The 57,671-nt window shown below is 36.5% G+C and carries 48 protein-coding genes and 1 pseudogene; 44 read left to right on the top strand and 5 right to left on the bottom strand.

Annotated elements, in window-relative coordinates; all coding sequences use genetic code 11:
- The first annotated feature begins 65 nt into the window (after positions 1-65).
- The 13 genes from infA (at position 66) to arcC (ending at position 10,975) form a co-directional block, all read left to right on the top strand.
- Positions 66-284: a translation initiation factor IF-1 gene (gene infA, locus CBF33_RS04825; protein ID WP_023606981.1), complete on the top strand. Its 219-nt coding sequence runs from the start codon at positions 66-68 to the stop codon at positions 282-284.
- 31 nt (positions 285-315) lie between these two features.
- Positions 316-429 (top strand): 50S ribosomal protein L36, encoded by a 114-nt coding sequence (gene rpmJ, locus CBF33_RS04820; protein ID WP_009488082.1) that lies wholly within the window; start codon positions 316-318, stop codon positions 427-429.
- Between the two features lie 18 nt (positions 430-447).
- Entirely contained in the window at positions 448-813 is a 366-nt protein-coding gene (rpsM, locus tag CBF33_RS04815) for a 30S ribosomal protein S13 (RefSeq protein ID WP_023606982.1), read from the top strand.
- Between the two features lie 26 nt (positions 814-839).
- Positions 840-1,235, top strand: coding sequence for a 30S ribosomal protein S11 (gene rpsK / locus CBF33_RS04810; RefSeq protein WP_023606983.1), 396 nt, complete (start codon positions 840-842; stop codon positions 1,233-1,235).
- 81 nt (positions 1,236-1,316) lie between these two features.
- Positions 1,317-2,255, top strand: coding sequence for a DNA-directed RNA polymerase subunit alpha (locus tag CBF33_RS04805; RefSeq protein ID WP_023606984.1), 939 nt, complete (start codon positions 1,317-1,319; stop codon positions 2,253-2,255).
- Positions 2,256-2,282: 27 nt separating this feature from the next.
- Entirely contained in the window at positions 2,283-2,663 is a 381-nt protein-coding gene (rplQ, locus tag CBF33_RS04800; protein WP_023606985.1) for a 50S ribosomal protein L17, read from the top strand.
- A gap of 306 nt (positions 2,664-2,969) precedes the next feature.
- Entirely contained in the window at positions 2,970-4,199 is a 1,230-nt protein-coding gene (allC, locus tag CBF33_RS04795) for an allantoate deiminase (protein WP_211329527.1), read from the top strand.
- A 27-nt stretch (positions 4,200-4,226) separates the two neighbouring features.
- On the top strand, positions 4,227-5,012 hold the full coding sequence (gene allE / locus CBF33_RS04790) for a (S)-ureidoglycine aminohydrolase (protein ID WP_126762121.1): 786 nt from the start codon (positions 4,227-4,229) through the stop codon (positions 5,010-5,012).
- A 17-nt stretch (positions 5,013-5,029) separates the two neighbouring features.
- Positions 5,030-6,112, top strand: a complete 1,083-nt coding sequence (gene allD, locus CBF33_RS04785; protein ID WP_126762119.1) for an ureidoglycolate dehydrogenase — start codon at positions 5,030-5,032, stop codon at positions 6,110-6,112.
- Positions 6,113-7,873, top strand: coding sequence for an acyl-CoA synthetase FdrA (gene fdrA, locus CBF33_RS04780; RefSeq protein WP_126762117.1), 1,761 nt, complete (start codon positions 6,113-6,115; stop codon positions 7,871-7,873).
- Between the two features lies 1 nt (position 7,874).
- Positions 7,875-9,137: a YlbE family protein gene (locus CBF33_RS04775; protein WP_126762115.1), complete on the top strand. Its 1,263-nt coding sequence runs from the start codon at positions 7,875-7,877 to the stop codon at positions 9,135-9,137.
- 63 nt (positions 9,138-9,200) lie between these two features.
- Complete coding sequence (locus tag CBF33_RS04770; protein ID WP_126762113.1) at positions 9,201-10,040, top strand: oxamate carbamoyltransferase subunit AllH family protein; 840 nt, start codon at positions 9,201-9,203, stop codon at positions 10,038-10,040.
- Between the two features lie 8 nt (positions 10,041-10,048).
- Complete coding sequence (gene arcC / locus CBF33_RS04765; RefSeq protein ID WP_126762111.1) at positions 10,049-10,975, top strand: carbamate kinase; 927 nt, start codon at positions 10,049-10,051, stop codon at positions 10,973-10,975.
- Positions 10,976-11,052: 77 nt separating this feature from the next.
- On the opposite strand, the pseudogene CBF33_RS09605 reads toward arcC, so the two are convergent.
- Positions 11,053-11,221, bottom strand: a pseudogene (locus tag CBF33_RS09605) (transposase); the annotation flags it as partial.
- Between the two features lie 457 nt (positions 11,222-11,678).
- On the opposite strand from CBF33_RS09605, the gene CBF33_RS04755 reads away from it, so the two are divergent.
- Both CBF33_RS04755 and CBF33_RS04745 read left to right on the top strand, forming a co-directional pair.
- Positions 11,679-12,617, top strand: a complete 939-nt coding sequence (locus CBF33_RS04755) for a hypothetical protein (RefSeq protein WP_126762109.1) — start codon at positions 11,679-11,681, stop codon at positions 12,615-12,617.
- A complete protein-coding gene (locus tag CBF33_RS04745) occupies positions 12,607-13,716 on the top strand; it encodes a hypothetical protein (protein WP_244919690.1) in 1,110 nt (369 codons plus the stop codon). The genes CBF33_RS04755 and CBF33_RS04745 overlap by 11 nt, the downstream gene beginning before the upstream one ends.
- Positions 13,717-13,904: 188 nt before the next feature.
- Here CBF33_RS04745 and CBF33_RS04740 read toward each other — a convergent pair whose 3' ends face one another.
- A complete protein-coding gene (locus CBF33_RS04740) occupies positions 13,905-15,545 on the bottom strand; it encodes a PucR family transcriptional regulator (RefSeq protein WP_126762107.1) in 1,641 nt (546 codons plus the stop codon).
- A 241-nt stretch (positions 15,546-15,786) separates the two neighbouring features.
- Between CBF33_RS04740 and allW the strand changes: the two genes are divergently transcribed.
- The 20 genes from allW (at position 15,787) to CBF33_RS04640 (ending at position 44,810) form a co-directional block, all read left to right on the top strand.
- The gene (gene allW, locus CBF33_RS04735) at positions 15,787-17,265 is read left to right on the top strand and encodes an allantoin permease (RefSeq protein WP_126762105.1); all 1,479 of its coding nucleotides are present in this window, start codon (positions 15,787-15,789) and stop codon (positions 17,263-17,265) included.
- Between the two features lie 26 nt (positions 17,266-17,291).
- Positions 17,292-18,659 (top strand): allantoinase AllB, encoded by a 1,368-nt coding sequence (gene allB / locus CBF33_RS04730; protein WP_126762103.1) that lies wholly within the window; start codon positions 17,292-17,294, stop codon positions 18,657-18,659.
- Between the two features lie 162 nt (positions 18,660-18,821).
- Positions 18,822-20,060 carry an MFS transporter gene (locus tag CBF33_RS04725; protein ID WP_376715786.1) on the top strand — a complete coding sequence of 413 codons (1,239 nt, stop codon included), beginning with the start codon at positions 18,822-18,824 and terminating at the stop codon, positions 20,058-20,060.
- A gap of 26 nt (positions 20,061-20,086) precedes the next feature.
- A complete protein-coding gene (locus CBF33_RS04720; protein WP_126762099.1) occupies positions 20,087-21,313 on the top strand; it encodes a pyridoxal-phosphate-dependent aminotransferase family protein in 1,227 nt (408 codons plus the stop codon).
- 191 nt (positions 21,314-21,504) lie between these two features.
- Complete coding sequence (locus tag CBF33_RS04715; protein WP_126762097.1) at positions 21,505-22,344, top strand: energy-coupling factor ABC transporter ATP-binding protein; 840 nt, start codon at positions 21,505-21,507, stop codon at positions 22,342-22,344.
- On the top strand, positions 22,320-23,192 hold the full coding sequence (locus tag CBF33_RS04710; RefSeq protein WP_023606987.1) for an energy-coupling factor ABC transporter ATP-binding protein: 873 nt from the start codon (positions 22,320-22,322) through the stop codon (positions 23,190-23,192). The genes CBF33_RS04715 and CBF33_RS04710 overlap by 25 nt, the downstream gene beginning before the upstream one ends.
- Positions 23,189-23,986, top strand: a complete 798-nt coding sequence (locus CBF33_RS04705) for an energy-coupling factor transporter transmembrane component T family protein (protein ID WP_023606988.1) — start codon at positions 23,189-23,191, stop codon at positions 23,984-23,986. The genes CBF33_RS04710 and CBF33_RS04705 overlap by 4 nt, the downstream gene beginning before the upstream one ends.
- Before the next feature lie 65 nt (positions 23,987-24,051).
- A complete protein-coding gene (gene truA / locus CBF33_RS04700) occupies positions 24,052-24,837 on the top strand; it encodes a tRNA pseudouridine(38-40) synthase TruA (RefSeq protein WP_126762095.1) in 786 nt (261 codons plus the stop codon).
- Positions 24,838-24,943: 106 nt separating this feature from the next.
- Positions 24,944-25,387: a 50S ribosomal protein L13 gene (gene rplM, locus CBF33_RS04695; RefSeq protein WP_023606990.1), complete on the top strand. Its 444-nt coding sequence runs from the start codon at positions 24,944-24,946 to the stop codon at positions 25,385-25,387.
- Positions 25,388-25,400: 13 nt separating this feature from the next.
- The gene (gene rpsI, locus CBF33_RS04690; protein ID WP_126762093.1) at positions 25,401-25,793 is read left to right on the top strand and encodes a 30S ribosomal protein S9; all 393 of its coding nucleotides are present in this window, start codon (positions 25,401-25,403) and stop codon (positions 25,791-25,793) included.
- A 1,491-nt stretch (positions 25,794-27,284) separates the two neighbouring features.
- Positions 27,285-27,542, top strand: coding sequence for a TIGR04540 family protein (locus CBF33_RS04685; RefSeq protein WP_126762091.1), 258 nt, complete (start codon positions 27,285-27,287; stop codon positions 27,540-27,542).
- Positions 27,539-28,129, top strand: coding sequence for a DUF1819 family protein (locus tag CBF33_RS04680; RefSeq protein ID WP_126762089.1), 591 nt, complete (start codon positions 27,539-27,541; stop codon positions 28,127-28,129). The genes CBF33_RS04685 and CBF33_RS04680 overlap by 4 nt, the downstream gene beginning before the upstream one ends.
- 5 nt (positions 28,130-28,134) lie before the next feature.
- Positions 28,135-28,728 carry a DUF1788 domain-containing protein gene (locus CBF33_RS04675; protein ID WP_126762087.1) on the top strand — a complete coding sequence of 198 codons (594 nt, stop codon included), beginning with the start codon at positions 28,135-28,137 and terminating at the stop codon, positions 28,726-28,728.
- Positions 28,725-32,285 carry a BREX system P-loop protein BrxC gene (gene brxC / locus CBF33_RS04670; protein WP_126762085.1) on the top strand — a complete coding sequence of 1,187 codons (3,561 nt, stop codon included), beginning with the start codon at positions 28,725-28,727 and terminating at the stop codon, positions 32,283-32,285. Before CBF33_RS04675 ends, brxC begins: the two co-directional genes overlap by 4 nt.
- A gap of 12 nt (positions 32,286-32,297) precedes the next feature.
- Positions 32,298-35,858 carry a BREX-1 system adenine-specific DNA-methyltransferase PglX gene (gene pglX, locus CBF33_RS04665; RefSeq protein WP_126762083.1) on the top strand — a complete coding sequence of 1,187 codons (3,561 nt, stop codon included), beginning with the start codon at positions 32,298-32,300 and terminating at the stop codon, positions 35,856-35,858.
- A gap of 26 nt (positions 35,859-35,884) precedes the next feature.
- Positions 35,885-38,437, top strand: a complete 2,553-nt coding sequence (pglZ, locus tag CBF33_RS04660) for a BREX-1 system phosphatase PglZ type A (RefSeq protein ID WP_126762080.1) — start codon at positions 35,885-35,887, stop codon at positions 38,435-38,437.
- A 15-nt stretch (positions 38,438-38,452) separates the two neighbouring features.
- Positions 38,453-40,495: a protease Lon-related BREX system protein BrxL gene (gene brxL, locus CBF33_RS04655; protein ID WP_126762078.1), complete on the top strand. Its 2,043-nt coding sequence runs from the start codon at positions 38,453-38,455 to the stop codon at positions 40,493-40,495.
- Positions 40,496-40,567: 72 nt separating this feature from the next.
- Complete coding sequence (locus CBF33_RS04650; protein WP_126762076.1) at positions 40,568-41,059, top strand: hypothetical protein; 492 nt, start codon at positions 40,568-40,570, stop codon at positions 41,057-41,059.
- A gap of 63 nt (positions 41,060-41,122) precedes the next feature.
- A complete protein-coding gene (locus CBF33_RS04645) occupies positions 41,123-42,109 on the top strand; it encodes a restriction endonuclease (protein ID WP_126762074.1) in 987 nt (328 codons plus the stop codon).
- Positions 42,110-42,200: 91 nt separating this feature from the next.
- Positions 42,201-44,810 carry a KAP family P-loop NTPase fold protein gene (locus tag CBF33_RS04640; RefSeq protein ID WP_170167752.1) on the top strand — a complete coding sequence of 870 codons (2,610 nt, stop codon included), beginning with the start codon at positions 42,201-42,203 and terminating at the stop codon, positions 44,808-44,810.
- 83 nt (positions 44,811-44,893) lie between these two features.
- Here the strand turns inward: CBF33_RS04640 and CBF33_RS09585 are convergent, their stop codons facing one another.
- On the bottom strand, positions 44,894-45,175 hold the full coding sequence (locus CBF33_RS09585; RefSeq protein ID WP_211329526.1) for a hypothetical protein: 282 nt from the start codon (positions 45,173-45,175) through the stop codon (positions 44,894-44,896).
- A 243-nt stretch (positions 45,176-45,418) separates the two neighbouring features.
- Here CBF33_RS09585 and CBF33_RS09660 point away from each other — a divergent pair, with 243 nt between their 5' ends.
- The 7 genes from CBF33_RS09660 to CBF33_RS04605 all read left to right on the top strand — a co-directional run bounded on the left by CBF33_RS09660 (position 45,419) and on the right by CBF33_RS04605 (position 54,428).
- Positions 45,419-45,550, top strand: coding sequence for a hypothetical protein (locus CBF33_RS09660; RefSeq protein WP_023606997.1), 132 nt, complete (start codon positions 45,419-45,421; stop codon positions 45,548-45,550).
- 39 nt (positions 45,551-45,589) lie between these two features.
- The gene (locus tag CBF33_RS04630) at positions 45,590-46,570 is read left to right on the top strand and encodes a choloylglycine hydrolase family protein (protein WP_126762069.1); all 981 of its coding nucleotides are present in this window, start codon (positions 45,590-45,592) and stop codon (positions 46,568-46,570) included.
- Positions 46,571-46,673: 103 nt separating this feature from the next.
- Positions 46,674-47,633: a tRNA dihydrouridine synthase gene (locus CBF33_RS04625; RefSeq protein ID WP_126762067.1), complete on the top strand. Its 960-nt coding sequence runs from the start codon at positions 46,674-46,676 to the stop codon at positions 47,631-47,633.
- Positions 47,634-47,743: 110 nt separating this feature from the next.
- Positions 47,744-48,247 carry a VanZ family protein gene (locus tag CBF33_RS04620; protein ID WP_023607000.1) on the top strand — a complete coding sequence of 168 codons (504 nt, stop codon included), beginning with the start codon at positions 47,744-47,746 and terminating at the stop codon, positions 48,245-48,247.
- A 124-nt stretch (positions 48,248-48,371) separates the two neighbouring features.
- Positions 48,372-50,048, top strand: a complete 1,677-nt coding sequence (locus CBF33_RS04615; protein ID WP_126762065.1) for a formate--tetrahydrofolate ligase — start codon at positions 48,372-48,374, stop codon at positions 50,046-50,048.
- Between the two features lie 434 nt (positions 50,049-50,482).
- Entirely contained in the window at positions 50,483-52,753 is a 2,271-nt protein-coding gene (locus CBF33_RS04610) for a glycoside hydrolase family 2 protein (protein ID WP_126762063.1), read from the top strand.
- Between the two features lie 10 nt (positions 52,754-52,763).
- Positions 52,764-54,428, top strand: a complete 1,665-nt coding sequence (locus tag CBF33_RS04605) for a protein O-GlcNAcase (protein WP_126762061.1) — start codon at positions 52,764-52,766, stop codon at positions 54,426-54,428.
- A 58-nt stretch (positions 54,429-54,486) separates the two neighbouring features.
- Here the strand turns inward: CBF33_RS04605 and CBF33_RS04600 are convergent, their stop codons facing one another.
- Positions 54,487-54,975, bottom strand: a complete 489-nt coding sequence (locus tag CBF33_RS04600) for a nucleoside 2-deoxyribosyltransferase (protein ID WP_126762059.1) — start codon at positions 54,973-54,975, stop codon at positions 54,487-54,489.
- Positions 54,976-55,122: 147 nt separating this feature from the next.
- On the opposite strand from CBF33_RS04600, the gene CBF33_RS04595 reads away from it, so the two are divergent.
- Positions 55,123-56,280, top strand: a complete 1,158-nt coding sequence (locus CBF33_RS04595) for a 3D domain-containing protein (protein ID WP_126762056.1) — start codon at positions 55,123-55,125, stop codon at positions 56,278-56,280.
- A gap of 93 nt (positions 56,281-56,373) precedes the next feature.
- Entirely contained in the window at positions 56,374-56,940 is a 567-nt protein-coding gene (locus CBF33_RS04590; protein WP_126762054.1) for a GNAT family N-acetyltransferase, read from the top strand.
- 72 nt (positions 56,941-57,012) lie between these two features.
- Here CBF33_RS04590 and CBF33_RS04585 read toward each other — a convergent pair.
- Positions 57,013-57,671 (bottom strand): IS3 family transposase (locus tag CBF33_RS04585; protein WP_126762052.1); only part of this gene is annotated, 659 nt, incomplete at its 5' end.

Below are 57,671 nucleotides of genomic sequence, written 5' to 3'. Positions count from 1 at the left end.
GATTTGGCATTTGAGTACGAAAAATTGTCATCGTTTAAGACTAACCGTATAAGGAGGTACTCGTAGTGGCAAAAGAAGAAGTGATTGAAATTGAAGGAACAGTTGTTGACACTTTGCCGAATGCAATGTTTAAAGTTGAATTAGAAAATGGCCATGAGATTCTTGCTCATGTTTCTGGTAAAATCCGTATGCATTATATCCGCATTTTACCGGGAGATAAAGTGACAGTTGAATTATCACCATATGATTTAACTCGTGGTCGCATTACCTATCGATTTAAATAATTGCACTCCGTAAAATCAAGGAGGTAAAATCATGAAAGTAAGACCATCAGTAAAACCAATTTGCGAAAAATGCAAAGTAATTCGCCGTAAAGGTCGAGTTATGGTTATTTGTGAAAATCCAAAACATAAACAACGTCAAGGTTAATAGGAGGTGTAGCGTATAATGGCTCGTATAGCAGGAGTAGATATTCCTCGTGATAAACGTATTGTTATTTCATTAACATACATTTATGGGATCGGAAAAACAACGGCTCAAAAAGTCTTAGCAGACGCAAACGTATCAGAAGATATTCGCGTACGTGAGTTAACAAACGATCAATTAGATAAGATTCGTGCAGAAGTCGACAAATTAAAAGTCGAAGGAGATTTACGTCGTGAACGTAACTTAGACATCAAACGTCTAATGGAAATCGGTTCATACCGTGGTATTCGTCATCGTCGTGGTTTACCAGTTCGTGGTCAAAACACGAAAAACAATGCCCGTACTCGTAAAGGTCCAGCTCGTTCAATCGCAGGTAAGAAAAAATAATTTAAAGTGAAGGAGGTTAGAACTTCATGGTAGCAAAAGCAAAAAAAGTAAGCAGAAAACGCCGTGTGAAAAAGAATATTGAATCAGGTATTGCACATATCCATTCAACATTCAATAACACAATTGTGATGATTACAGATACGCATGGTAATGCTATTTCTTGGTCATCAGCAGGTGCTTTAGGATTTAAAGGTAGTAAGAAAGCAACACCTTTCGCAGCGCAAATGGCAGCTGAAGCAGCAGCTAAAACTGCAATGGAGCATGGTTTAAGAACTGTTGATGTAACAGTTAAAGGCCCAGGTTCTGGACGTGAAGCAGCAATTCGTTCACTACAAGCAACAGGATTAGAAGTGACTGCAATTCGTGACGTCACACCAGTTCCTCATAATGGATGCCGCCCTCCAAAACGCCGTCGTGTTTAATGAGCGTCTTTCATTTGAGTATGAACTTTAAAAACGTCATTGAGCAACGCACTTTTCGTTTTGAAAGGGGTATAGATTAAAATGATTGAATTTGAAAAACCACGGATCACTAAAATTGATGAAGACCGAGATTATGGTAAGTTTGTTATCGAACCACTAGAACGCGGTTATGGAACAACTTTAGGAAACTCTCTTCGTCGTATTTTATTGTCTTCTTTACCAGGAGCGGCTATCACTAGCCTTCAAATCGATGGCGTGTTGCACGAATTCTCAACCGTTAAAGGTGTGCAAGAAGACGTGACACAAATCATTTTGAATATTAAAGGATTAGCTTTAAAACTCTATACTGAAGAAGAAAAATCCCTTGAAATTGATGTTACTGGTCCCGCTACTGTAACTGCAGGAGATATTATTACGGACAGTGATGTTGAAATTTTAAACAAAGATTTATATTTATGTACTGTCGCTGAAGGTGCTACATTCCACGCACGTTTGAAAGTTCAACCAGGCCGTGGATACGTACAAGCAGAAGACAACAAACAAGAAGATATGCCTATTGGCGTCTTACCTGTTGACTCTATCTACACACCTGTTCGTCGTGTTAACTACCAAGTAGAAAATACGCGTGTAGGTCGTCGTGATGATTTTGATAAATTAACACTAGAAGTCTGGACAGATGGATCCATTATGCCTCAAGAATCTATTAGCTTAGCAGCGAAGATTTTAACTGAACATTTAGATATTTTTGTTAACTTAACTGATGAAGCTAAAAATGCTGAAATCATGGTTGAGAAGGAAGAAACACAAAAAGAAAAAATGTTAGAAATGACAATTGAAGAGTTAGATTTATCAGTTCGTTCATACAACTGCTTAAAACGTGCAGGCATTAATACTGTACAAGAACTAACAAACAAGTCAGAGGCTGAAATGATTAAAGTCCGTAATTTAGGTCGTAAATCTTTAGACGAAGTGAAAAACAAACTAAGTGAATTAGACTTAGACCTACGTCAAGACGACTAAGACTTTCTCATAAGGAGGGAAACTAACGTGAGCTATCGTAAATTAGGCCGTACTAGCAGTCAGCGTAAAGCAATGTTACGTGATTTAACAACTGATTTATTAATCAACGAACGTATCGTAACAACTGAAGCGCGTGCTAAGGAAATCCGTTCAACTACTGAAAAAATGATTACTTTAGGAAAACGTGGCGATCTTCATGCTCGTCGTCAAGCAGCAGCTTTCGTACGTAACGAAATCGCTGATGTACGCGAAGAAAATGACGAAATCGTTGTTGAAACAGCATTACAAAAACTGTTTAACGACATCGCACCACGTTACGCTGATCGTAATGGTGGTTATACTAGAATTCTTAAAACAGAACCACGCCGCGGTGACGCAGCTAAAATGGTTGTTATTGAATTAGTATAAGTCATACAAATATATGAATGAGAGTGTTATGATGTTGGATGTTATGCATCCGAGTCTAGCTCGTTGCAACTCTCCGGTTTTACCGGAGAGCTTGCGCTCATTATAAAAATGGAGAGGGTCCTGTAAAGGGCTTTTTTTATTAGTAGAAAAGGAGACACCTTTGTTTTTTGTAAACAAAGGTGTCTCCTTTTGTGCTTAATGACCAAAAGTTAAGTCTGTGTTTATCACCCTTAACTAGTGTATTCGATTTGGAAAAGGCTTACAATTTATTTATAAAGCATGTCAACTCGTATAGGAGGGAAAAAAGTGTTCAATGAAAAAGAAGTGCAACAATATGTAGAATGGCTATCAGGCATTGGAGCGGATCCAACAGGTGGCACCACAAGGTTGTTATATGACGAGCATTGGGTAAAAGCTCAAAATGAGTTGAAAACATTATTTGAAAAACATGATTTTAAAACACAATATGACGCAGTAGGAAATCTATTTGCACGTATTGAAGGTAGTGAATTTCCAGAAGAAACTATTATGTCTGGTTCACATGTGGATACAGTAGTAAATGGCGGCGCATTGGATGGTCAATTTGGTATTTTATCTGCTTTTCTAGCAATGAAATATCTCTATGAAACACATGGCCAACCAAAACGTTCAATGGAAATAGTTTCTATGGCGGAAGAAGAAGGAAGTCGTTTTCCATACGCATTTTGGGGAAGTAAAAATATCTTTGGCTTAGCCGATAAAGAAGATGTTATCGACGCAGCAGATGCCACAGGTGTTAAATTTGTTGATGCTATGAAACAAGCTGGATTTGATTTCCGTGACGAAAATGAAAAGACTCGGGAAGATATCAAAGCGTTTGTAGAACTACATATTGAACAAGGGAATGTTTTAGAAACGTTGAAAAAACCCGTGGGGATTGTCACGAGTATCGTCGGACAGAAACGTTATACGATTCGTCTAAAAGGACAAGCAAACCATGCTGGGACGACACCGATGAGTTATCGTCATGATACCGTATACGCCATGAGTCGTATGATTAGTCAAAGTATCGAAAAAGCAAATAAGATAGGCGATCCGCTTGTGTTAACATTTGGCCACGTAGAAGTCGTTCCAAACACAGTGAATGTAGTACCAGGAGAAACGGTGTTTTCAATGGATTGCCGTCATACAGATAATACGGTGCTAGAAAACTTCGTTCAAGAAATAGAAAAAGACATGCAAATGATTGCTCAAGAAATGGGTATTGAAATTGAAATGGAACGTTGGATGGATGAAATGCCGACACCAATGTCTGAAGATATTGTCAATCATATTATCGCAGCATGTGATAAAGAGGAATTGAATTATCATGTGATGCACAGTGGTGCGGGACATGATTCTCAGATTTTTGCACCACATGTTCCGACAGCGATGATTTTTGTCCCAAGTATTAAAGGAATTAGTCATAATCCTGCGGAAGCAACGCATGTGAGTGACTTAGTCGAAGGCGTTCGTGCTTTAACTGCAACGCTTTATCAATTAGCATATGAAAAATAAATAAAAAAGTGAAAGAGGTCGAGTTGGATGGGTTACAGAACAAATGAAATGGGTTATCCTTCAAGTATTTTGGAGTCACGTTCAAGAATAGAAAGAGGAAATTTTGCGGTGATTCCACCAGAAGGGATGGTCATGAATCAACTTCCAGGATTTGAGCAATGTGAAATGACTATTTTAGCAACACCTAAACTAGGTGCTAGTTTTGTGGATTACTTATGTCGTGTTTTACCAGGTGGAGGTAAACGTGATGGGTTTGGAGGTAATGGAATTCAAACCTTTATTTATGTGATGGAAGGGAGCTTGACGGTTTCTATTGAAGACGAAACATTTGAGCTAACACAAGGGGGATATGTTTACTGTCCGCCAACGAAACAAATGACATTTGAAAATAATAGCGATGAGCCTACTGAAACATTTCTTTATAAAAAACGTTATCAAGAAGCAAAAGGCTATGAGCCTTATGTCGTATCAGGTAATTCTAATGATATTGCAGGAGAAGATTATGAAGGCATGTCCGATGTTAACTTTAAAAACTTATTGCCGACAGATTTGAATTTCGATATGAACTTCCATATCTTATCGTTTGAAACAGGGGGTTCTCATGGTTATATTGAAACACATTATCAAGAGCACGGCGCCATTCTTTTAAGTGGAGAAGGTATGTATAACTTAGATAATAATTGGATGCCAGTTAAAAAAGGAGATTACATCTTTATGGGAGCATATAACTTACAGGCGTGCTATTCAGTTGGACGCAAAGCACCGTTAAGTTATCTTTACTCGAAAGATTGTAATCGCGATGTCGAATTATAAGAGATAGGGTGAAAAAATTGGAAGAATTAGTTTATGTATCACCAGATGAGCTTCATTCGTTAATTCAAAACAAGTTGCAATCAGCTGGGTTAAAAACAGATCATGCAGAAGAAGTCGCAAAACACTTAGTCTATGCGGATGCTCATGGTATTCATTCCCATGGTGCCGTGCGTGTCGATTACTACGCTGAGCGGATTGCAAAGGGTGGTCTGAACTTATCCCCCCATTTTCACTTTGAAAAAACGGGACCAAGTACAGGGATTTATCATGGAGAAAATGGTTCTGGACACGTTGCAGCATTGGAAGCTTTAAAATGTGGTATCGAGTTAGCTGAGGAAACAGGTGTGGGAATCGTAGGTGTTAGTCGGATAGGACATAGTGGCATGTTATCCTATTTTGCTGATTATGCAGCACAACGCGATTTAATCTGTCTAACAGTCTGTCAATCAGATCCGATGGCTGTTCCATTTGGTGGAACAGAGCCGTTTTTCGGTACCAATCCGATTGCTTTTAGCGCGCCAACAGCGAATGACCGTCCGATTATTTTTGATATGGCAACGACTGTACAAGCCTGGGGGAAAATATTAGACGCACGTAGTAAAAATAAAGATATTCCTGAAGGCTGGGCTGTAAATAGCCAAGGAGAAACGACAACGAATCCTCATGAAGTTCAAGGGTTATTGCCGATTGCCGGGCCAAAAGGATATGGGTTAATGATGATGGTAGATATTTTATCAGGTTCATTACTAGGACTTCCTTTTGGAAAACATGTTAGTTCTATGTATGCTGACTTATCAAGTGGTCGTAATTTAGGACATTTACATATTTTAATTAACCCGTCTTATTTTACAGAGTTATCATCATTTAAAAACAACTTAAGTCGCATGATTGAAGATATTCATGCTAACCCACCAGCGACCGGCTTCGATCGTGTTTTATATCCAGGTGAGTTGGCAGAAGTAACCTTTGCGAAATATCAAGAAACGGGTATTCCAGTAGCGAAGGATATTCATGAGTATTTGATAAGTGATGTTATTCATCATAATAGCTATGACCATGGATCTGCCTTTGCAGAAAAAAACGAAGAGGGTGAAGAATAGATGTTACAAACGATTATTAAACAAAATAGTTATCAAGATTCTGTTGTCTTGATGTTATTAACAAGTAAATTAAATCAATTACCATTTGTTGAACGTGTATCCATTATGATGGGAACACCTGCTAATAAAGATATTTTTATTGCGAGTGGTTTTGATACGCCAGAATTAGCAGACGCTACCGCCAATGATATGGTAATTATGCTAGAAGTAAACGATGAAAGCAAAACAGATGATGTGTTAACGATGATTGATGAAGAGTTAAATAAAGACGCTGATAATGGCGGCGAAGTGAATGAGAATATTAATTCTTGGGAAAAAGCCTTGAAAAAAATGCCAGATGCGAATGTAGCATTGCTTTCTATACCGGGAACATATGCGGCACTAGAAGCTGAAAAAGCGTTAGATAATGGCTTACATGCGTTTATCTTTAGTGACAATATGTCGTTAGAAGATGAAACACGCTTAAAACAAAAAGCCCATGAAAAAGGCTTGCTAGTAATGGGACCAGACTGTGGAACAGGTATTTTACATCGTTTGCCACTTGCTTTTACGAATAATACACGTCCAGGAGGCATCGGTGTGGTCGGCGCTTCTGGAACAGGTATTCAAGAAGTGACAACATTAGTTCATCGTTATGGTGCGGGGATTACGAATGCTATAGGAACAGGTGGGCGCGATCTATCTTCTGAAGTAGGCGCAACGACAATGATGGATGGTATTTTAGCATTAAATCATGACGATAATACAGAAGTCATTGTAATTATTTCCAAACCACCTGCACAAGAAATCAAAGAAAAAGTGTTAGCTCGCTTGCATGCTGTTGAGAAACCTGTAGTTGCTTTATTCTTAGGGGACAAACCGACAGAACATGAAGAAAATCTATACCATGCTTATACGTTAGAAGAAGCAGCACAGTTATCTGTTAAATTATTAAACAAAGAAGAGATTCTATATGTACCGTCTCAAGCAAAAGCAGTAGACGTTAAATTAGCTCCAAGTCAAACGGGTATTAAAGGTTATTATGCCGGTGGAACATTGGCTTATGAAGCTAGCGTTTTAATCGAAGAAGCACTTGAGTTAGAACATCATCAATCTCCAGAAGGCTATACATTGAAACATGATAGTCACGAAGTCATTGACTTAGGGGATGATATGTATACTAGCGGTAAACCACATCCGATGATTGATCCTGAAAACCGTATTAATAAGATAAAAGATGTCATCAATCAAGAAGAAACAGCGGTTGTTTTATTCGATGTAGTACTAGGATATGGTGCTCATATGGATATGGCTAGTGAACTGGTTAAACCGATTACGGAAGTTCAAACAGCCTTAAAAGAGACAGATCGTGAAGTCGCTTTTGTGGCAGTGATTGTAGGAACAGATTTGGATCCTCAAGGGTATGACGAACAACGTCAGATTTTAGAAGAGGCAGGAGTCGTAGTTTGCGAAAATAACGTAGAAGCAATTCAAACGGCATTGTCTGTTATCGACCGTGGCTTAACATTTGCAGAAAAAGCAGTGAAACCAGCAGAAAAATCAAATGAGACATTACCAGATGCATCTGACGCTATCCAACGTTTAATGAATGAAAAACCAAAAGTGATTAATATTGGTCTTAAGAGCTTTACTGATTCTATTTTAGATAATCATGGCGAAGTCGTTCATTTTGAATGGAAGCCAGCAGCTGGTGGCGATGTTCACTTACAAAAAGTATTGTATTTCTTAGATCACTATGAATTTGATAAGGAGGCTCACTAAGATGACATTTAAAACGATTGATGAAGCGAATCAAGCCGTTATTGATAAAATAACTGAAGCATCACCATTTTTACTCGACGTGGTGCGTGCGAAAGAAGTAATTCCAGCCTTAAACAAGAGAATGTTACTGCATGCTGGCCCTCCAATGACGTGGGATGATATGACGGATCCTATGCAAGGATCTTGTGTCGGCGCTGTTTTATTTGAAGAATGGGCAGAAACAGAAGAAGAAGCACGCGAATTACTTTCTTCTGGAGCTATTGCCTTTGAACCTTGTCATCATCATCAAGCGGTAGGACCGATGGGGGGGATCACCTCAGCGAATATGCCAGTTTTAGTCGTACAAAATAAAACAGATGGTAATTATGCTTATTGTACAATGAACGAAGGAATCGGTGCGGTGTTACGTTTTGGAGCATATTCAGAAGAAGTTATCACACGTTTACGTTGGATGAGAGATACATTGGGACCAGTTCTGAGTAAAGCATTAAAAACCTTAGAGGAAGGTCTAAATGTCAACGTGTTGGTTGCGAAAGCCATCGCTATGGGAGATGAATTCCACCAACGTAATATCGCTGCTTCTCTTGCGTTTTATAAAGAAGTGGGACCGATTATTGTGTCATTAGATATCCCAGAGAATGAAAAACAAGAAGTATCGCAATTTTTAGCAGATACCGACCAATTCTTCTTAAATATTATGATGGCAGCAGCTAAAGCTGTCATGGATGGAGCGCGTACGATAGAAGCAGGTACCATCGTAACAGCTATGTGTCGTAATGGGAAAGATTTCGGTATTCGTATCGCAGGAATGGGTGACGAGTGGTTTACTGGACCTGTAAACACGCCTCAAGGTTTATACTTTGCTGGCTATTCAAGCGAAGACGGTAACACAGACATTGGGGATAGTGCGATTACAGAAACCTTTGGTGTTGGGGGCATGGCAATGATTGCTGCACCAGCCGTAACACGTTTTGTTGGTTCAGGTGGGTTCTATGATGCATTGAATACAAGTAATGAGATGGCGGAAATTTGTAAGGCACATAATAATAATTTCCCAGTACCAACATGGGACTTTAAAGGGATTTGTTTAGGAATTGATGCTCGCTTAGTTGTAGAAAAAGGCATTACTCCTGTTATTAATACAGGTATTGCACATAAAAAAGCAGGTGTTGGGCAAATTGGGGCAGGAACAGTACGTCCGCCAATGTCATGCTTTGAAAAAGCTATTGCAGCCTATGCTGAAAAACTAGGCATGGAAAAATAAAATATAAATTAAATAGAAAAGACAAACTGTCTTTTCTATTTTTCTTAAAAAGGAGGGCAAAAGATGGAAATAACAGGTGTTTATGCAGGAAAACTCGTTAAAGAGTGGCAGAATAAAACAGGGAGTGTGTCACTCCATAGTATGTTCAAACATAGTTTTAATCTAACAGATGGGCACTCTTTATTACATGTCGGTATGTTGGAAAACAATATCGTCCCGTTTGGCTTGCATGTCTCCCAGTATCATTTTCATCTTTTGCAACACGCAATAAAAAAAGCTCAAGTCAAGATGAAGGTAAGCCATGGTAAGTTAACCATTGGCTCGATGGTTATTTCTTTGGAACAGGTTAAATACTATGACCCTTTGAAAATAGAGTGGCAACCATTTTGTTCTTCGGCGGATACCCGTTTTGTTTGTCACTTAGCGAGTACATTTAATGGGAAAACAGGATTAGATTTTACCAAAGAATTAGCTGGTAATGCGCCATATTTTGACTATTGTTGTTCGGAGAAAAAGGAAGAAGTTACCCGATATTTTATCCACTATATCGGTCGTGGATTAGGATTGACCCCATCAGGTGATGATTTTACAGTCGGATTACTAGCTGTTCATCATGTGTCTCCTTTTTTATCCACAGTATTTTTAAAAGGATTAGCAGATTACTTGAAAGAAGATGTGACAACAGACGTTTCAAAAGCATATATTAACGCCGCATTATCTGGATATTTTAGTTTACAAGTGGATCAAGTTATGACGTCGTTTGCTTATGAAGAACCTGAGCGATTACATCAAGCAGTCAGACAGCTAGGAGAAATGGGTCATACATCTGGTTATGATACATTGATGGGGATAGTTTTAGGATTACAACAAGTCGTACGTCAAAATGTTATTGAAGGAGTGTAGGATAAAGAATGAAAAAACGAGTCGTTCTTGCACTGGGTGGTAATGCTATATTACAGCCTGGTCAAGTAGGAGAATTTAAAGTACAGCAAGAAAATGTTGAGAAAAGTAGCGAAAGCATTTCACGTCTTATTAAAGACGGTCATGAAGTCGTGATTGTTCATGGAAATGGACCACAAGTAGGACAAATTTTACGTCAAAATGAAATGGCACAAGCCGAAGTACCTGTTCAACCCCTCGACGCGTGTAGCGCAGAATCTCAAGGATACATTGGGTATATGTTACAACAAGCATTAAAAAATAAATTGCCAATGTCAGATATTGTGACCATTTTGACGATGACAGAAGTAGACCCTCAGGATAAGGCGTTTGAGAATCCTACTAAACCTATCGGCTCTTTCTATACAAGCGAAGAAGCTGAAAAGATGAGTGCGGAACATGGTTGGGTGATGGGAGAAGATGCGGGACGCGGTTATCGCCGTTTAGTACCCTCTCCACAGCCACAAAAAATCATAGAAGTAGATGCTATTAAAAAGTTATTAGCGCAAGATGTCGTAGTGATTTCTACCGGTGGTGGCGGTATTCCAGTTGTTAAAAATGAACAAAGTGAATGGGAAGGCATTGCGGCCGTGATTGATAAAGACTCTTCTGCCTATCAATTGGCAATTGATGTGGAAGCAGATGTTCTCATGATTTTAACAGATGTTCCCAACGTGTATTTAAATTACGGGACACCAGAGCAAACGAAATTAGAAGAAGTGCCAGTCGCACAAGCGCGTGAGTACGATGCCCAAGGACATTTTTCAGATGGTAGTATGGGACCTAAGATGAAAGCATGTATCGAGTTTGCCGCATTAGGGAAAACAGCGATCATATGCTCATTAGAACAAGCTCCAGCTGCCTTACGAGGCGAAGCAGGAACACGTATTGTTGGATAAAAAAGGCTCTTTGTCAAATAGGACTGATGAGTCAAAATGAAGTCGAAGATGAGTGGAACTCGTTCCATTCATCTTTTTTATTTTACTTCAATGAGGCGATTCATCATGAATATTCTTAATTTCATGTTCTCAAATGATTTGAATCCATATGATATCGTTTTAAGGTTTTAATATGTATATTTTTAGCTTCAATTTCACTGTGCAAATAAGGCTAATTAGAGAATGACGAATTCTTTCTTCATAGCTTGAGGATTTTTAAGTTTCCTACGAAGTTTAGCTACCATTAAGACTTTAGGTAAGTGTATTGTTCTTTATTAAGTGTAATATCTTAATGCCGGTATTAGTAGAAACACAACGTAAACTTGTAATGGAGTTCAATGAGATTTTTTTAATAATCTTTTTAATGGAATTCTACTCGATGTATATTAAAACTTACCGTGTGAAAACTTTAGAAACCTAAATCAAGTTGAAATTTGGTTTTAGTTACAGAGAATATAGTATCTAGATAACATTATATGTAAATAGAAAGGCTATTTTGGATAAATATCATATCTGTATCCTTGTGCGTTCTTACTTATCCACTCGTTGATATCGGTGTAGATTTGGCATCAATAAAATGATATATTATTGATGAATAAGAGATGTTGTTGCTTAGATATATGTGATTTTTTATAAAATAGTAAAATTGAGGGAGAGTATTTAATTGGAAATAAGGGCTTTTCAGATAAATGAAAGTGTTTACGAGGAGAACCTAAAACAAATTGATAAACAAAATATTAATAAAGTATTCTTAAAAGTTTTTTCACCAGAAAATACAGAACATCTAAAAATTGACTGTCGAGCAGATGAAAATTCAATTCTTAAACAATATAAGGATAACTCTGACGCTTTTCAAATGGTTACATTTGCAGATGAGTTAAGAAAAGCAGAATTAAAAAATGATGGAACTAGAAATAAACAAATTACAGAAGGAAATCTATTCATTAAAAGAGAGAGCAAACAACTCTTACTATTAAAATTAGAAAATATAGAGGTTATAGATAAAGAAAAAAATTATGAAATGAAGACATCATTTTCAACTGAGTCTAATTATTATAAGGGATGTATTTTAGGGGATGATTTAAATAAAATAATAATTATTGATAAAAATAGATTTGTAGCAAAATATTGGAGAGAAGGTTTTTTAAAACTATCATTGAATAGGGATGAATACCAAAATTCAAAAGATCTAATCCAGCTATTAAAAGAAGATAACTTATTTACAAATATATTGAGAACTCAAGATAACTTTCAAGAAATAAAAGATCAAACGGAAAATTACATTTTTGACAAGAAATCATTTGACAAAGTAGATTTAGCTGGAATATTAAGAGAACAAAAATTAATTGAAGAAAAAGATTTGAATAAAATTTATTCAGATGAATCAAGAAAAATCGATACTGAATTTTCAATATCAAAAAAAGCTATAAGAGAAGAATATAACAAAACTATATATATATCTCAAGAAACAAAAATATATACAACAAACTATGACAAGCTAATAAAAAGACAGGGTATAGAATATCAGGATGGTAAAATAATATTACCAGTAGATGAAGATTTTATTACTGAATTACCTAAGGAGTTAAAAAATGGGTATTAAAGGTCGCTTTGTGAACACTTCCTTCCTATTTTCGGAATGTCCCCCTGAAAACTTAAGAACCTTCGTTGAAGATAATGAGCTATTCAATCATCCTACACTACTTTTTTTTGAAGATAGGTATATAAATGAGTGTAACAGATTTTCAAAAATTGTTGATAAACTTAAAGTTAAAAAATTTGACGGACAGTTAATCATTTTTGAAAATAATGAAATAAAAAAATTGGAGGATTTTTCTAAGGAAGTCAAGCTGTTTAATCAGATTATTTTAAGCAATAATATAAATGGATTGCAAAAAAAAGATTTAAGTGTATCAGTTAATCATTTTGAAAAATATGAAAAATCTAAAAAAATTAAATTTGTTCAATCCATCTATATATTACTATTTTTATCTAATTTTACGGAATACGCTAACAATACTTTTACTTTTAAAGTCAAAATTGATGATAAAGAAGCCGTAAAACAAGTATCTTTCGACGAAATTGAAACTTTTAATTTATTTAAAATATATTCTTGGGTTATAAAAAGTAAAGAAAATTTATTAACAAGATTAAAAATAATACGTGAGTTTATTGTTAAAAAAGGTTCATTTGATTTATCTGACAAGGATCTGTCTAGTGCAAAGTCAGTTTTTAATAGAATTATAAAAGAAGAAACAGATAAATATTTTGCGCAAGTAAACATGTTGAAAGATGATTTTTTAAAATTAAGTGAGCGTAAGCAAGATAACTACCAATCGTTACATTTAAAATTTCTCGGGTGGAGCTCTTCCGTTGCTTTGTTTATATATGGTGAAGTAAAAGATAGACCCAGTGGCAATTTATGGAGAAAAATCCTCTACTCCAAGACAGAAAAAAGCTTTTTATTCCTAGTTATTTTTACAGTATCTTTGATAACTATTTGGCTTCTCTTTGTAAAAGAAATTTATGAAAACAAGGAAGAATATAAAAAAATAAAACAATTTTATACAGAACAATTATTCTTTGATGAAGATGATTTTCAAGATTTTATTGATTATCCCAAGATCCCATGTTTATATATTTGTGTTTTTGCTGGGCTTTTACTCATGTTATGTTTAAGATTTTTTGCCTTTATTTCATGAAAAGGAAAGCCCAAATGTAAAAATACTTGTACTAATGATATTTATTAGTTGCTGTTTTTACAACTAAATTTTTAAGATGATACTTCAAAAAGATGGTTCTTTGTTAAATAGGACTGACGCGAATTTAAGCGTTTTCATCAGTCTTTTAAATCACATAGCAAAAAAGTGATGCCGAGGCATCACTTTTTTTAGTTGGTTAGATAACGGTTTTTATCTGAGGAGAGTAAGAGCGCTAAACGAAGTTGTAAACTGATTAAAGGCTCTTCAATACTCTGACCAAATAAGGTATCACATTTATTAATACGATATTTTACTGTATTGCGATGAATAAATAATTCATCAGCAGTCTCAGTAATACGACACTGGTTGTCTAAGTAGACTTTTAATGTTTGGCGTAACTCTCGGTTACTTTCAGAAGTTGGATAAGCGAGTGGCCCTAACGTCGTGGTACAGAAGTAATGAATATCATCCTCTGACACTTCACTAATTAAGCTCGATATCCCTCTATTTTGATAATAATAAATAAAATCTGTTTGTTGTGGGTCGTATTCTTCTAGTGCTTTTTTCGCTGCATTGAGAGAAAAACGTGCTAAAGAAAGCTCTTTGATAGTCGTTCCGACACCAAACGTCACCGTCACATTCAGATTTTCTAGAAGCTCATTGTGTAGCGCTTCTAGTTGTTCCGTTATTTGCGTCGTTTTATGCTGTAGTAAAATCACTAATTGTGTTTGATCACCATTTGGAATAAAAATAGCGTTATTAAAATAATCTTCAATTTTACTATCAAACCACTCATGTGTGAGTTGCATAATTTCTTTTTCGTGATAGTCTAAAGTATCGGGAATTGAAACGCGTCCGATAATGACTTGGTAAATAGGACTTTGAATGATACCAAACGGTTTTCCATAATCAATCCAATGCGTGACATCATGGTCGACCTCGCTATCATGTCCGATGAGTTTATTAAAAAAATCCTTTTTAGCATTGCGTTTATCTTGTTTAATCATGTTATCTTTATATGTTGTAAAAGATAACACACTAAGCGCCTGTTCAATCGCTAACTGTGAAAAAGGATAAGGCAGCTGGTCAGATTGAAAAATGACTAAAACATACGCATGACAGTGGCTATTTCCTACTGGATAAAACGTGGCGACAAGTGGTTCGTTATGTCGATCAATCGTCGTATAAGATAGTAACTGTGTCGGATTGATTTGATACGTGTGTACATCTTTTACGACCTGATTCAGTGTCTCTTGTGTGATAATATCTTCTGGTTTGATTCTTCGACTAATAGTATCAATATCACCAAAAGGGTTAATTAGAAGCATGGGTTGTTTGATAAGGGAACTCAGGTGGTTGACAAGGGCGTCAGTCGATGCGCCTTTCATCATCATGGAAGAAAAATTACGTTGAACGTCCAAAGCAAAATGCATGGATTCATTGTGATTATCCCAAATATAAGATAGTAATTGATGCGATACCTCACCCAATGTTTTAGTTGGAGGTATCTGAATAATTGGAAAATTTAATTTGTCAGCAAACGCAATCACTTCAGGGTCTAGCTCCGAGATGAAACGTCCTAATTTAATGGCTAAACCAGCTGAAGGTAGAGCATTTAATGAATGAATTAACTCGCATAGTTCTTTGGGATTGTCTTTGAAAGCCATACCTGTAGTCAGTAGAAGTGAATGTTTGGGTAAGTAACCAGAAACGTCAGGGGTTTCAGATATTTCAATGGTATCGACGGTTCTTTCAAGGTTTGCATGCTTATTTAATAATGTCATGTCAAAAAAGCGTGGCACAGCTAAAATATCATTTAATGTTGCCATATGATTTATCACATCCTCTTTCTCTGTAGCTTCATTCTACTATGTAATGACATAAAACAAAAGTCAGAGAGATGTCTAATATCTGATTTAAAATAACGTTTTCTTAAACTTCGTTCAATTTGCACAAATCAAAAAATAATTTGAGCATTTCTGATAATGAAAACGCTTAACTATGTGTATACAATATAAGTATCAGCTGATGTACAGGACAAACAAGAGGATATATGAGGAGGATAAGAGAATGGAGATATCAAATGCCACTGAAAACAACGGGTTAGATATTGCAGTGACAGAAGCAGAAGTTGCCATTCTTCGTGAACGAGGATATAACGATGATGTTTTACCGAAGACTGCAGAAAAACGTAATATGGATACAAAAAACTACTTTACGCTTTGGATGGGGTCGGTACATAACATCCCAAACTATACAGCCGTAGGAGGGTTTCTGTTCTTAGGCCTTTCGCCAATCAACGTGATGTTGGCCATTGTACTAAGTGCCTTAGCAGTAGCAGCTTTTATGGTGTATAACGGAAAAGCAGGTTCAAAATATGGTATTCCATTTGCCATGCACTTACGTTCGACCTATGGAGATGTAGGGGCAAAACTGCCAGGAACATTACGAGGCGTGGTAGCCGCCATTGCTTGGTTTGGGTTACAAAACTATACGGGATCATTAGCATTATTAATTTTAATCGGAAAAATTTGGCCAAGCTTTTTAACAATTGGTGGAAACTTCTCATTCTTTGGGATTAGCTTACCAGGACTTATCGCATTTACAATCTTTTGGTTGATTAATATGGCGATAGGATTTGGTGGAGGTGGGGCATTAAATAAATTTACAGCGATTTTAAACCCACTTATCTATGTCGTATTTGGAGGGATGTCCATTTGGGCGGTGAAAGTCGCAGGAGGGATTGGGAATATCTTATCCTTTACTCCAACTAATACACCGACACAAAGTTACACGCCAATTTTGGTATACTTAATGATTATTAACTCAGTATTAGCTGTATGGGCAGGTCCAGGTGCAAGTGCTTCTGACTTTACGCAAAATGCAAAATCAACACGTGCACAAGCGATTGGGCAAACAGCGAGTTTATTAGTAGCCTATGTTATTTTTGCATTTTCAAGTGTGGCGATTTTAATTGGTGGTTCTATTCACTACGGTGTACAAGAGTGGAACGTGTTAAATATTGTGGATCGTTGGGATAGCATGCCAGCTATTATCTTAGCTATGGTGGTCCTATTAATGACAACGATTTCAACTAATGCGACTGGAAATATCATACCAGCAGCGTATCAACTATCGGCTCTATTCCCTAAAAAAGTCAACTACAAAAAAGGGGTTATTATTGCCGGAGTGATTAGTTATTTAATCATGCCTTGGAAATTGATGGAAAATTCTGACAGTATCTTTGCTTTCTTAAATATGATTGGGGCTGTTTTAGGACCAGTTGGTGGGGTCATGATTGCCCAATACTTCTTTGTCCTAAAAGAAAAACTTAATTTAGACGAGCTCTACATGGATCCAGAAGTAGATAATACAGATAATCAATATAAAGGCGTCAATAAAGAAGCCTATATTGCGACCATCGTTGCGTTAGTTATTTCATTGTTAGGCCAATTCATTCCATCACTTCAAATTATTTCAAGTCTGTCATGGTTAATTGGTGCAGGTTTATCATTCTTAATTTATTTGGGATTAAAAAAATTTAAATAATTAAAACACAATTAGGAGGAACAGAAATGAGCTATGATTTAATCATCAAAAACGGGTTAGTAATTTTAGAAAACGGTGAAGTCGAAACAGATGTTGCCGTTAAAGACGGAAAAATAGCCTCTATCGGAACAAACCTAGGTGAAGCGAAAGAAGTCATTGATGCAAAAGGCTTAGTAGTTAGTCCGGGAATGGTTGACGCTCATGTTCATATTACAGATCCAGGTGGTAGCTATCGTGATGAGTGGGAAGGGTATATTACTGGAACACGTGCTTGTGCAAAAGGCGGCGTGACTTCCTTTATGGAAATGCCTCTAAACCAAGTACCAGCGACTGTCGATAAGAAAAGTTTAGATATCAAATATGCAGCAGGTGAAAATAAATTAGTCGTGGACGTGGCATCATTTGGTGGTTTAGTCCCATTCAATATTCCAAAAGGGATTGAAGAGTTAGATGAAGGTGGCGTAGCTGCTTATAAATGTTTCATGGCAACATGTGGAGACCGTTCAATTGAAGGCGACTTCATGAATGCAGATGATTACTCATTATATGCAGGAATGAAAGAAATTGCTAAAACAGGGAAAGTGCTAGCTATTCATGCTGAGAATGCTACGATTACTGACCGTTTAGGTGAAATTGCTTATGAAAATGGCGAAACAACCTTAAAAGCTTATGTAGAATCTCGTCCAGTCTTTACCGAAGTAGAGCCAATTCGTCGTGCGATTTTATTCGCTAAAGAAACAGGCTGCCGTATTCATATTTGTCACGTTGCTTGTCCAGAAGGCGTAGAAGAAGTATCGAAAGCACGTGCTGAAGGAGTAGACGTCACATGTGAAACATGTACACACTACTTATACTTTGAAACAGATGAGCTAGATGCTATTGGACCAGTTGTTAAATGTTCACCACCAATCCGTGACAAAGCAGCGCAAAACGGCCTATGGGAAAAAGTCTTAAAAGATGAAATAGCATTTGTCACATCTGACCACTCACCATGTACACCAGACTTGAAAGATAAAGAGAATGCTTTCGAAGCATGGGGCGGTATTGCCGGCGTACAAAACAACGTCGATGTACTCTTTGATGAAGGTGTCCAAAAACGTGGTATGAGCTTGAAACAATTTGCTGATATTATTGCGAAAAACCCAGCTGATCGCTTTGGCTTAGATCAAAAAGGACGTATCTCAGTAGGAAAAGACGCGGACTTTGTTCTTATTTCAGGTAATGATGCTTACACATTGGCAGCAGAAGATTTAGAGTATCGTAACAAAATCAGTCCTTACATTGGACGTGAAATTGGGGCTCAAGTTGTGAAAACAATCGTTCGTGGTACAACTGTTTATGATAAAGAAACAGGTGTCATCGATACATTCCCAGGTGAGTTTATTAAAAAATAAAATAACTATTAGAGGAACGCAAGAAGTCATTTCTTGCGTTCCTTTTTTGTATAAAACCGCTAGTTTTCACACGAAAGATTGTTGGTAATACATAAAGCAACCAATATGATAACGCTTTACAATAGAAGAGAAAGTAGAGTGAAAGGTGGTAATGAGATGGTAATAGAAAAACAATCAACAAAGCAACCAACAGAATATTGGAAACAAATTGTGATGATCATGACATTAGGTTGGGTTGTCATTTGGTTATACCGGACAGCTTTAGCACCGGTTTATCCGCAAATAAGTGCTCATTTTGGAGGGGCGAGCGACTCACAGATAGGATCTATTTCGAGCTTTTATTTCTTAGGTTATGTCTTAATGCAGATTCCTTCCGGGTTATTAGTCGATCGCTTTGGTAAAAAGACCGTTTTAATCCCTGGTTTTACCTTGTTTGGCGTCGGGACACTTATTGTAGCAACAGCGCCTTCATTATTAGTGGTTTATATCGGAAGCGTTTTGGCTGGAGTAGGGTGTGGAACGTTCTACGGCGTGGCATACTCTCTCACTGGACAATATGTGCCAGCTAGTCGTAAGAGTTTAGCCACAGCGATTGTTAACTGTGGAACAGCTATTGGTAGCGGTGGTGGTATGATTGCTTCTAGCTACTTAGTAGTGAAGTTAGGGTTACACTGGAACACGATGTTATATGTCGTTTTAGCGTTTGTAGTGGTGATGTTAGGCTTATTTATGAAGTTTATCCGTAAAGAAGAGCAACCAGACAAACAATCAGCGGAAGCTAGCGCATTAGCTCCACAAGAAAAAATGACGATGAAGCGAATATTTGCACCGAAAATGATTGCAGTGTATATACTTTATTTTTCTACGTGTTATGCCTATTATTTAACGGATACATGGTTGCCTAACTTCTTAGCAACCGAACGAGGCTTTGAAGGAACAACGATTGGACTTGCTTCCTCATTAGTTTTCTTCACGGCGATACCAGGAGCCCTATTATTTAGTCGTTTGGCAGACAAGTTTGTTCATCGCAAAATTCAATTGATTGTCGTTTTAGAAATTTTAGCAGGGATTGCATTATTTACTGCTGTAGCCGCTTCGTCTAAAAATCTCTTGTTATTTGGGTTGATTGCGTATGGTTTCTTTGGCAAAATAACAGTAGAACCGTTAATCATTTCTTGGTTAGGTGAACATATTCCAAGTAAGGGGCTTGCGACAACCTTAGGTATTTTTAACTTCTTTGGGATGAGCTCGTCTGTGATTGCGCCGTCTTTAACAGGCTGGATATCTGATGCGACAGGCTCTAAAATCTATTCATTTTATTTAGCTGTTGGTATTTTAGCGATTGGTACAGCAGTATTTTATATATTTAACCGTAAAGACAAACCAGCTGTTGTTGCTTAGTCTATCAATAAAAAGGAGGAATTAAGATGATTCATGATTTTCAAACACCCATTCGTACGATTATGACGCCAGGACCTGTTGAAGTACATCCAGCCGTCTTAAGACGGATGGGGACACCTGTTGTGGGACAGTTTGATCCAAGCTTTCTAGCGGTAATGGACGAAGTGAAAGAAATGATCAAAGTTCCCTTTGGCACTCAAAATAAACAAGCTTTCGCGATAGATGGGACTTCTCGTTCTGGCTTAGAAGCGGCATTAATCGCCTTAATCGAACCAGGTGACAAAGTGCTAGTTCCAGCATATGGTCGTTTCGCTTACTTACTCGGAGAAATATGCGAACGCGCGCAAGCGGATGTTACGTATTTGGAAAAAGATTGGTCGGCTCCTTTTGATCAAGCAACGATTATTGAAAAAATAAAGGAAATATCACCTAAAGTAGTGGCGATGGTCCATGGCGAAACAGCCAATGGACAAATGCAAGCCTTAGATGAAATCGGAGCATACTGCCAAGCAAACGATGTTTTTCTTGTCGTAGATACCGTAGCGACCTATGGTGGTGTTCCGATTTTAGTAGATGAGTGGGGTATTGATATCGCGATTGCGGGCACACAAAAATGTGTGAGTGTGCCATCTGGTTTATCACTCATTACTTATAACGACCGCGTCGAACACTATCTAAACGGTCGCTATCAAAAAGAGTTGGGACTAGGCGATGACACGCGCAATGATCGTCATATTAGCAGTAACTATTTAGACCTTAGTCAATTACAACGCTACTGGGGACCTGAACGTATCAACCATCATACGGAAGCAACTAGTATGATATATGCGTTACATGAAGGACTTCGTCAAATGCTAAATGAAGGAATGGCGCAAGTACATGCTCGTCATGCCCTAAATGACCGAGCGATTCAAGCGGGGATTGAGGCAATGGGTTTGAGTATTTATGGCGAGCGTACAAGCAAAATGGCAACGGTCACTCCTATCATTGCACCAGAAGGCATGGATACTGCACGCGTTCAAGTGCATTTACTTGATTGGTTTGGCGTAGAAATTGCCGCTTCTTTTGGACCACTAAAAGGAAAAATATGGCGCATTGGGAATATGGGCTTTAGCAGTCGACGTGAAAATGTCTTACACGTTTTAGGTGCGTTTGAAGCCGTTTTAGCAGCAGAAGGAGCTCCGATTGAAGTCGGAAAAGCAGTACAAGCAGCCTTGTCTGTTTATCTAAAGGCAGAAGCTATTACAAAATAAATAAAAAACAAGATATCTATGGATTCTTTGATTGAATAATTGTGGCTTTTTTGATAGTGTTATACTAGGGAAAAGCTGCTAAACTGTCAACAAGCCAGCGGAAACGTTGGCTTGTTTTTTTCAATCAACTAGCAAGCTTAATATATGAATACGAAAAGGATTAAGACCTTTAAAATAAGTGAGGGAATAGCATGGAGCCAATCATTGAGTTACAAGGCTTAAATTATCGTTACCAGCCAGATAGTGACCGACAAGCATTGACAAATGTTTCGACGACCATTTATCGCGGCGAGTGGATTGCTGTTATCGGGCATAACGGATCAGGAAAATCAACACTTGCTAAAGCGATTAATGGCTTAATCGTGCCGCAAGAAGGAACGGTCTTGGTAGATGGATTGCCGATGAATGAGGAAAATGTTTGGAACATTCGTAAAAAAATAGGGATGGTCTTTCAAAACCCCGACAATCAATTTGTCGGTGCGACGGTCGAAGACGATGTCGCTTTTGGTTTAGAAAATCAAGGTGTCCCTCATGATGAAATGGTAGCATTAGTCGAAGCCTCTTTAGAAAAAGTCAGAATGTTAGCGTTTCGCGAAAAAGAACCCGCTCGCCTATCCGGTGGACAAAAACAACGTGTCGCCATTGCTGGCGTTGTAGCACTGAGTCCCGATGTTATCATATTAGATGAAGCGACTAGTATGTTAGATCCTAAGGGACGGTTTGAAGTGATTAATACGATTCAAAAACTCAGAGAAGAAAAGCAATTAACCGTCATATCGATTACCCATGATATTGACGAAGCAGCAAATGCAAATCGAATTTTAGTGATGAAACAAGGAGAGCTTATTAAAGAAGGCTCTCCAGAGGAAATCTTTACCGCAGGAGAACGCCTAATCGAAATGGGGCTGGATTTACCATTCCCCGAAAAACTAAAACTAGAGATGGCAAAAGTCGGCTTAGATGTACCAGCAGCGTATATGTCGGAAGAAGGGATGGTGGAGTGGCTATGGACATCCAATTTGAACAAGTAGGCTACACGTATCAACCTCACACACCATTCGAGCATCGTGCGTTGTATGATGTCGATTTAATGATTAAAGAAGGCTCTTATACGGCAATTGTTGGCCATACGGGTAGCGGTAAGTCGACCTTACTCCAACATTTAAATGCGCTAGTTAAGCCAACTGAAGGAACTGTGACTATCGGAGAACGCCGTATTACACCGACGACGGATAATAAAAATTTAAAGCCTATTCGCCAACAAGTCGGGATTGTTTTCCAGTTTCCTGAAGCACAGCTATTTGAAGAAACGGTCGCAAAAGATATTGCGTTTGGTCCAAAGAATTTTGGAAAGACGGAGGAAGAAGCACTGGCTTTGGTAAAAGAGTCGCTGCAACTCGTCGGATTAAGCGAAGACTATCTAGAACGTTCTCCATTTGAGCTATCAGGCGGTCAGATGCGTCGTGTGGCGATTGCAGGTGTTTTGGCGATGAAACCCTCCGTCTTAGTTCTTGATGAGCCTACTGCAGGTCTAGACCCTCAAGGACGTCAAGAAATGCTACAGATGTTTGCCCGTTTACATCGTGAAGAAGGCATGACCATCGTATTAGTGACACATATGATGGACGACGTTGCCGACTATGCTGATTATGTGGTCGTCTTAGAAAAAGGAACGGTCATTAAGCAAGGTTTACCACATGACGTCTTTTCAGATGTCCAGTGGTTAGAGTCTAAGCAACTAGGCGTTCCAACAGCGACTCATTTTGCAAGCAAACTCGTGGAAAGAGGCTGGCAATTAGACCGCTTACCACTGACAACCTCAGAGCTCGTTACCATGCTTGCTCAAGATAATCGTAGCAAAGTAGGTGATTTATCATGATGGATAAACTCATTTTTGGTCGTTATATTCCAGGAGATTCCGTTATTCACCGTATGGATCCACGTGCGAAGCTCTTAGCTAGTTTTTACTTTATCGGGATTATCTTCCTGTGTAATAACTTTGCCTCTTACTTCTTAATGTTTGCTTTTACGTTAGTTGCGATTTTACTTTCAAGAGTCAGCATGCGTTTCTTTATCCGGGGGGTCAAACCACTATTATGGTTAATCCTCTTTACCGTCATGCTACAACTCTTCTTTACACGCGGTGGTGAGGTATACTGGCAATGGGGCGTCTTGTCGATTACTGAATTTGGTGTGCTCAATGCGATTTTTATTTTCTCACGCTTTGTACTCATTATTTTTATGTCGACCTTGTTGACACTCAGTACACCGCCTTTATCGCTTTCAGATGCGATCGAGTATTTATTACGACCGCTAAAAGCGATTCGCTTTCCAGCACATGAAGTCTCACTCATGCTCTCGATTGCGTTACGCTTCGTTCCAACTTTAATGGACGAAACCGAGAAGATTATGAATGCGCAACGTGCGCGTGGTGTTGATTTTGGCGAAGGAAATCTAATGGACAAGATGCGGGCTATCGTGCCGCTTTTAATTCCACTTTTTGTTAGCAGCTTTAATCGTGCAGAAGAACTTGCGATTGCGATGGAAGCCCGTGGGTATCAAGGTGGCGAAGGACGGACGAAGTATCGTGTGCTTCAATGGCGTTGGCCAGATACCGTCTGTGTCATTGTCTTTGCCTTATTAACTGTCGCACTACTATACGTGCGTCAATAAAACAACAAGACTTGTCCAAGTCATGCTTGGACAAGTTTTTATTTGAAAAGAAGGGAGTAACCGAGATGGTTCGCTACAAAGCAGTTATTGCCTACGATGGGACACACTATCATGGTTTTCAAACACAAGATAATGCGCATACTGTTCAAGCCGAAATTGAAAAAACACTTAAAAAGCTTAATAATCAACAGCCGATTACTATCCATCCGTCTGGTCGCACGGATGCAGGCGTACATGCACAAGGACAGGTCATTCATTTTGACTATCCGCAAGAACGCGAAGCAGAAAAGTTTCGCCATGCACTTGATACGCAGACACCTCCAGATATTGCGGTGCTCTCGCTAGAACAAGTCGCAGATGATTTTCACGCCCGTTACCATGCCGTAGAAAAAACATATCACTATCGTGTTGACATCGGCAAACCGCGTAACCCATTTAAACGATTTTATACGAGCTATTATCCTTATCCATTAGATATTGAAAAAATGCAACGCGCAGCCCGTGACCTCTTAGGCACACATGATTTTTCATCTTTTTGTGCGACAGGCAGTGCGGTAGAAGATAAGACACGGACGATTTATGAAGCACGTATTGAACATGACGAGGCGAATCAAGAGCTGTTATTTGTCTTTCGTGGCAATGGCTTTCTTTATAAAATGGTGCGTATACTCGTAGGAACATTGTTGAAAATCGGCAATGACCGTTTGCCAGAAGAAAACATCCGACGGGCGTTATTGACGGAAGATCGGTCGTTAACAGGACCGACGGCACATCCGGAGGGGTTGTATTTGATGAATGTGTCGTATGAAACAAAAAAAGCCGGAAAAAATGATAATAAAACATTGACATAATCGTCTTTTCACGTTAATATGGTAAATGGTATTGTTTGCCCCACGATGAGCCCCGGAAACTTATTGTGTTTGTCAAACATCAGACTTAAAATTGGAGGAAAACAACGTGCGTACAACATATATGGCCAAAGCTGGCGAAGTAGAACGTAAATGGTACGTAGTCGACGCAACTGATGTTCCTATGGGACGCTTATCTGCAGTTGTAGCATCTATACTACGTGGTAAAAACAAACCAACATTCACACCTCATGTGGATACTGGAGATTTTGTAATTGTAATCAATGCTGATAAAGTAAAATTAACAGGTAATAAAGCAAGTGATAAAATGTATCATCATCACACTGGTTTCCCAGGTGGATTAAAGTCTATCTCAGCTGGTGCTTTACGCGACAAGAGCTCACGTAAATTAATTGAAACATCAGTAAAAGGGATGCTTCCTAAAAACACTTTAGGACGTCAACAATTGTCTAAATTACATGTGTATGGTGACGAAAACCACGTACACCAAGCTCAAAAACCAGAAGTATTAGACATTACGAACTTAATCTAAGGAGGGAAATTCATTGGCTAAAGTACAATACATCGGCACAGGCCGTCGTAAAAGATCTGTAGCACGCGTACGCTTAGTACCAGGTACAGGTAAAATTGTGATGAACAAAAAAGAAATCGAAGAATATATTCCACACGCAGACTTGCGTGAAGTGATTAACCAACCATTCGCTGCAACAGCAACGGAAGGCGCTTATGACGTTTATGTAAACGTTGATGGCGGTGGTTATGCAGGACAAGCTGGCGCAACTCGTCACGGTATCGCTCGTGCGTTACTAGAAGTAGACCCAGACTTCCGCGCTCCATTAAAACAAGCTGGATTATTAACACGTGACTCACGTATGGTTGAACGTAAAAAACCAGGTCGTAAGAAAGCACGTAAATCTTCACAATTCTCAAAACGTTAATTCGTTTTTATACAGAATTTCAAAAACACTTTCCATTTATTTGGGAAGTGTTTTTTTGTATAAATTTAAATGATGAATTAGGTACTTATAAAAAAGCATTTCTTATTTCAAATTCTCTAAAATAACGAGAAAAAAATTTGCATATATTCAAATTCTGAACAATCATAAAATGATTTAGCGCTTAAAGAACCAACTAAGTTCATGTTCTATTTATTTTAATGCAATGAAAATATCAGAAATACCTTGTCCAGTCCAATAATATTTATTATTTGCTGAAAGTGTTCATAAGTGTTGGATTCTTTCAATAACCCTAGAAAATCTATTGTAATCTAAACGAATAAACTTTTTATTTTTTGCTTCTATAAATAAACCCCTCTTTACAATAAAAAAGCTTACGAAATAAACTTTACGGAATCATGGAATTTTTCTGGACATAAAAAATAGCCTTCTTCATGTATTTTTTAGAAGTATTCAACTTCTAAACTTACTATACACAAAAGAAACGATTAAGTGGACTTGAAGTGCGAATTGGTTGCCTTAAAGAGCGTATTTGCTTCAAAAACAGGGGTGGTTTTAATTGGCGAATAGGCGGACTCGGGAGCGCGAAATAATCATTTAATTAGTATGCTTAGACAATATAGCCTTGATGAGATTTATATTATATATATTGAAGTGTTTTTAGAAAATTTCAAATACATTGATTATGATGTTAAAGAGTTAGATATGCTATCAGAAGATCTAGATGAGTTAGTTTCTAAAATTAATAACATTATATTTTCTAGATATAGGAAAATAACGGAAGATAATTTTGAAGATCTTGTAGGAATATTAGATATGTATAGGAAATAAAACTTCAAATTATATGATTTATGGGATTATAACTTTTAGGTGTCCTAATTTGAATTGGCGTATTTAAGCAAGATTTATTGAATTATTGATGTCTATGATTCCAGCAATGAAAACAAGTGGGCTCTCAATAAATCGCCTCTATACAGACATTTAAAATAATACGAGATAACGCCTATGGGTGAATTATTCTTGACTACATTGATTAATGGGATAAAAGAAGGCAATGAGTTAGCTTGTTTAAGAGATGACACTGAATTGTTAAAATTGTTGAATGAATATTATTTTTAAATAGAATTTTAGTAAAAGAATACACTCCTAAACTCTGGATTTTTTGTTCAGTACTAGGTGTGTTTTGTTTTTTTATTTACGAAGTATGTGCATAAATAAAGACCTAAATGCGGTTATTGAGAGAAGCATTAAGAGACCTTGAAGTGTACTATTACCTTGGCTATAAGCTGAAATCGACTCTAAATGCTCATCATAAAATATTATTAAAATTATTTTTATAGGAAGTGGTAAAAGTGACTGAATGGTTAAATTAATTCTCTTTAACGATTTTCTAGATCTATTTAAAAGAAATGGATAATTAAGTGTATCTAAAGTATAATAAAAGTAAGAATTTAATAAAACAGAGGTGATTCTGTGGAAGTGAAGAAGTTTTATCGTACTCAACGAGAAGTAGCGGCTGTAATCAACGAAATAGTTGATTACTATTGGATAGATAAATTGTCAGATGAAGAGTTAGAAGAAGATGTAAAAATGATCTATGAGAATAATCAAGATAAAATTATAAAGGATAATGATTATACTACCATTATAAAACAACAATGCGGAAAAAATCGTTTAGCCGTTGTTTCTAAAATTATTGACTTTAATACTGAGGAGATAACTACACCATGACAGATAAAGTATATTCAACAACTTTAACAGGTGCTGGCTTTAGATTTTATGAATTTAAAGTGACAGTTAGTCTCATAGAAGAAGGATTAACAGATGAAGAGATTAGAAAAAAAGTATTTGAAGAAAATTTATTTCAACAAAAAGCATCGAGTACAACTAGAAGTTTTCCATATATATTAAAACGAGCAAGAGCACTAAACGATCAATTACGACAATATGTTTTAGAAGAGTCGAATCAAATGGCTAAACAAATAAATTTCTATGCCATTATGAAAACAGACCTGTTATTCTATGAATTTATGGATGAATTGATAAAAAACAAACTTCAAAATAACGATTTGATTTATGAAAGAAAAGATATAAATATCTTTTTTAATGAAAAGGCAGATGAAAATGAGCAGTTAGCAAATTGGAGTGAGTCAACATTGAAGCGCTTAAAAAGCTCATATAATCGTCTTCTAATTGAGATAGGCTATTTAACTAAGTTAAGTTCAACAGATTTGATTCCAGTACAAATGGATGATTTATTACGAGATTATTTAATTAAAATCGGGGACAAAAAATATATCGAAGCAATGGAAGGATAGACTTTATGAGAAACATAGATAAAAGATTGGATCTAATCAAAGATAAAATTCATGAAGAGACTTTCATTGACGGTCGAGGACTTGGAAATGAACTTAGCTTTTATATTTTTGATTATGATCCAAAAGATGAGTTAAAAGTGCGGGATCATGTCGATTATCTAATCAATGATTATTTTAAATTTTCCCATCATAATCGGCGGATTATTGAATTTAATCTGTATGAAATGTTTTTAGACATCACAAAAGAAAAGAATATTTACGATAAAATCTTTGAAATGGAAGAAAAAGAAGGCAAAGAATTTTTATATCGTGCCTTAACGACTTTCGCAAGACCAGAAATATTTTTAGAGAAAATTAAAAAGGAAATTGGTGACCATAATGTTCTTTTTATAACTGGAGTTGGTCAAATTTATCCAATTGTTCGAACACACAACATCTTAAATAATCTTCAAGATATTCTAGAAGATAAAACGCCTGTCATTTTATTCTACCCAGGTCAATATAATGGACAAGATTTACAATTATTTAATAAATTAGAAGCAGAAAACTACTACCGTGCATTTCGGTTAGTCGATGACTTTAAGGAGGAACAGCTTTGATAATAAAAGATATGTTTTTAAAGGATATAAATCGAGATATTCGTGGCGTAGTAAAGGTACAACAAAGAGATGAAGAGATAGTCTATCAAGAATTGGATGAGTATGTAGTCACTAAAGAGTTGAAGAAACACTTTTCACATTTTTATGAAAACTATGCTCGAAGTGTTGATCAACCAACAGATAAAATGGGCGTTTGGATTAGTGGATTCTTTGGTTCCGGTAAATCTCACTTCCTTAAAATTCTGTCATACTTATTAAATAACCAACCTGTACATGGTAAAAAACCTGTTGATTTTTTTGAAGAGAAAATAAATGATCCAATGGTTTATGCTTTGATGGAAAAAGCAGCTTCTGTTGAAACAGATACTATATTATTTAACATTGATGCAAAGAGTAATACAAACTATACAAGTAGAGATGCGATTCTTCGAGTGTTTAAAAAAGTTTTTGATGAACACCGAGGCTATTATGGTGATAACACAGCTATTTCAAGAATGGAAAAATTCTTGGATGATGAAGGTAATTTTGAAGTATTCAAAGAAAAATATGCAGAACTGGCCAATGAATCTTGGATAGGAAATCAAAGTAATTTCTACTTTAGAGGAGAAGAAATTATTCAATCGCTTGCTCATGCTTCGAATATGTCGGTAGACGGTGCTAGAAATTGGTACGAGAGAGTGGATCAAGCAGATGACCTTACCATCGAATCATTTGCGCAGGAAGTGAAAGAATTTGTTGACAGTAAAGATAATAATTTCCATCTAGTATTTTTAGTTGACGAAATTGGTCAATACATAGGTGACAATCGAAACCTAATGCTGAATCTTCAGACAGTAGTAGAAAGTCTGGGGGCGACTTCTTTAGGTAAAGTTTGGGTTCTTGTTACTTCACAAGAAAGTATCGATGATGTGATCAAAGTAAAAGGTGACGATTTTTCGAGAATTCAAGGTCGATTTGATACAAGACTTTCATTGTCATCAACTTCTGCAGATGAAGTGATTAAGAAAAGAATTTTAGATAAAAAACCAGCAGTAACAGAGCGACTGCAAGCGGTATATCCAGAACAAGGTCCAATTTTAAATAACCTTATTAGCTTTAGAGATACACCAGGAAATTATAGAGGATATAATGATGGAATAGAGTTTGCACAAGATTATCCATTTGTCCCTTATCAATTTAAGTTATTACAAAACATCTTTGAGCAAGTAAGAAAACATGGTTCATCAGGTAAACACCTTTCTGAAGGTGAACGTTCACTCTTATCAGCATATCAAGAAGCAGCACAACAATATGGAAATGAAGAAGAAGGAGTGCTAATCCCTCTTTATGCATTCTATAATACGATGAGTGAATTTTTAAATCCTACGATCACTCGAGTGATTAATAGTGCAACAAATAATCCCAATTTAGCTGATGATGAATTCCATGTGAATTTGTTAAAAGTACTCTTTATGATTAAATATATCGAAGAGATTCCTGGAAACATTGATAATATAGCTACTTTAATGCTAACGAATGTGAACGAAGATAAAACAGTACTTAAGCAAAAGCTGACGGAATCTTTAAACAAGCTTCGACAAGAACGATTAATTCAAAAGAATGGTGAACATTTTATCTTCTTAACCGATGAAGAACAAGACATCAACCGTGAAATTCAAAGTATGTCTGTTGATGAAATGGACATTATTCATTCACTTTCAGAGTATCTATTTGAAGATATTTTTCCAGAGAAAAAATTCCGATTTTCAAATCACTACCATTTCGATTTTAATGAAATACTCGACACAGTCAAGCATGGTAGACAAACAGCTAGCATCAGTTTAACTGTATTATCGGCAATTTCTTCAAGTGATGTGGAAGACCAAGAATTACAAATGGAATCAATGAATTCGCGAGACTTAATTGTTCGATTAGGTGGAGACGCTTCATACATTGAAGAAATGGAAGAAGTTCTGAAGATTGAACAATATCGTAGACGTCGAAATCCAAATAATTTGTCTGAAACCAAACAAAACATACTGAATAATAAGCAAGTAGAGGTCCGTGAACGTAGACGTAGAGTAAGAGACTTACTAGAAACAGCTGTAAAAGAGGCTGATTTCTTTGCGAATGGTCAAAATCTTACTATAAACGGTTCAACAGCCCGCGAACGTATCAATAATGGTTTATCTTATCTCGTGGAAAATACCTACAACAAATTAAGTTTAGTGAAATACCACATTGACAGTGAAAGAGATTTAAAGCTCAAAATTACTACAAATGATACAGGATCATTATCGTTAGAATTGGATGACTCTACTTATCCGAATAGAGCAGCAATGAATGAGATTGAACAATACATTGAATTACAAACTCAAATGAGTAAACAAATTCTTGTTAAATCATTGTATGAACATTTTGGAGCCGTTCCCTTTGGTTGGAAAGAATTGGATATTGCAGGCATGTTAGTTGATTTGCTCAAAGATGAGAAGATCCGCTTACGATACAATACCTTTTACTTAAATACACAAGAGTCTCAAAAAGAATTAATGGATGTTTTTACGAACGATATAGAAAGTGCAAAAGGCATCATTCTTAAACGCGAAAAAGTAGATAGTGTCTTAATATCTAAAGTAAGACGTATCGCAAGAAGTCTGTTTGATACAGTAAGTCTACCGCAAGATGAAGACGGTATGATGTTAGGTATTCAAGAGTTAATCAATGATAAAATAACTGAAATTAATAATTACAAACAAATGTACACGAATAAAAAATATCCAGGGTTTAGTTTACTAGAAAAAGGGCTCGAACTCTTTGGTCACTTTACTAATCGATTAGACAATCTAACTTATTTTAAAAAATTGGTTGAGATGGAAGAAGAATTAATAATGTGGGACGAAGATCTGGAATATGTTAAAGGCTTCTTTGACTCTAATCAAAAAAAACTATTTGATGATGGTTTAGAGATATTAAATCGTTACGAACAGAATCAATCGTTCTTTGAGAATGAAGCGAACGAGACGATCGACAATAGCGTGCGAGAATTAGAGAAAATCATAGAAAATCCTATTCCTTACTCAGAGATTAGAAAAATCCCTGAATTAAAAGATAACTTTAACTCAACATTTGATGAAATTTTAAGAGAGCGACAAATTAAAGCAAAAGAAAGAATTCAAGATAACTTTGATCGTGTGAAACAATACAGCAACCAAGAGGGAGTTTCTGAACAAACACTTAAAAAAATTAATAACATTTGGATAAACTATTTGAATCAAATTCAAGAGACTAATGATATTCACCGAGTGGATGCTTTGACAGTTTACAGTAGTGATGCGAAAGATAAATATGAAGGTATAATCAGACAAGAAGTAGATGCTTATCGTCAAAATAATGACGAAAAGAAAGATTCAGGAGTAACTGTTTCGGAACCTAAACCAATTCAGCAAGTGAGAATTTCAGATCTTGTAAAGCCAATTAGAATAGAAAATGAGCAAGACATTGAAGCTTACTTAAGTGACTTATCTCAAGAACTAAAACGAAGTATTCAAATGAACCAGGTTATTGAAATAATAGATTAGAAGGATGATTTCATGAATCAAGGAAAATTAAAAACATTTGCAGTTGAAGCGCGAAGAGAGCTACTTGAAAAAGTAGCTCTTCAAGCTAGAAAAATTGGCGTTACTAAAGATAGTATAAAAGATGCTAGTGTAGAAAGTTCAGATGCTTTAATTATTAATGGGCAGCATTTATCAAAAGAAGAAAGAGTTCAAAGAAACAAACTAATTCGCCGAATCGATGAAACCAGTTTTGAACAAGTGATGGAGGAAGCAGCTTATACTTGGTTCAACCGATTTGTGGCTTTGCGATTTATGGAGGTCAATGATTACTTACCAACTAGAGTTCGTGTTTTATCTTCTTTAGATGGTGGAATTGAACCGGATATGATGAAGGAAGCTTTATCTCTTGGTCTAGATATCGACAATGAAAAAGTGTATGAAATGAAATTAAATAATCATGATGATGAGCTATTTAAATACTTGATTATCGCTCACTGTAATGACTTAAACGATTATTTACCATTCATGTTCGGTACAATTGAAGATTATACTGAAATCCTCTTCCCAGAAGGTTTATTAAATACGGATTCATTTGTACGAAAAATGACAAACACGGAAGTATTTCCTGAGGAAGATTGGTATGAAGTAGAAATCATCGGTTGGTTATACCAATATTATATTTCTGAAGAAAATGAACGATTAATAAGTGCTAAAAAAGCGTATAAACCTGATGAAATCCCAGCAGTTACCCAATTATTTACGCCAGAGTGGATTGTTCGCTATATGGTACAAAACACCATTGGTAAGCAATGGGTGGAAGCTCATCCTGAAGACAGAGACTTAATTGATAACTGGGAATATTACTTAGAAAACACGAATCCTTCAGTGGAAGAACAAGAAGAGTTAGATAAACTAGTTGATAGCGAGTTAAAAGTAGAAGATTTAAAGTGTATTGATCCGGCAATGGGTAGTGGACATATATTAGTCTATATGTTTGAAGTTCTTAGAGAAATCTATATCAAACAGGGCTATACGAATCTTGAAATTCCTCGCCTAATTATTGAAAATAATTTATATGGATTAGACATTGACGAGCGAGCATATCAACTTGCAGCTTTTTCTGTTGTTATGAAGGGTATGAAATTTAATAATGGATTACTTCGAGATATTGAACGAAATGGTCTCAAACTAAATTTAGTAGCAATAGAAGGGACAAGTGATTTTACAAAAGAAGATATTCAATTCCTTGCTGGCGAAAATGAAGGTAATAGCTACGATAAGGTGCATACATTTATAAAGAAATTTGAGTACGCCAAAGAAATAGGGTCACTTTTAATAATTGAAGATTTTGATGCAATTTTTTTAGAAGAAAGACTTAAAAAAATTAGAAATTCTGAATTGAATCTATTAGAGATTGGTATTTATGATAAAGTCGTTGACAGGTTTGAAACTCTAGTAAAGCAATCAAAAATACTCTCAAATACTTATGATATATATATAACAAATCCTCCATATTTAGCGAGAAAGTATCAGACGTCCGCTACTAAAAAATATTTAGCGAGACATTATGATAATGTAAAAACTGATTTGTTTTCTTCATTTATTATTTCGAGTATTAGTTTTACTAAAGAAAATGGGCATGTAGGTTTCATGAGTCCTTTCGTCTGGATGTTTATATCCTCCCATGAAAAACTAAGAACTAAACTGATAGCAGATTCCACAATTAGTAGTTTGATTCAACTTGAATATTCTGGATTTGAAGGAGCTACTGTTCCTATTTGTACGTTTACACTACGTAACAACACTAAAGTTATTCCTGGAGAATATATTCGATTATCGGATTTTGTAGGAGCAAAACAACAGCCAATAAAAGCAAAAGAAGCAATAGAAAATCCAAATGTTACATACCGCTATACTTTCAATCAAAAGAATTTTAAAAAGCTTCCAGGAAGCCCGGTAGCCTATTGGGCTACAGAAGAAGCAGTTAAAGTGTTTAATAATTCGCCTATTGGTTCTGACTTCCCTGTCAAAAAAGGGAGTGATACAGGGAATAATGATCTATATTTACGACATTGGTACGAAGTTAATTTTGAAGATGTAGGCCTCTACCTTAGAAGAGGAGAGGATACTATTGAAAACAACAAAAAATGGGTACCTTACGATAAAGGTGGGGATTTTAGAAGATGGTATGGAAATAATTCCATGTTAATTTTATGGGAAAATGATGGTAAAATTTTAAAAAAAACAAAAGCAAATCTTCGAAGTAAATATTTATTCTTTAAAGATCATATAACATGGAATGCTCTTACTTCTTCAGTTACAAGTGCTAGATATTCTGATTATGGTGCTTTGTTCGACTCTGCTGGCTCATCTATGTTCCCAAAGAAAATCCATTTGTATCTAGCCTTTATGAACTCAATAGTTGCAAGTAAACTTTTAGAGTATTTAAATCCAACTTTAAATTATGGAGCAGGAACAGTTAGTAAATTACCGGTTGTAATTTTAAATAACTCTACTGAAGAAAAGGTTGAAGAAATGTCGTTAGAAAATGTCGAACTATCTATGGAAGATTGGAATTCTGTAGAGACTTCTTGGAATTTTAAAGAGTTACATTTATTGAAATACCAGAAAAAGTCACTATTAATTGAAGATAGCTATAATATTTGGATTAAAATAACAGATGATAGTTTTAAGCAACTTAAAGAAAATGAAGAAGAGTTAAATCGTATCTTTATTGATATATATGGTTTACAAGATGAATTGACTGCTGAAGTTAGTCCTCGAGATGTTACGATTACCAAAATATATAACGAAACTAAAGATATTCCTGAAGAAATTAAAGGAAATCAATATGTACTGACGAAAAAAGATGTCATTCAACAGTTTATTTCTTATGCAGTAGGGTGTATGTTTGGTCGTTATTCTTTAGATGAAGAAGGTTTAGTCTATGCTGGTGGAGAGTTTGATGCTTCTAGATATGAAACATATAGTGTAGTTGAAGATAATATTATTCCAATTACTTCGGATGTCTTTTTAGAAGATGATTTGGTCAATCGATTTATTGAATTTGTTGAAACAGTCTATGGCAAAGAAACGCTTGAAGAAAACCTTAATTTTATTGCTGAAGCATTGGGTCAAAAAAAGAATGAATCATCAAGAGACACTATTCACAATTACTTCTTAAAAGATTTCTTTAAAGATCATGCGAAAATGTATAGTGTGACCGGTAGTGGAAGACGTCCGATTTATTGGAAGTTTACTTCTGGTAGAGAGAATGCATTTAACTGCTTTATATATATGCATCGTTATGACAAAACAACGATTTCTCGTATCCGTACGGAGTATTTACACGATGTCCAACAACGATTAGAAACAAGAAAAATTGATTTGGATCAAATTTTAAATAGTGATGCAAGTACGACAGAATTGAATAGAGCAAGAAAAGAAATGAAAACTGTTGAAAAGCAGTTAGCTGAATTAGTGGCTTATGATGAAAAATTACGCCATATGGCGGATCAACAAATTGAAATTGACTTAGATGACGGTTTTAAAGTCAATTATCCAAAATTTAAAGGATTAGTAGAAAAAGTTTAATTTAACAAAGAAAGGTTAGTGTAGGGATGGATCTTAATCAAATCGAATCCACATTACAAAAAATGTTGGATAAACCACTCGAAAGTTATGAAAAACGACGTGTTATTTTTTGGGAAGATCAACAAGAGGAATTTAAAGATGATTGGGATTCTATTAAATTAAAAAATGTAAAGTTACAAGAATTAACCAATGATAACCAATTTTATATCAAACATCTTTTAGAAGCTGAAGATTTAGATTCGAGTTATTTAATTTACTCGAATCTAGATTTACAATCTGAAGATAACTGGTTACTTGATATGGTTCTTTATTCACAATCATTTAAAGCGAGTCGGATTGATTTGATTATGAATGAACTACAAATTGATAGTTCTTTAAGACCGACTATGGAAAGATATGCGGTGTTCTTTGATAATAAAGTTCGGTATCGAAAGTTCAAAAGCTATGCAGGGGCTATAAAATCTGAGGCTGACATCGAACTTCGGATGATTAGTGCTTTATGTAATTTAGATATACCAAGTTTTGAGAGAGCTATAAGAACTATCTTGATCGAGTCCTTAGAAGATAATAATAAATATTTAGAGGCTATCAGAAAGTTCTTCTATATCGACCGGTTCTGGGAATTAGTAGGTAGTCATTATGGTTATATTCGTGAAGAGAAATCCTTAAAGACACTCTTCATGCATTTAATCATCTCAGCTTTAAGTTTCCAAATGGACGAAGAAGATTTAGCGTTGTTAAAAAACTTTATTGTATTAAGTCATACAGGGGACTGCTATATTCTTATTGATCATTGGATGCAGAATCAAAATGATACATTACGATTTGAAGAATATGCGCGACAAATAGAGAAGGAAATTAAATTACAAGAAATTATTCAAGAATTACCGCTTGAGAAATATGAAAATGTAGATATTTTTCCAATGATTGATCAAGAAATTATCCTTTATATAGCTAATGCACTTTTAAAAGACTTGGAAGATTTTGATAAATACTTATCGATTATTGAAAAACGACGCCCCAAACATTACTTTGAAAAGTATGAGAATATTTACGACACTTTATTCTATACAATTAAAATTTTTGAGTTCAGAAAAGAGTTTGACCATGGCTTACCTCAGGGTACAGCCGAAGATATTTTCCATGCGTATGAAAAATCTTATTACCGCATGGATAATTACTATCGTAAATTTTACTTGGCATATGATATGAGTGAAAAGTATGAGTTTGTCAACAAGCTTCAAGAAAAAGTCGAATACCTCTATATACACTGGTTTATTGGTGAGTTGGGAGCCAATTGGTCTCAAGCTGTTCGGACAGATTTAGTTGAGGACTGGAACTTAACAGGTGTGAAGAAACAACAAGACTTCTATAGAGACCACGCATCATCTCGAATTGCAAGAGGAGAACGTATTTTTGTCATCATTTCTGATGCGATGCGTTATGAAATCGCGACTGATTTAGTCGAACGATTAAATACCGAAACAATCGGTTCAACTGAAATCGAACCGATGCTAGGGATTGTACCTTCGATTACTAAGTTAGGTATGGCTGCTTTATTGCCGTATCGTTCTTTAGATATTGACTCTTCAGGAAAAGTAATAGTAGATGAGGAGCCAATAGAAGGCTATGGTGCTCGTAAGAAATTTATTGAAAATAAAATAGAAAATAGTCTTGTTTATAAATATTCAGACTATATGGCATTAAATAAGTCTGAAAAATCTGAGACGTTTAAAGGACTTAATTTGATTTATATCTATCATGATACGATTGATGGTATAGGTGACAATTCAGCCACAGAAAATCGAGTGTTTAATGCAGCTGACAGCTCAGTCTCTGAGTTATTTGACCTGATTAATTCAATCCGAAATGACTTGAGCGGAACCAATATTTATATCACTTCCGATCATGGATTCTTATACCAAAGAAGTCCTTTGGATGAGACTGAAAAAATTGCGAAAGAGTTAGATAAACCTGTCGAATCTTCAAGACGATATGCATTATCAAATAAAGAACAAGAACTAAATGGTCAAATCCGTATAAATGTCGGGACCGTTTTAAACAATGAGAATGATTTACAGTTATATATTCCAAATGGATCGATTCGCAATCGAATTCAAGGTCCAGGAGCGAATTTTGTACATGGAGGAGCGAGTCTACAAGAAGTTGTCATCCCACTGATTACATTCAAAAATAGAAGAGCAACACAAAAAGGAGTAAAGGCTGTCGATAAAGTGAATGTAGAATTAACAAGTCGCACCCGCTCAATTACCAATAAACTCTTTACACTTCAGTTCTTCCAGAGTGAAAAAGTGGAAAATAAAAACATTACGCGAACGGTAAATGTTTATATGGAAGATGAAAATGGAATCATCATTTCAAACATCGAAACCATTATCGCGAATAAAACAAATGAAAACTCAGAGGAGCGTATGTTTAGTAAGCAGTTTGCCCTAGAAACTATGGAATTTGATCGTAACAAAGATTACTTTTTGATCATTAAAGATAATGAAACTAATCAATATACAGCCAAGATTCCATTTAAAATTAATTTAGGTATCGTCAATGATTTCTTTTAAGAATGAGGTGTAAGGTTGGAAAAAGCAGCACTAGATTTAGATGATAAGTTAAATGAACATTTTGCTGGTCGGGTCGTGAGAAAAGACCTGACTCAGCTGATTAAAGAAGGAGCAAATGTTCCAACATTTGTGTTGGAGTATTTATTAGGGATGTTTGCGGCTACGGATGATGAAGCAAGTATGCAAGAAGGTGTGAACCGAGTAAAGAATATCCTTGCTGAAAACTATGTTCGTCCAGATGAAGCAGAAAAAATTAAATCTCGAATCAGGGAACAAGGGCAGTACTCTGTGATTGATAAAATTACTGTTCGACTCAATTCAAAAAATGATAGATATGAATCAGAATTCTCAAACCTCGGGCTAAAAGGTGTTGAAATGCCTTCTTCATATGTTAAAGAGTATGACAAACTTTTAGCTGGTGGAATTTGGTGCATGATCAAGTTAGATTATTATTTTGATGAAGAAGTAAGAGATAATAATCCATTTATCATCTCGAATTTACAGCCCATTCAAATGCCAAATATGAATATGGATGAAATATTTAAAGGTCGTGACCAATTTACAAAAGAAGAGTGGATTGATGTTTTAATTCGGTCGATTGGTATGGAGCCCACGCAATTAGAAGAACGTGTAAAATGGCACTTACTATTGAGGTTAGTTCCATTAATTGAGAATAACTATAATTTAGTTGAATTAGGACCTCGAGGAACGGGTAAATCGCATGTCTATAAAGAGTTATCACCCAACTCGATCTTAGTCTCTGGAGGACAAACAACCGTAGCGAATTTGTTTTATAACATGTCTACTAGACAAGTAGGATTAGTTGGACTATGGGATACAGTTACATTTGATGAAGTAGCAGGGATTAATTTTAAGGACAAAGATGGCGTACAAATTATGAAAGACTATATGGCTTCAGGTTCTTTTAGTCGAGGGAAAGAAGAAAAATCTGCTTCTGCCTCAATGGTCTTTGTAGGGAATATTAATCAAAGTGTAGATTCACTCGTTAAGACTTCTCATTTATTTGCGCCGTTTCCCGATGCAATGCGAAACGATGCAGCATTTTTCGACCGTATTCACTACTACTTACCAGGTTGGGAAATTCCTAAATATCGTCCGACTTTCTTTACTGACCGTTTTGGATTTATTGCCGACTACTTAGCAGAATTTATGCGTGAGATGCGAAAGCGTTCATTTGCTGATGCCATTGATCAATATTTCTATTTAGGAAATAATTTAAATCAACGCGATACGATTGGTGTTCGAAAAACCGTATCTGGCTTACTAAAGTTAATTTATCCACATGGAAAATTTACGAAGGTAGAAGTAGAAGAAGTATTGGACTATGCTTTAGAAGGCCGTCGAAGAGTAAAAGAACAATTGAAGAAGATAGGTGGCATGGAATTCTATGATGTCATGTTCTCTTACATCGATAAAGAAACCACTGATGAGCACTATACTTCTGTTCCTGAACAAGGTGGCGGTAAATTGATTCCAGAAGGCATGAATAAGCCTGGTCACGTCTACGTAGTCGGTAGAGGAAGCTCTAATATGATTGGAGTCTATAAGCTTGAGAATCAAGTTGTAAGCGGTACTGGGAAGTATGAAAAATCGGGTGTAGGAAGCGATCGAGAAGCGAGAGAAAGTTTAGATACTGCTTTCCGTTACTTTACCGCCAATATTAAAAGTATTAGTAGTTCCATCAGTGTCAAAACAAAAGATTATTTGATGCACATTGAAGATATGCAAGGAATCGGCCTAACGGAAGAATTAGCTGTAGCAGAATTAATTGGTCTAAGCTCAGCTGCTTTAGATCGTCCACTTCAAGAAAGTTTAGTGGTGATAGGGAATATGACGATGGGTGGAACCATCTCTAAAGTGCCCGAATTTGCGAATACCTTGCAAGTGTGTGTAGATGCAGGAGCCAAGAGAGTATTATTGCCTTCATCATCAGTTCAAGATTTACAAACAGTCCCATCTGATTTATTAGTCAAGATCCAACCGATTTTCTATTCAGATCCACTTGATGCAGTCTATAAGGCGTTGGGTGTGGATTAGTTTTTTTATAAAGTCACTTTAATAATTTCGATTATAGCCAATGATAACGAATGAACTAGTGGGGTAGAAAATATGAAAATAATAAGAGTACCTAAGAAACCGTCTGCTTGGAAAGGTATAAGAGCAGAGGACGATAATAAAGTTACTAGTTATACGAGCAATCAAAAAAAACAAACAAGAGAAATGACTCAAGAAAATTACGAGAAAAGTGTACGTAGAAGCAATGATTTATATTTATATTGTAAAAAAACCTACGAAATGCCTTCTAGTAAGGAAAAATATGCCCAAATAATGAAAAAAGACTATTCGAACTTCAATGAGGACTATTATATTAAAATTTTTGATATCTTCACAAAATTAATTGATAATAAAAATGTTAGTCATATAACTATTGAAATGTTTAAAGATATCAACAATATATTCATCCAAATAGAAGGAGATTATAGTCATGAAATTGTTATTAATGTCGCGCAAAATCTCAAAAAACATATATCTACTAGAAAAAAAGTAACAAAGAAAATGAAATCTTTGTTAAGTCGATGTAAAAAAGTATTAAATAGTTGATTTTAGCTATTTAATCATATTTATAGTGAAATACTCTTTAATTATGGAAGAGGAGTTTATATATTGAATACAGATTGGAAAAAACTAAATCTGTCATCTAGTGGCCTACCAACATGGGATTCTTTCATACCTTATATATTAGAAATATTACATAATGGAGAAGAAACCACGAGAAAAGTTATTGTAAATCGCGTACTTGATTATTTAGGCCTACCTGATGATTTAAGAAGCAAAGAGTACTCGAAAAGTAAGAGTGGACAGAGTATCCTAGCTAATCGAATAGGTTTTGCGTTAGCTGATTTATATAAGGCAAATGCGATTAATCGACCTAAACGGGCAGTTTATCAAATTACAGAAAAAGGTAAGTCGTTATTAACACAATACGGTGATACATTAACGACTGAAATTTTGCAAGAGCAACCAGAACATAAAGCTTACATGGAAGAACTCGAATTAAGAAATAAACGGTCTGAAGGTAAATCAAAAGTTAGTCCTGGGAATAACGTAAGTTTCACTTCTTCAGATGAGGAAGATAATCCTCAAGAAATTGTCGAGAGATTAATTAATGAACGGAATAATGAAGTAGAAATCGAGTTATTAAATAAACTACGTGAAACAGATCCCATCTTTTTTGAGAAACTGGTTGTGAAATTATTAGACACTATGGGATATAGTGGGAAAAATAGTAATGTTACAGTAACTACTCAATCAAATGACGGTGGTATCGATGGCATAATTAATCAAGATCCCCTAGGAACAAGTACTGTTTATTTACAAGTGAAAAGATATGCTGAACAGAATGTAGTTGGGAGACCAGCAGTGCAAGGTTTCTATGGAGCATTAGCAAGTGTTAACGCTGATCGAGGTGTATTTATTACCACCTCAAGCTTTTCAAAAGGTGCTTTAGAGTTTGCGAAAAATCAAGGGATCGTATTGATTGATGGAATTCAATTAACTGAGTTAATGATTGAATATAAAGTCGGAGTTGAACCTGCACAAGAATATGTTGTGTATCAAATTAATTATGATGATTTTGAATTTGAGGAATGAAATAAGTCTATACTGTATTGAGAGAAGATATTTTCAAGATTTTTGTCTTTTATTGAAGTATACGAAATTTATTAACTTAAGGAGATATAGATTGAGAGACAGACTCAAAAGAAATAAAGAAAAATTTAAAATGTCTTTAAAAGATATAAACGAAAGGTATTCCCTAATAAATTGTCTATTATGGTCGACAGTACTTTCTCTGGCATTATTTGTTATAGACAAAAAGAACTTAGTCACAAGTCGTATTGGGGGATTAGAAGATTTTTTAATTGCAGTCATTTTTATAATTTTAATTGGGATAGTATTACTATCCAAGTTGAACTTAAATAAGCTGATGGAATATCCATTTGTAAATGTTATAGATAAATATTTATTTATCGCTCTAGGAGTAACATTAATAATGCAGGTGATTTTCTTCATTGGTTATGAAAATATGTTTAATTATACGTGGGTGAACTTACTAGTGATATCTATTGTCTTAGTGTTAATTTACAATAGAATTAATAAGATTGTATTAGAAAAACAAGTACTTGAATCAAGCGTAGTTGACTTACAAGATATATTGGAGGGAAAAGTCACCACTGATAAGCCATTTTTAGTCCGTGAGAGTGAAGTTGACTATGACTTATTATCTAGAGATATACTTATAAGTGATTTGGTCAATTGGATAAAAAATTATCAATCTAATGAGAGATTTGTCGTAGGAATTGAAGGTGAATGGGGGTCCGGGAAATCAACGCTTATAGAAAATGTTATAAGTACAATTAAGTCAGAGGATACGGAAAATGAATTTATTGTAATTGATGATTTTGAGCCATGGTTATCTGAAAATAAGGTGGCATTATTAGAGAATTTGTTGAGCCGGATATTACGTAATCCACAATTAAAAATTTCTGACGAAGATGTATCAAAAATTATCGATAATTTTACGAATTTAATATTTGGTCGTAAATTCTCAATAGACTTTAAATTTGGGGAGAAGGATACAGAACATAGTGCTAAACAAATAATAGCGGACATAAACAAAATTATAGCTGGAAACAACCAAAAGATAATATTTATCATTGATAATTTAGATCGTATATCAAGTGATAATATGCTGTTATTATTCAATATCATACAAAATGTTCTTGATTTCAATAATCTAATTGTCATCATGTCATACGATGAACATGAAGTAGAATCGGTTCTTCAAGAAAAAAAGATTAGTAGTGGATATTTAAATAAACTAGTGCAGAAAAAAGTGGTTCTGTCTCCACCAAACGAGGACTTATTATTAAACATTTATGTCCAAACAATTGATTCACTAGCAACAATTTTCAAATCCGATACTTTTAGAAATTATCGAATTGATGAAATTCAACGTTTCTTACAGGTTTTAGTAAGCAATAACCAATTAGATATGCGGGAATTTAAACGGTTACTAAATTCCGCCATCATTCCAGTACTATCATCCAGCAGCAAATATCTATTAGATCAACTTGTAATCGAATATATTAAGTTTTCTAATTTTACACTCTACAACCAAATCTTAGTAAATGCTGATTATTTCATTTCAGTGGATCGTGGAACGTATTCAAGGTTTTCTTATTATAGAGATGATGAATTAGATTGTTTGTTCAATACATTCTATGAGGATTTAGAGGAGAAATATATCAAAGGCGATTATGAGTTGAAGCTTCTTGCTTTGATTTTTCCTAACATAAATATATACAGTAATGGGCATAAACGTAATTATAAAAATGCTGTTAGTGGTTTTCGCTCTAGTCCTGACTATATTGAAATTCAAAAAAATAAAAGAATATGCAGTGGAAAATTCTTTGAACTTTATTTTACATTAAATTACAATTATAACTCTGCTATAATAGATAGCATAGATGCCTCAATGATGGGCTTAAAACGTAAGTCAATTATAATTCCAAAAATTGTCGAAGGAATAATAAAGTATCCAGCAAATGCACAACATGATTTCATTGAAAATTTTGAGTATTACATCGATGAATTGGAAAACAATGAACTTACTCAATTTGCAATAGAGCTATTAGATCAGTATTTTGACTTTAAAAGTAACAGAGTATTTTTTGGGCTCGATATAGACGAAAGGATTGCAATAGTGGTTTCAAAGATCTTTGAAAAAATAGATTTTAAAGACTATTGTGATATTCTAGATATGTATATTGAAGATCCTAGATATCTCGCTGCTATGGATAGAGTCAAACATTGGCTGGATCAAAGTCACACAAGCGATAACACTGAAAAAATGGATTATATTAAATCGAAACAAGAGAATTATATCGATGAATTGTTGTCCACTGATGCAAGTAATTTATTCGACTCTGCTATTTATTCTCAAGGTAATGTGAGGCCTGTGGTGAAATATATTAGTGAAAGAGACGATTTTGACCATAGAGAGTATATTAATCAAAGTCTAAATAGTGACACGGTATTTAGAATAATAAATGACTTGATTGGTGTGAGTAGTGGGTCCCCCAATAGTTATACTTATCATATAGTTTCTAATCCTGACGAACATGCGGATGTAAAAGCGGTGGAAGATGTATTAACAAACACAGAGCCAAAAAACGAAAAAGAACAATTTATTAAGGAAGTTTTCCAGGAGTATTTAACTGGAGAAAAAGATATGTTTGGAACACCAAAAGGAATAAAAACTACAGAATCTAAAGATTTAAGGTTTGTTTGATGCGAATGAAAATATTAATGTTGTCTCAATAAAACATAGGCGTATGCGCGAAAATTTTGTACTAACCATTACCAAAACCATTACTATATAGCTTGTAGCGTTGATGTGAAGGGATTCGAATGAGCCCCCTCAGCTCCTACTGTGATAAGTATGTACTCTTTCCCTTTTACTTCTGCCGAGCTAACTAAACATAGACCTGCTTTGTCTGTAAAGCCAGTTTTTCCGGTTTCATCTACCAGAATCGCACTTTGACTGTACATTTTCTTGCCTTTCAGATGAAAAGTGCCTGTTTGATAAAAAGTGACACCTTTAAATAGGATAATCCCAACTAATAGTAGACCGATTAACGCTCTGATTTTTTTCACATTGACATCTCCAGTTGTTATTTTAATGACTAAATACTATCATAGTTATTTTTTTAATAATATTGTACTTTAGTCGCAATTTTATTTTGAAACCTTTATAAAAACTTCAAAGGTCTTTCGTTATTTTATCGTAATTATTTTTTAATTTAAGAGTGTCAATCAGATTTGCGATAGGCTCTTGTAAAATGTTATGATAAAAACGAGTGTTACAACACTTAGTCTAAAGTAATAGTGAGGAACAACATGAACGCAAAAGAAAAAATGCAAGCTATCATTGACGCTAAACAAACAACCGCACGTCAAACGCAAACCAAAACGGCTCCGAAAAACGACCGGAAAAATATGCGTAAAGGGCCTAAAATTTTTAATAAGTAACAGTGCTGGGCGTGGGGATTTAATAGAGGAGTGGTAAAAATGTGTACAAGTATTACCTATTTCAATCAGTCAGGCAACTTTTTTGGTCGAACGATGGATTTTGGTTTTCAGTTAGACGGGCATCCTTTAGTTATTCCACGTCAGTATCAGTGGCAACCTATTTTAGCACCGATGCAGACGACGCGTTATGGTTTTGTGGGTACGGGTCGTCGTTTAGAAACGTATTATGTAGCAGACGGAATGAATGAAGCAGGTTTGACTGTCGCAGAGCTATATTTTTTACATGAAGCACACTATCATGACACTCCGGCAGAAGGTAAATTTAATTTAGCCCCACAAGAACTCATCATGTGGTTGTTGGGTGAGATTAAAAATATAGCTGAGTTAGAGGTGCGACTACCCGAGATTCATTTAGTTAGTCGCGAAGTGGCACTTTTAGGGATAGTCCCACCACTTCATTTTAGTGTGACAGACGCGACGGGTCGTAGTGTGGTATTAGAAACGAATCGCGGCGAGTTAGAAATGAAAGAAAATCCTGTAGGCGTGATGACGAATAGCCCCGAATTTGAGTGGCATTTAAAGAATTTAAATAACTATTTAAGTTTACGTCCAGTTAATTTTGAACATCAGACCATCGGATCTCATGTTATACAGCCTTTTGGGCAAGGTTCCGGAACGTATGGCTTACCTGGTGGGCATACATCACCTGAGCGTTTTGTACGCGCAGTTTATCATCGTCAGCATATTGACACGGGCAGTACTTCTGATGAAACGATTAATGCCTTGTTTCATTTGCTTAACAGTGTGTCGATTCCTAAAGGGGTTAATATAAAGGATGATGGCTCTATGGATTATACGCAGTATTTATCGGTGTATGATAGTCAACAAAAACGTTATTATTTTAAACCTTATCACGCGCAACAGGTTTATGATGTGGTTTTAACAGAAGCCTTATTGACTGCTTCTGAACCAACCGAGTTTAAAGTGCCGACAGCGTTTAAGTCGAACTCTCTAATATAAAACGATACAAGAAGCAAAGATTTATTTTGCTTCTTTTTTGTATTATTAGTATAATAGCAATGATTTTTAACGATGTCGTAAGGTATAAGAATGGAGTAGAAAAATGAAAGAAAATTTTTGGGCAACATTACCGAAGCCTTTTTTTATATTAGCACCGATGGAAGATGTTACGGATGTCGTGTTTCGTCATGTCGTCAAGGAAGCTGGCGCACCAGATGTCTTTTTTACTGAATTTACTAATTCGGATAGTTTTTGTCACCCAGATGGCAAGGAAAGTGTACGAGGACGTCTTGTCTTTACTGAAGATGAACAGCCGATTGTGGCACATATTTGGGGAGATAATCCTGACTTTTTCCGTGAAATGAGTATGGGTGTCGCTGAAATGGGTTTTAAAGGCATTGATATTAATATGGGATGTCCTGTCCCAAATGTTGCGGGGCGTGGAAAAGGGAGCGGACTTATTTTAAGACCTGATGTGGCTGCCACATTAATTGAAGCAGCGAAAGCTGGCGGCTTGCCTGTCAGTGTGAAGACACGGATTGGCTATCATGAACATGGCGAGATGACGGCTTGGATTACTCACTTGCTGGAACAAGATATTGCTAATTTGTCGATACATTTGCGGACGCGAGATGAGATGAGTAAAGTACCCGCTCACTGGGATATGATACCCGAGATTATGGCGATACGTGACCGTGTCGCTCCTCAAACGTTGATTACGATTAATGGCGATATTGCGGATCGTACAGCTGGTTTGGCTCTAGCAGAGAAATATGGTGTGGACGGTATTATGATTGGTCGTGGCATATTTAAAAATCCTTTTGCTTTTGAAAAAGAACCGCGCGAGCATAGTACAGAAGAATTATTAGGCTTACTTCAGTTACAACTTGATTTACAAGATCACTATGCGGAGATGGTGCCACGCTCAATCATTGGCTTACATCGTTTCTTTAAAATTTATGTCAAAGGTTTTCCTGGCGCGAGTGATTTACGAGCTAGTTTGATGAATACAAAGTCGACAGATGAAGTGCGAGCGTTGTTAAAGGAGTTTTTTGACGAATAATAAGGCGTATTAAAGTGATAAAAATAAACAGGTTACATCTAAAGTCCGATTTTGACTATCGGGCTTTTTTGGTATGATGAAGGTAAGAGAAAAGATGAGGGGCAACGTGTATGAAGAAGGGTAAGTATTTATTGTTGGTATATTTAATCGTATTAGTCTGGATTTTGCTGTTTAAGTTTTCGATTTCGGCAGATGATTTTCGTGAAATGATGCAGTTAAACATGCGTCGGATTAATGTCATTCCGTTTGGCGACTCGGCGAAAGTAAATGGCATGATTGATCGTAGTGAGTTGTGGAATAATTTTTTGATTTTTGTCCCGTTTGGTGGCTTATTAGGTATTGTGGCTAAAAAAAGTAATGTCTGGCAAAAAATCGGTTATCTATTTATTTTTAGTTTTATGATTGAGTTAATGCAGTATTTATTACAAATCGGCGCGTCGGATATTACGGATATTCTGACAAACGTGAGTGGAGGAGTGTTAGGTATGGGTGTGTATGCCTTGTTACGTCGTCAATTTCCTAATGGTAAATTGGATGAACGATTAGTTATGGTAGGAAGTGTCTTACTATTACTTTCGGTTGGGTTATTGTTAGCGGTCATTCTGATTAATTAAAAACATGCGTTTTTACGCATGTTTTTTTTACGTCATGGGGATTGAGGTGTTATAATACGTTTAGTAGGAGCATGTGAAATGAAAGGATAGAAGCACGAATTTATTAGGAAAAGGAGAGGTTAAAATGTCACATTTGTCAGATATTGAAATTGCTAACCAAGTCAAGATGAAGCCTATTCACGAGATTGCCTCGCAGTTAGGGTTATCGGAAGAGCAGTATGATTTATACGGACGTTATAAAGCTAAGATTGATCACCGTGAGCTTGAGCGCCGTTCTCAAGACGCTGATGGGAAGCTGATTTTAGTGACAGCGATGACGCCTACCCCTGCTGGTGAGGGGAAAACAACGACCTCTGTTGGTCTAGCAGATGGCTTGCGTCAGATTGGAAAAAAAGCAATGTTAGCGTTGCGTGAGCCTTCACTTGGCCCTGTTTTCGGTATGAAAGGCGGAGCTGCGGGTGGTGGCTATGCTCAGGTTGTCCCAATGGAAGATATTAACTTGCATTTTACAGGTGATTTTCATGCGATTGGGGCGGCCAATAATTTGCTAGCGGCAATGTTGGATAATCACATTCATCATGGCAATGCATTAGAGATTGATACACGTCGTATTACTTGGAAACGTGTCGTCGATATGAACGACCGTCAATTGCGTTATATTGTGGATGGATTGCAAGGGAAAGCAAATGGTGTACCTCGTGAAGATGGTTATGATATCACTGTAGCGTCTGAAATTATGGCTGTTTTATGTTTAGCTCATGACTTGGAGGATTTAAAAGAGAAGTTACGTCGTATTATTGTGGCCTATAATTTTGCAGGAGAGCCTGTGACAGCCGGTGATTTGAAGGCTGAGGGCGCTATGGCGGCGTTGTTAAAAGAAGCGATGAATCCTAACCTCGTCCAAACGTTGGAACATACACCTGCGTTAATTCATGGGGGTCCTTTTGCTAATATTGCTCATGGTTGTAATAGTTTGTTGGCTACGAAGTTAGCGTTAAAGCTTGCTGATTATACTGTAACAGAAGCAGGGTTTGGTGCGGATTTAGGCGCGGAGAAGTTTATGGACATAAAATGCCGCTTGGGATCTGTTCAGCCGGATGCGGTTGTATTAGTCGCAACCATTCGTGCTTTAAAAATGCACGGTGGGGTCGCACTTGCTGATTTAGGAACAGAAGATGTGTCGGCGGTTGAAGCTGGTTTACCGAATTTAATGAAGCATATTGCGACGATACAAGAGGTATATGGTATGCCGGTTGTAGTCGCGATTAATCAATTTCCAACAGACACGATAGCTGAGCAAGAGGCGGTTGAAGCAGCTTGTCGTCAATTAGGCGTAGAAGTAGCCGTTTCAGAAGTCTGGGCTAAAGGGGGTAAGGGAGCGATTGAGCTGGCTGAGAAAGTAGTTTCCTTAGCAGAGCACGCATCGACTTTCCAATATGCCTATGACTCAGAAGATTCGATTGAAACGAAACTTAATAAGATTGTCCAAAAAGTGTATGGTGGAAAAGGTGTGGTTCTCTCTCTTGCTGCGAAAAGAGAAATGGCCAATCTCGAGCGTCTTGGTTTTGGTACGTATCCGATTTGTGTGGCGAAGACTCAGTATTCCTTTTCAGATAATCCGAAGTCACTAGGAGCGCCAGAGGATTTTGAGATTAATATTAAGCAGTTGAAAGTGTCAGCGGGGGCTGGATTTATTGTTGCTTTAGCAGGCGATATGATGACGATGCCAGGTTTACCAAAATCACCGGCAGCAGAGCGGATTGATATTGACCGCGATGGAAAGATTACAGGTTTGTTTTAATAGTCATATAGTGTGTTATTTTAAAATGCTGAGAAACTGGATATTCAGTTTCTCAGCATTTTTTGTTGCACAAAAAAATAGTCCTAAGCAAAGCTTAGGACTATTTCAAAGGAATCTCCCTCAGAGGGTACCAAGGGAGAAAGGAGATTTTTATTTACTTTGGAGGAGTAAATAATGAAAAGTTTTGTTAGGGTTGTTTGTTGGTATGTCTATATAATAGACCTTAAATATGAAAAAAATGTGAATAAATGTTATTAAAAAGATGAAATAAGTGTTATGAAAATAAAAATAGTAAAGATTGTCAATGTGTAATAAAAATTTGCTTGGTGTTTTTTGTGATTTTGGTTGCGTTTCCATAAAGTTTGCTATGATGATACTAGTTAGTTATTGTCCGACAGAATCGGTCATACAGAGAATGAAAGAAGGGAAAGCGCATGCGTAAAAAAGAACGAATGAATTATCATTGGTATTTTAAAGAAACGTACCAAGTTGGAGATGAATTTAAGACTGTCGATGAGGTTCTACAGTTGACAGAAGTGAGATTACCACATACGACAGAACTATTACCTTTAAACTATTTTGATGAAAAATGCTATCAAAAGAAAAGTTGTTATTATTATATACTCACTCAAGAAATTGGAGAAGCGACCTATATTCGTTTTGAAGGGGTAATGGGTTACGCCAAACTTTATTTGAACGGTCAAGAAGTATGTCGTCACAAGGGAGGGTACACGCCTTTTGAGTATCGCTTGCCTGAAAATGTAACGGAAACGGGTCCAGTGGTGCTTGCTGTAGTAGTTGACGGTAGTGAACGGTCAGATATTCCACCTTTTGGAGGGACGATAGACTATCTCACTTATAGTGGGATTTATCGAGAAGTAGCACTAGAATATCGTTCTACTAACTTTATTCAGCATCCCTATCTTCAAACCACCCGTCACAGTGAAGGGGTTTATGATGTGCGTTTAGCAGGAGAATGGGTCAGTCTGACCGAGGACGCGAGTAAAACACTTACTGTTACAGTTGCAAAAGATAATCAGACGCTAGTTAAGAAGTATTTTCAACTAGATAAATCAGGCGAGTTTGCATGTGAACTAGGCGTGCTAGCCAATGTAGAAGAATGGGATTTAACACAACCTTCTTTATATGACGTGACAGTATCGATTGGTAAACAAGATGATTATGTGTTTCGTCATGGTTTTAGGGAAGCTCTTTTTACCGACACAGGCTTTTATTTAAATGGTGAATTAGTGAAGATTCGTGGTCTTAACCGTCACCAGTCTTTTCCTCACACGGGCTATGCTATGCCTGATAGTGCGCAACGACGGGATGCGGATATTTTAAAATATGAGTTGGGATTAAATTTGGTAAGAACGTCTCATTATCCTCAAGCGCCTGCGTTTTTGGATCGTTGTGATGAGATAGGTTTGCTTGTTTTTGAAGAGATTCCCGGCTGGCAATATATTGGCGAAGGGGAATGGCAAGAGGTATTGGTTGAAAATGTCCGAGAGATGATTTTACGAGACCGTCACCATGCATCGATTGTTTTGTGGGGGGTTCGTGTTAATGAATCTTGGGACCACCATGAATTGTATACTCGAACGAATGAGATGGCTAAAAAAGCTGACCCTAGTCGTCAAACAGGCGGCGTGCGTTACATGGAAAACAGTGACTTTTTAGAAGATGTTTATACGATGAATGATTTTATTTATGACGGTGGTGATAAAGATAAATTATCACGCTTGATTCATGTGAAGACGTATGATGAAACACATGGAAATGATGCTATTACAGTATTACGTGACCCTAAACAAGTAACAGGAAATGCTGAGACTTCTTATATGGTCACAGAATATGCCGGTCATATGTTTCCTACGAAACGATTTGATCAAGAAGAGCGTCTGACAGAACATGCCCTACGTCATGCGGCAGTCTTAAATAAGATGTATGAACAACGTCAGAATAGTGGAGCGATTGGTTGGTGTGCCTTTGACTATAATACACATGCAGACTTTGGCTCAGGTGACCGAATTTGTTATCACGGTGTAATGGATGCTTATCGCGAGCCAAAGTGGGCGGCGAGTGTTTATGCCAGTCAACAATCCCCCGAAGAACGGGTTGTGATGACGCCTCTGACACACTGGACACGTGGTGATCGAAATATGGGAATGAATATGCCTATTTTTGTCTTCACTAACTGTGATGAGGTAGAGTTGCATTATGCTGGTCAGTATATTGAAACCTTTACGCGTCAAGAAGATTTATATCCGTCGTTACCTTACCCACCTATTTTAATTAAAAATATGGATATTATGTGGGGCCATGCGTTTTCTGATATTACGTTTGTTGGAAAAATTGCTGGTCAGGAAGTCGCGCGTCAATCCTATTGTCACAATCCAATTTGGGCGGGATTGAACGTTTACGTGGATGAAGAGCGAGCACTTGATAATCGTGATAGTTGGGATACCGTGCGAGTCGGTATTCAAGCAGTCGATCAAATGGACAATGTATTGCCATTTTTAATGGGAAGTGTCACCATCCAAATTGAAAACGGTGAGCTATTAACACCTGAAACGGTGGCGTTAATTGGCGGGTCAGCGAGTGTATGGGTGCGTTCGCTTAGTCATTGTCACGAAGATATCCAACTGACAGTTCAATCCGGAACATTCAGTCAAAGACTAACGATTCCCGTTAAAAAAAACTAGGAGGAATAAGATGAATCAACTACAACATGCTTTGCAAGATTATCAAGAAGTTTATACAAAAGGTGCCTATCACTTTGTACAAAAGGATAAAATGACCATTAAGTTCGTAGGAAAATATTTTCGTTTTCAGACGGCAACCTCTTTAATTAATGAAGAAATAACGCGTGAAGCGATTCGTTGGGTTAATAATGACACTCAAGAAGAATATGATTTCACTTTGATACATGAGTTTGACCGTCAGATGTCAGGCGACAGTTTTTATTTAGAAATAACATCGGATAAGAATATCGTTGTGCGGACGCAACACATGCGTGGGTTACGTTACGCCATTGAAGCATTGATGAAAGGAGTGACTAGACGTGGCGATTATTGGTGTGTTCCGATTGTCACGGTAGCGCACGAGCCGTCATTTAATATGCGTGGGGTAATTGAAGGGTTTTACGGGATTCCTTGGACACATGAAGATCGTCTAGACGTTATCCGATTCTTAGGAGAAGAGCGGATGAATACGTATATGTATGCGCCGAAAGATGATGAACTTCAGCGTAAAAAGTGGCGTGAGCACTACCCTGAAGCTGATTTAGAAAAATTTAAAGAGCTGTTAGCCGAATCTGAATCACAAAATGTTGACTTTTATTACATGATTAGTCCAGGAAATGATATTGATTATACACAACCAAGTGAAATAAAAGTTCTAACGGATAAATTAAAACAAATGATTGATTTAGGAATTCGTAACTTTGGTTTGTTGTTAGACGATATTGACTATATTTTAAAAGGACAGCCAAAAATTATTTTTGAACATTCAGCGATTGCGCATGCTTTTTTAGTCAACCAAGTAAATGACTACTTGAAACACACACTAGCGACGTATACACTGGTCGCCTGCCCGACAGAGTATGATAATCATCATGATTCTTTATATCTAGAACTTTTAAATGAGCATTTGGCTCCAGAAGTCCCATTGTTTTGGACGGGACCGGCAACGTTGGCTTCGCATATTCGCACGGAAGATATTCAAAAAATGGCGCAAGCGTATCAACGTCCGATAGTCGTTTGGGATAATATTCCCGTGAATGACTATTTGAAAGACTATGAGTTACTTTTCTTGAGCCCGTATGAGAGTCGTTCACCACGTTTAGCAGACACTCAGTATCAAGTAGTAGGTGTTGTTTCAAATCCGATGGCGCAGTGGGAAGCTTCTAAGCTTACGATTCTAAGTATGCGCGATTTCCTATGGGATAGTGATGGGTTTAATTTGGACGCGTCTTGGCAAGACATTATACAGCATTATGTAGGAGAAGAATTTGCAGAAGCGATGCTGACATGGGCAGCCTTTAATCCTAATCATTTCACGCGTGAGACAGTTTCATTGACGCAATCGTTGGCATTGATGAATGAGGACGAAGAACAAATTGAAGCCGAATTAAGACGGCTCTATCAAGCAGCACAGAAACTTCATTCGTTTCCAAATGACGCGTTTCAAAAAGCGGTAGGACCGTGGCTAGTTCGTGCGGAAAAAGATTGGGATGTGTGGCAAGCTTATCGTGCGGGAGATGTAGAAGGGGTTAGAGAAAAACTGATAGCTTTACAGGACTATCCACATCGTATTGGCACTGATCTTATTGCTCGCTATGTAGCACCTAAGGTAAAGGAAAGAGAATCAAGTAAGTAGCAGAAAAACGTGAGTGGTATGCGTATTTAGAGCATACTTCTCACGTTTTTATACGGATTTAAAGTGTGTCATAGAATGAGGCAAGTGTCTCAAAAAATTCTGTTTCACTCGCGACTACTTTACCATTTAATTTAATCAAGCCAATGGTGTAGAGGTTCGCATAGGAAAACTGAGATTCAGCGACTTCTTTTAAGGCCGCAATTTTTTCAGGGTTGTCGGCTCCTTGTTGACGACTATCCGTATACAGACCGACAACTGGAATACCAGCTTGATAAGCAACCCCAATTTCTGAAGCAACCCCAACGTCAATGGTCGCACCATCTAGGACGGCTATCATAAGGCGGCTATCTAATAGGGCATTCGTGTCATACATGGCAATTTTTTTAGAGTCAGCATATTGCTGCTTGTCATTGATATCGCCTTGTTCTTGTGGCACATAGAATGTTTCATTTGGAAAATGCTCGCGCAGCTTTTTGACGAGATACTCGTTATAAAAGCGTTCCATATCTGAGAAGAGCGGGGCAGCATAGTATGTTTGGGTTGACATTTTACTTCACTCCTATAAAATAGTTAATGTTGTGTTTAAAGCGTACATCATATCGTAACATTTTGTAAAGAGATTGTTACATATGATAATTATTAAAGTCGTATAATATTGGAGAGAGAATGAAACGTGAGAAAGGTGTTGTATTAAGTGAATCCTAAAAAGATGATGACTTATCTTTTATTAGCTTGTTTGTCGCTAACCTCATTTAGTGTCCCTGCCTATGCAGAATCAACACGTGAGATAAAAGAAAAAGAACAACAAGTGAAAGATGAGTCGGAACAAATAGATTCAATGATTACTAATGTGATGGCTTCTATTAATAAAAAATACGAAGCAATAGCTGAAATTGAAAAAAATATTGCATCATCAGAAAAACGTATCGATGAAACTCAAAAAGAGATTGGTGTAACGAAAGCTACGATTGCTAAACGAAAAGAAGTTGTAGCAGAACGTTTGAAGGGCTTGCAATTAAAGGGAGCAAGTCGTGAGGGGATTCAAACGATTTTAGAAGCAGAAAATTTATCTGACTTTTTAAGTCGGGCGTATGCCGTGACGGTAATGCAATCGGCAGAATCAGAAAAAATAGCGTCATTATTCGCAGAGCAAGAGCGTTTGACGACATTAGAAACAGAACTGGAAACAACTCAAAAAGAATTAAAAACACAACAAGCATCTGTTAAAACAGAGCAACAATCATTAGACTCTGAGATGGCTGGATTGGAAGAGAAGTTAGCTGAAAATAATACGGTGTTAAAAGATTTAACAGACCGACGAATCGCGCAAGAATCTAAAGAGCGTCGTGAACGTGAAGCGCAAGAAAAAGCGAAACGTGAACAACAAGAAAAGGTGCGCAAAGAGAAAGAAGCAGCGGAGAAAGCAGCACAAACAGCTAACACGGAGAGTGCTACGACAGCACCTTCTCAACCAGAAACAAGCGAAGCACCTCAAACAGAAACAAAGCCAGCGCCAGCACCAACACCGGCGCCGGAAAAACCAGCAGCTCCTGAGCAAAATCAATCAGCTAATATGCTTTCTGGTCAAGCGACAGCGTATATAGCAACAGGAAATAAAACGGCAACAGGTACTGTACCTGCACCACACCGTACGATTGCGGTTGATCCTTCGGTTATACCGCTTGGCTCACTTGTACAGATTGAAGTCCCAAGTAACCCAGCTTATTCAGGAGTTTACCGTGCGGAAGATACAGGTGGCGTTGTAAAAGGTCACATTATTGATATCTTTGTAGGCAGTCAAGGCGAAGCAGTAAACTTTGGCCGTCGTAGTATTTTATTTAAAGTCTTATAAGAGAAAGGTCAAGACTGTTAGAGCAGTTTCTTGACCTTTTTTTAAATATCCGTTAGATTAGAGCATAGGTGACAATATTTAGGAGGAACAAAGATGATAAGAGAAGCAAGATTATCGGATGTTGAACAAATCATCCCTTTAATTATGATTATTTTAAAAGATATGGAATTAGAGTTTTTACTAAAACATGGGGAAGAGAAAGTAACGGAGATATTACGCGAAGGATTCCGTGATGAAACTTTCCGTTACGGGTATAAACGTGCGGTAGTACTAGAAGAAGATAATGAGATTTTAGGGGTCGCGTTTGGTTATATGGAACATGAAGAAGCGATTATCGACTTACCATTGACGGATGTTTTTAGTCGCATGGGAATTGATGAGAGTGAGAAAATGTTTCATGATAAAGAAGCCAGTCCAGAAGAATGGTATCTGGATAGTTTAGCTGTTCGAGCGGATCAGCGCGGTAAGGGAATTGGTGCCCGTTTACTTGAAGCATTACCAAACTTTGCGAAACAACAAGGTGCAGACCGCATTGGATTGAACGTAGATAAAGAAAATCCACGTGCCAAAAAATTGTATCATCGTGTTGGGTTTGAAACAGACGGTTTAGTAACAATTAGTAATCATTTGTATGACCATATGTCATTGTACTTAGACTAAAAAGAAAAACGTGAAGCAAGTTTGAGCTTGGGAACTGACCCATTAAAATGGGACAGTATCAAAAAAGCTTTCTTATTGGGTTACAGATTGCCGATATTCTATCGGTGACTTGTAGCCCAATTTTTGTTGAATTCGTGTTTTATTATAATACTTAATGTAATCTATCACGATTTGAATTACAATAGATGTAGGCTCATTATTGAGTCTATCGAGATAGAACGTTTCAGACTTTAGAGAGGAATGAAACGATTCGATGCAGGCATTATCGGCAGGAGTCCCTTTACGGGACATACTCATGGTAATGCCTCTTTTCGTTACTTCTTGCTGATAGGTGTAAGATGTATACACAGAGCCTTGATCACTATGTAAAATACAATCATTAACTTCTGGTAGTTGATTTAATGTATCTAATACAAAATTTACATCTTGTTTATCGCTAATACTATAGGCGACTATCTCTCCGTTATATAAATCCATAATCGAGGATAAATACATCATTTTAGAGCCAAAGGGTAGATAAGTGATATCCGTTACTAATTTTTTAAAGCGCTCTTCACTTTTAAAATTCCGGTTTAATACGTTGTCACATATTTTATGAACCTTGCCAATTCTCTTTATCTTTTTTACTTTTACACGGCAATTCCAACCATATTTCTGCATTATTTTTTGAACGGTATTTTTGTTTATAATTTGAGTTCTTCTTATCACTTCGGTGACTCTTCGATAACCAT

It is taken from the genome of Vagococcus lutrae, assembly GCF_003987555.1.
Taxonomy (GTDB): Bacteria; Bacillota; Bacilli; order Lactobacillales; family Vagococcaceae; genus Vagococcus_A; species Vagococcus_A lutrae.
This window is presented reverse-complemented; position numbering and strand designations above follow the sequence as displayed.

Bases quoted from the DNA above. Each gene is read 5' to 3' on its own strand.
- CBF33_RS04675 (WP_126762087.1), top strand. From the start codon at position 28,135: ATGAGAAACATAGATAAAAGATTGGATCTAATCAAAGATAAAATTCAT.
- pglX (WP_126762083.1), top strand. From the start codon at position 32,298: ATGAATCAAGGAAAATTAAAAACATTTGCAGTTGAAGCGCGAAGAGAG.
- allW (WP_126762105.1), top strand. From the start codon at position 15,787: ATGGAGATATCAAATGCCACTGAAAACAACGGGTTAGATATTGCAGTG.
- CBF33_RS04620 (WP_023607000.1), top strand. From the start codon at position 47,744: ATGAAGAAGGGTAAGTATTTATTGTTGGTATATTTAATCGTATTAGTC.
- CBF33_RS04625 (WP_126762067.1), top strand. From the start codon at position 46,674: ATGAAAGAAAATTTTTGGGCAACATTACCGAAGCCTTTTTTTATATTA.
- arcC (WP_126762111.1), top strand. From the start codon at position 10,049: ATGAAAAAACGAGTCGTTCTTGCACTGGGTGGTAATGCTATATTACAG.
- CBF33_RS04590 (WP_126762054.1), top strand. From the start codon at position 56,374: ATGATAAGAGAAGCAAGATTATCGGATGTTGAACAAATCATCCCTTTA.
- CBF33_RS04770 (WP_126762113.1), top strand. From the start codon at position 9,201: ATGGAAATAACAGGTGTTTATGCAGGAAAACTCGTTAAAGAGTGGCAG.
- CBF33_RS04720 (WP_126762099.1), top strand. From the start codon at position 20,087: ATGATTCATGATTTTCAAACACCCATTCGTACGATTATGACGCCAGGA.
- CBF33_RS04610 (WP_126762063.1), top strand. From the start codon at position 50,483: ATGCGTAAAAAAGAACGAATGAATTATCATTGGTATTTTAAAGAAACG.
- rpsM (WP_023606982.1), top strand. From the start codon at position 448: ATGGCTCGTATAGCAGGAGTAGATATTCCTCGTGATAAACGTATTGTT.
- CBF33_RS04745 (WP_244919690.1), top strand. From the start codon at position 12,607: ATGGGTATTAAAGGTCGCTTTGTGAACACTTCCTTCCTATTTTCGGAA.
- CBF33_RS04805 (WP_023606984.1), top strand. From the start codon at position 1,317: ATGATTGAATTTGAAAAACCACGGATCACTAAAATTGATGAAGACCGA.
- CBF33_RS09660 (WP_023606997.1), top strand. From the start codon at position 45,419: ATGAACGCAAAAGAAAAAATGCAAGCTATCATTGACGCTAAACAAACA.
- rpmJ (WP_009488082.1), top strand. From the start codon at position 316: ATGAAAGTAAGACCATCAGTAAAACCAATTTGCGAAAAATGCAAAGTA.
- CBF33_RS04775 (WP_126762115.1), top strand. From the start codon at position 7,875: ATGACATTTAAAACGATTGATGAAGCGAATCAAGCCGTTATTGATAAA.
- CBF33_RS04600 (WP_126762059.1), bottom strand. From the start codon at position 54,975: ATGTCAACCCAAACATACTATGCTGCCCCGCTCTTCTCAGATATGGAA.
- CBF33_RS04605 (WP_126762061.1), top strand. From the start codon at position 52,764: ATGAATCAACTACAACATGCTTTGCAAGATTATCAAGAAGTTTATACA.
- fdrA (WP_126762117.1), top strand. From the start codon at position 6,113: ATGTTACAAACGATTATTAAACAAAATAGTTATCAAGATTCTGTTGTC.
- CBF33_RS04710 (WP_023606987.1), top strand. From the start codon at position 22,320: ATGGACATCCAATTTGAACAAGTAGGCTACACGTATCAACCTCACACA.
- rpsK (WP_023606983.1), top strand. From the start codon at position 840: ATGGTAGCAAAAGCAAAAAAAGTAAGCAGAAAACGCCGTGTGAAAAAG.
- CBF33_RS04680 (WP_126762089.1), top strand. From the start codon at position 27,539: ATGACAGATAAAGTATATTCAACAACTTTAACAGGTGCTGGCTTTAGA.
- truA (WP_126762095.1), top strand. From the start codon at position 24,052: ATGGTTCGCTACAAAGCAGTTATTGCCTACGATGGGACACACTATCAT.
- CBF33_RS04650 (WP_126762076.1), top strand. From the start codon at position 40,568: ATGAAAATAATAAGAGTACCTAAGAAACCGTCTGCTTGGAAAGGTATA.
- allB (WP_126762103.1), top strand. From the start codon at position 17,292: ATGAGCTATGATTTAATCATCAAAAACGGGTTAGTAATTTTAGAAAAC.
- CBF33_RS04615 (WP_126762065.1), top strand. From the start codon at position 48,372: ATGTCACATTTGTCAGATATTGAAATTGCTAACCAAGTCAAGATGAAG.
- pglZ (WP_126762080.1), top strand. From the start codon at position 35,885: ATGGATCTTAATCAAATCGAATCCACATTACAAAAAATGTTGGATAAA.
- allE (WP_126762121.1), top strand. From the start codon at position 4,227: ATGGGTTACAGAACAAATGAAATGGGTTATCCTTCAAGTATTTTGGAG.
- CBF33_RS04630 (WP_126762069.1), top strand. From the start codon at position 45,590: ATGTGTACAAGTATTACCTATTTCAATCAGTCAGGCAACTTTTTTGGT.
- CBF33_RS04715 (WP_126762097.1), top strand. From the start codon at position 21,505: ATGGAGCCAATCATTGAGTTACAAGGCTTAAATTATCGTTACCAGCCA.
- CBF33_RS04740 (WP_126762107.1), bottom strand. From the start codon at position 15,545: ATGGCAACATTAAATGATATTTTAGCTGTGCCACGCTTTTTTGACATG.
- CBF33_RS04705 (WP_023606988.1), top strand. From the start codon at position 23,189: ATGATGGATAAACTCATTTTTGGTCGTTATATTCCAGGAGATTCCGTT.